Genomic DNA, 56338 nt, shown 5'->3' with positions numbered 1-56338 from the left:
GACGCTGACCAGCAGACTAACGGATGAGCGGGTGCGTGAGCAGCTTCTGGCGGCGCGCACCCGGGAAGAGGCATTGTCCGTCCTGAATGCTGAAGAACCGCCAGTACAGGACGATGGCCCCGATCGCTCCTTTCTCATCCCCATGGTGCTGGGCAGTATTGCTACCGCAGCCTTTTTACAGGCAGGGTTGAGCTGGGTCTGCGGGGTGAGTTAATCGAGCAGCGCTCAGCACAGGCTCTGCTGAGCGCTTGTTTTTGTTGAATAATTAATCAGATTTTTCCTTCGCGTCTTTACAATTGCCTCAGCGCCCGCCGTTTGTACTCTCGTCTTTTTACTTTGTCCTGCATCAAAAAAATCGCAAACATGTTTGATGCAAATCACTATATGTAGCACTTAAAATGCACGCCGACCCAACATCTTGTATTTATCGTCTACTATTCCAACAACAAGACGGCGCGAACGCTGGCCGGAATTGTGGATAACACGAGCTGGGCACGCGGGAAGTCTTTGCCTCGGCGAGGAATACGCCCGGTGAATACTTCTCCACCTCTGTGGATAACCTGTTTTTAAAATGGAGTGATCATGACACCGCATGTGATGAAACGTGATGGCTGTAAAGTGCCGTTTAAATCAGAGCGCATCAAAGAAGCCATTCTGCGTGCAGCTAAAGCAGCGGGAGTCGATGACGCAGATTACTGCGCCACCGTCGCAGAAGTCGTTAGCAGCCAGATGCACGAACGCAGCCAGGTGGATATCAACGAGATCCAGACCGCGGTTGAAAACCAGCTGATGTCTGGTCCGTACAAGCAGCTGGCGCGCGCCTACATTGAGTATCGTCACGACCGTGACGTCCAGCGTGAGAAACGCGGTCGCCTGAACCAGGAGATCCGCGGCCTGGTAGAGCAAACCAACTCGTCGCTGCTCAATGAAAATGCCAATAAAGACAGCAAAGTGATCCCGACCCAGCGCGACCTGCTGGCTGGTATCGTCGCCAAGCACTATGCCCGCCAGCACCTGCTGCCGCGCGATGTAGTCTCGGCGCACGAGCGCGGTGAGATCCACTATCACGATCTCGACTACTCGCCGTTCTTCCCGATGTTTAACTGCATGCTGATCGACCTGAAAGGCATGCTGACCCACGGTTTTAAAATGGGTAACGCCGAGATTGAGCCGCCGAAATCCATCTCCACCGCGACGGCGGTTACGGCGCAGATCATCGCCCAGGTGGCGAGCCACATCTATGGCGGCACCACCATTAACCGCATCGATGAAGTGCTGGCCCCGTTCGTGACCGAGAGCTTCAACAAACACCGTAAAACGGCGGAAGAGTGGCAGATCCCGGACGCCGACGGTTATGCCCGTTCCCGCACCGAGAAAGAGTGCTACGACGCGTTCCAGTCGCTGGAATATGAAGTAAACACGCTGCACACCGCCAACGGCCAGACGCCGTTTGTGACCTTCGGGTTTGGCCTCGGAACCAGTTGGGAATCACGCCTGATCCAGCAGTCTATTCTGCGTAACCGTATCTCTGGCCTCGGTAAAAACCGTAAAACGGCGGTGTTCCCGAAACTGGTGTTCGCCATTCGCGACGGCCTGAACCACAAGTTTGGCGATCCGAACTACGACATCAAACAGCTGGCGCTGGAGTGCGCGAGCAAGCGTATGTACCCGGACATTCTGAACTACGACCAGGTGATAAAAGTCACAGGTTCGTTTAAAACGCCAATGGGCTGTCGCAGCTTCCTCGGCGTGTACGAAGATGAGAACGGCGAGCAGATCCACGACGGGCGCAACAACCTGGGCGTCATCAGCCTGAACCTGCCGCGCATCGCGCTGGAAGCCAAAGGTAATGAAGCGGCCTTCTGGGCGCTGCTGGATGAACGTTTACAGCTGGCACGTAAGGCGCTGATGACCCGCATCGCCCGCCTTGAAGGGGTGAAAGCCCGCGTCGCGCCAATTCTCTATATGGAAGGGGCCTGCGGCGTGCGCCTGAAGGCGGATGATGATGTGTCGGAGATCTTCAAAAACGGTCGCGCGTCGATCTCTCTCGGCTATATCGGCATTCACGAAACCATTAACGCGCTGTTTGGTGACAAGCACATCTATGACAACGACGCCCTGCGTGAGAAAGGTATCGCGATTGTGCAGCGCCTGCGCGATGCGGTAGACCAGTGGAAAGAGGAAACCGGCTACGGTTTCAGCCTGTACAGCACGCCGAGCGAAAACCTCTGCGATCGCTTCTGCCGTCTGGATACCGCCGAGTTCGGCATCGTGGAAGGGGTGACCGACAAAGGTTACTACACCAACAGCTTCCACCTCGATGTGGAGAAGAAGGTGAACCCGTACGACAAGATCGACTTCGAAGCGGCCTATCCGCCCATCGCGAACGGCGGTTTTATCTGCTACGGCGAGTACCCGAACATTCAGCATAACCTGAAGGCGCTGGAAGACGTGTGGGATTACAGCTATCAGCACGTGCCGTACTACGGAACCAACACGCCAATCGACGAGTGCTACGAGTGCGGCTTTACCGGTGAGTTCGAGTGCACCAGCAAAGGCTTCACCTGCCCGAAATGCGGTAACCACGATGCAGCCCGCGTCTCCGTGACCCGTCGCGTGTGCGGCTACCTCGGCAGCCCGGACGCCCGTCCGTTTAACGCCGGTAAGCAGGAAGAGGTGAAGCGCAGGGTGAAACATCTGGGAAATGGGCAGATCGGGTAATCCACTGCCACGTTAATGCCCGGTGGCGCTGCGCTTACCGGGCCTACGGACCGCTCTCTTTTGTAGGCCGGGTAAGCGCAGCGCCACCCGGCGTGGTTATTCGCGATGAACTATCACCAGTACTACCCCGTCGACATCGTCAACGGCCCCGGCACCCGCTGCACCCTCTTTGTATCAGGCTGCGTTCACGAGTGCCCCGGCTGCTATAACAAAAGCACCTGGCGCCTGAACTCGGGTATGCCGTTTACCGCTGAGATGGAAGACCGCATCATCAACGACCTGAACGACACGCGCATTAAACGTCAGGGGATCTCGCTCTCCGGCGGCGACCCGCTCCATCCGCAAAACGTGCCGGCGATCCTGAAGCTGGTAAAACGCATCCGCCGCGAGTGCGCGGGAAAAGACATCTGGGTCTGGACGGGTTATAAGCTGGATGAACTGAATGCGCAGCAGAAGGAAGTGGTGGATCTGATTAACGTCCTGGTCGACGGCAAGTTCGTGCAGGATCTAAAAGATCCTATGCTTATCTGGCGCGGCAGCAGCAACCAGGTTGTGCATCATCTGCGTTGAATGAAGGCGGATATCCTCTGTCCGCCTGAACGTCAAAACCGACTCACACTCTCCATTGCCTCAGCCTTAAACGCCGCAAAATCCTCGCACTGGCACAGGCGCGCCATCGCGCGTTCACGCAGGAAAGTGACAAAGATATCGTAAATCGCCATTGCCTCTTCGTACTCGCTTTTGCTGATGGCGAGCAGAAAAATGACATGGGCAGTTTCATCTCCCCACTGAATGCCCTGCGGCGCCAGCACGGTGTAGACCACCGTTTTTTGCGCCAGCAGGCCGAGGGAGTGCGGCAGCGCGATGCCGTCGCCGAGCATAGTGCTGACGATAGCTTCACGCTCGATAACCGATTCCAGAAATTCCGCGCCGACAAAGCCTTCGCTTTCAAGCTGCCCACACAGTTCGCGGAACAGCGTTTGCTGGTCGACAGGCTTGTCGAGAATGCGGAAATGGGCCGCGTCGAAGTATTTCTCCAGCATCCACGGGCGGGTGCGGTCCACCAGCACCAGCTTGCCGATCTGCTCTAACTGATAATCGGTCGGGAACGGGGCGATTATCACCACCGGTTTGGATTTTTCGCTCACGCGAGCGGTGGAGATCACGAAGTCTTCGCCGATGACATCGGCAAGTTCGTACTCGCGCAGGGTGAGCGTGCGCGTCACCTCAATCTGCGGGTATTTGCGCTGAAGCACCGCCTCGATCATGCGCACCATCGCATTACCGGCGTCACATACCAGCAGCACGCGCGGCTGACGCTGGTAGCCGATGTTGTAGTGGCGCTCCAGACCGACACCGATATGCAGCACCAGAAAACCAATTTCGTTTTCGCTGATCACATACGGCGTGTATTTGCCCCAACTCGACACCGCCGCGAGGGTCATATCCCACGCCATCGGGTAGTGCTGCTTGATGTTATCCAGCAGCGGATTGGGGATCATGATTTGATACCGCACGCGGGTAATCATGGTTTTGATGTGCGTGAGCAGATCTGCATGCAGTTGCTCGTCGCTCAACAGGTTGTAGTTATAGTGGGTGTTGATGTAGCGCAGTATGTAGTTGACCAGGGCTTCGTCGTCGTCAGCATTAATGGCGCTGGGGGCGATCTCCTGGATCTGCCGCGCCGCAATGTGCACGCACAGCCAGCTCTCTTCCGATGGTGAAAGCGCTTTGCCCGCCAGCTCCTGGATAGCCACGGCGATATCTTTCGCCGCCTCGCGTACGTTCTCTTCCACGTCTTCAGCGTGGAATTCCGGCAGCGGATACCCCTCGCTGATGCGCCGCACCGACACCGCGCAGTACAGGCGCAGGAACAGCTCGCCTTCATCGGTCAGGCGAATGTGATGGCGCGTCAGCGCGTCGTGCAGGACAGGGACCATCTTTTCCGCCACGCCCGCGTTGAGCGCCACGTCGGTCACCAGCGGGTTCAGGCTATCCTGCTGCGCCAGCTCCCACAGGAGATCGGTCAGGCAGGCGCGGATCGCCATCTCGCTGCCAAACAGCTTCATGCCGTGGCGCGGGCGGGTTTCCAGCGTCAGGTTGTAACGGTGAAACCACTCGCGCACTTCCACCATGTCGCTCTGCAATGTGGCCCGGCTGACGAACCACTCATCGGCCAGATCCTCCAGCTTGAGGGAAAAGGCTGACGTCAGAAAACGCACCACCAGATAGTGCACGCGCTCCGGTCCGGTTCGCGGAATACGCAGCGCGCGCGGGTGGGACGACTGCAATTGTTGATAGCGCACCACATCATTGATTTTGAGCTGATAGCCGTTGCCCCGGCTCAAAATGAACTGCGCACCGTGGCTGGCCAGCAGCGCGTTCAGGGCGGTGATATCCGCCCGGACGGTTCGCGTGGAGACCGACAGCCGCTGCGCCAGCTCGTCCTGCGGCAGCGTCTCGTTTTGCAACAGATCGAAAAGTTGCGCTAAACGTTGGTTCGGAAATCGCACGTCGTTGTCCTCTTACTGCTCAGGGTGAAATGACCATCTGGGATGGGCTGCCGACCGGGGTATAGTCTGGCTCGGCGCTCAGCTTGCCGTCCGGCGCCACGCGGAAACGGGTAATGTTGTCGCTGCGCTGGTTCATGACGTACAGCCATCGCCCCTGCTTATCAAGCGTCAGGGTGCGCGGATAGTCGCCCCGCGTCCAGACATCGTCCTGATGCGTCAGCGTGCCCTCCGCCGTTACGGTAAAGTGCCCGATGCTGTTATGCAAACGGTTAGCGACATACAGCTGTTTCCCGTCGGCGCTTAGCGCCAGCCCGGCAGCAAAACTGGTGCCTTTAAAACCGTCCGGCAAGGCTGAAACCGTTTTACCCTCTTTCAGCCTGCCGTTGCTGTCCAGCGCATAATGGGTGAGCGTAGAGGCTTCTTCGTTAATCAGCCACAGGGCATCCCCCTTCGGCGTAAAGACGAAATGGCGCGGCCCGGCCCCTTTTGAGGAGGCGCTGATAAACGGCGGATCGTTCGGGGTCAGCTTTCCGGTTCGATCGTCAAAACGGTACTGATAGATGCGATCCAGCCCCAGATCGGTGGAAAAAACGTATTTCCCGCTCGGATCGGCGGCGATCATGTGCGCGTGAGGGCCGTTATGATCGCTGATGGCGAAACTGCCCTCGACGGCAGCTTCCGGCTTCGCCGCGCCCGGTTCGCCTTTGTCCTGATGGGTGTCCGTAGCATCGCCCAGGCTGCCGTCTGCGTTAACGGGCAGCACCGCGATCGATCCGCTGACGTAGTTCGCCACCAGCAAATGTTTGCCGTTCGGCGTCAGGGAAAGATACACCGGCCCCGCGCCGCCGGAGGCCACCTGATTCAGCTCGCTCAGCGCGCCGTTATCGCCTATTCGCAACGCCTGCACCACGCCCTGCTCCACCTCGCTTGCCAGGTAGAGCGTTTTGCCGTCGTGCGAGACGGTAAGCTGCGCAGCGTTCGGGAGTTGGCTCACCAGCGTTTTGTTATCGAGCGCGCCGGTTTGCGGGTCGACGGTAAAACGGTACAGCCCTTCGCCGTTGGGATTATAGGTGCCCACCCAGGCGTATTGCGTCTGGGCGACAGCGGCGGTGGCGAGCATTGAGAGTGAAGCGACAAGCAGGGTACGGGTGTGCATGGTGGCTCCTTCGGGTGTGTGCGGTGTGTTTCCCCTCACCCTAACCCTCTCCCCAAAGGGGAGAGGGGACGATTACACCCTCTCCCCTTTGGGGAGAGGGCTGGGTGAAGGGCAGGTTCTACTTCACCAGCTTCTTCGTCATCGCCAGCAGCGTACGCACATCTTCCGGACGCGTGTCGCCGCTGGCTTTGTCGATAATCGAGCTGTAGATATGCGGGATGATTTTGCTCACGCCCGCGTCCAGGGCGATCTGCAGGATCTCCTCAAAGTTCTCCAGATCGATTCCCCCGGTCGGCTCCAGCCAGAAGTCGTGACGGGCGCAGGCTTCCGCCACCGCTTTATACTCGTCACGGCACTTGAGGCCGCCCATCGGGAAGTACTTGATTGAGCTGCCGCCGAAATCTTTCAGCAGGGCAATCGCGGTTTCCACCGGCACAATGCCGTCCGGCGCGTTGCTGCTCAGCGGGCCGGTGGAAATTTTAACCATGCCGACGGTGCCGGTCGGGGAGACCAGGCCGTTGACCACGGACTCATTCTGCCCCAGCAGCGCGCGGCTGGCGGCCACGCCGGTAAAGACCTGATTGACGTGCTGCGGCTGTACCTGGCGGGAGATTTCACTCACCATCGCCGACTGGTTCGGATCGCCTGCGCCCAGCCCCACAGATAGCGCGTTATCAATCAGTGCCGCGTACTCGCGCATATCCGCGACGGCGCTCGCCACGTCGGGGTAATTTTTGGAGAGCACGCCCACCAGCACATGACCTTCCGCCGCCTCGTAAATGGCGCTGGCGTTGGCTTTCGATCCTGCCAGCACGTTCAGGCAGACGCGGTCACGGTAAAAGTTGGGGGTCAGTTTCATGCTTTTTTCTCCTGTCCTAATACTTCGCTAATACGGCGGTACACGATGTTCAGCTGGTCAGCATTCACGCTGCGCACATCCGCTTCGATAATCCCTTCGTTAGCTTTATAGCCACGGAAGTAAATGGCGTATTCGCCCTGCTTGAGCGCGTTCACCAGTTCACCGGTGCCGACGCCGGTGGTCGCTTCGTCAAACTTAATCTCGGTGCGCGCGATATCGCGACCCGCGCTGTCCCAGACCACGCGGGCGGTGACGCCGTTCAGGGTGTTGAGCGCGTCAATAAACGGCGTCATCTTCGCCACCATCTCGGCCCCGCTCTCCCTGGTGGCCGTCAGGTAGTGTTCGATGGCGCAGGTCAGGCCGAGGATCCCCTCTTTGCCCACCTTCATCGCGCGGCCAATGCCCGCCGTCTGGCGCTTCACCCACTCAACGTACTGGGTTTTGCCGATCACCAGGCCGCTGGTTGGGCCTTCAATCGCCTTCGCGCCGCTGTAGATCACCAGGTCCGCGCCGGAGCGGTAATAGGTATGCAGATCTTCTTCCGCCGCGGCATCAACGATCAGCGGCAGGTCGTGTTTACGCGCCACCACCGCCGCCTGCTCGACGCTGAGCATGCTTTTCTGTACGCAGTGGTGCGATTTAATGTAGAGGATAGCCGCTGTACGCGGGGTGATCGCTGCCGCCAGCTGATCGGCAGAGCATTCGTTGGCGTAGCCCGCTTCCACCAGCCTGCCGCCACCCAGCGCTACCATGGTGCCTACCGGCGCGCCAAAGTTAACGTTGTGGCCTTTCGGCAGGACGATCTCGTTGTTCTCAATCGGTGTGACGTGCAGGTTTTCCAGCAGCCAGTCGCTGTCTTTCACCAGTACCGCCGCCACGGACTGGGTAATGCCCGCTGACGCGCAGGAGACCACCGTTGCGCCTTCCACCTCCAGCAGCTTCGCGATGTATTCGCCGGTTTTATTGACCAGATCCTTTATCTCGAAATAGTGATTCATGCCGTCCATCGCCGCCTGCACCACTTCCGGGCGCGGCGTGGAGACACCCAGCGCCGTCATGCGGCCAGAGGTGTTGATAACCTGCTTTAAGTTGTACTTCTCATAAATCGAAGGCATGTTCCGTGCTCCCTTGTTCGGTCATGTAGCCCTTGCCCGCGCGGATCGCGGCAAGCGGCACCAGAATGTGTTCAGCCTGCAGGCTGTCGTTTTCAGCATCCGTCAGCACCGTCGGCTGGCGTTTGAGGGTGAACAGCGTCAGATCAGCGTCGAGACCAGGCTGAATGCGGCCTTTGCGCGTCAGGCGCAGGCCGTCTGCGGCGTTGGCGGTGACGCAGTCAATCACCTGCGGCAATGACATGCCGATGGCGAGGAATTTCGACATCACGCTTGCCAGCGAGCCGACCGGGCCGTTGATGCGGTTGCGGCAGTAGATATCCGAGCTGATGGTGTGCGGCAGAATGCCCATCGCGATGGCGCGTTTCGCCACCTCAAAGCTGAAGCTCGCCGTGCCGTGGCCGACGTCCAGACGCACGCCGCGCTTCAGCGCAGACGTAATGGAGGCGCGCAGCTCGCCGGAGGGCGTCAGAATGCGGTTGGGCTTGCCGTTGTAGCAGTGGGTAATGATGTCGCCGGAGCTTAACAGCTCGGCAATCTCATCGAGGTTCGGCGGGTTGTTGCCGATGTGCACCATCAGCGGCAGGTCGCCATTCTCTTTTTGTATCGCTTTCGCGCGCTCCAGCGGGGTAATGCCGTTTTCACCGACCACGCTGCTGCTCATGCGCGCCTTCAGGCCGACGATAAAATCCGGGTAGCGCGTCACCGCCTGCTTCACCGCATCAGCATCAATATTGGTCATATTGGCCAGCTCGTTCTGGGCAATCAGCCCCACGCGGGAGATGTTCAGCAGGGCAAACACCTCGGTGGATGCTTTGCGGGTGATGGCGTAAAAATCATCCACGTCGTCGGCCCCGGTACTGCCCGCGTCCACCACGGTGGTGACGCCGGTGGCAATGCCCACGCTGTCCGGCTCGTCGTGGTAAATTGGGGAGTTCGGGTAGCAGTGGACGTGGGAGTCAATCCAGCCCGCGCTGACGAACACGTCACCGTTAAGCTCAACCGTTTTACGAGCGGGAGCGTCAATTTGGCCTGTCGCGGCGATCTTCCCGTCCTGAATGGCGATATCGGTCAGGGTATCGTCGGCGAGGCGCGCACGGCGCAGGAGTAGATCAAACATGGGGTTCTCCTGATAAGGCGGGCACCGAAGCGCCCGCAGGTATTAAAGGGCGACCGGGAACAGCCAGCCCAAAATCATTGCGCCGAGGATGGCGCCACCGGTAATCGGCTTCTGCCAGATGTAGAACAGCAGCGCGCCCACCAGGGAACCGACGCCGATTGGAATGGAGGCGGTCATGGCGCTGAGGATAATCAACGGCCCGAGGAAGCGGCCGGAGGCGTTACCCGCGCCCATCATCACGTCTGCACCGTAGGTGGAGTTACTCTGGTTGATGGTGAACTTACGCGCCAGGATGATGACGTAGCCAATCGCCAGACCAATCACCAGGCCGGTAATCAGCGAGGCAATAAAGTTGGTCACCGGGAACATGATCCCCGCGCCCAGCAGCAGCGCCGGTACGCCGAGGCCCACGCCGGTCTGGATCGCCCCGCCGATGTCGAGAATCCCGACCAGCGACCCTTCGATGATACGGGCGAACAGGAAGCTCGCGCCGAACGCCGCCACCGCGCCGTAAACGCCGGTATCGATTCCCGCTTTCAGCATCGCCACGAAGGCCACTTCGTTAAACGCGCCGATACCGTAGAGGTAGTACATGTGCGTCCCGGCGAAGACGCCGGAGGAGAGCAGGCCAACGAAGATCGGGAACGACCAGTCGGCATACCAAAAACCTTTATTCTGTTCCATTTAGAGGCTCCTGTTATTTACCGCTGAGCGAGTTGTGGATCATGTCGAGCCAGTTCGGCACGGTCAGATGGAAGGATTCGATCATCTTCATGTCGAAGCCGCGGAAGAAGCCGCTCAGCACAAACAGCAGGACGATCGCCGCCATCATCACTTTGGTGACGTGGTTCCAGCCGCTCTCTTCCACGCCTTTACCGATCAGGATCCCCAGCACCAGGCCCGGCACGGCGTTACCCATGATCAGCTGCGCTGCGCCGCCAAAGATGGTGGCCCAGAAGCCCGATTTTTTACCCGCGTCGATGGCTGCCAGCCAGAAGATCACCGGCATCACGGTGTTGACCAGCAGGTTCGCGGCAGGCACCAGCACCTTCACGGCGGTGACCTGAAGCGCAGCCGGAACGGAGGAGGCGGTCAGGTTAAGGAAGGTCACGACAATCATGCCGATAATGCCGCAGGCAATCGCCATTTTGCGCGGGTCATGCAGCGTTTCACCGACGTTACGGTTTTTGATCATCAGTGCAGCAGCACCCCAGTTCGGGATGATGCGGTGGTCAACGTCCTGTGTGAAGGCACCTGCGGCCACGGAAGAGGCCCAGGCGTTAAAGAAGAAACCTAACCCAAAGGAGAAGTGGGACGCCGGATCCCCTTCACAGGAGTTCAGTTCCCCCAATGTACGAAACGCGCCCATACCCTGAGTGGTAGGCGCATGAAACATGCGTGCAGCCCCGGCTCCAACACCGACGCCAACCAGGCCGCCAATGATGAGCGATTTTATTAATATAATTAAGAACATCAGTCTGCCCTTTTATGAATAATCAGCGTTGCGTGACGAAATCCACCTGGTCGAGATTGATGGCGGTCACGTTGACGGTCACATCCAGCTCCACGCTGTAGGTGCGTCTTTCCCGACGCAGAAAGAAGAACAAAAATGCTTCTTTTCGCACCGCTTCTTGCGCCTGAACAACCTGCACATCCTGTGGCTCAATACGCAGTAAGATATGCGGTGAGGCTTTCATCACCGCGGCCTGTACGTGGTTGAGGGCGTCGGCAAAGGCGCGCGCTTTGGCGTCGCCCTTCCCCTTCACTCTCACCGTGGTCGTGAACTGTTCTTTCATGCTTACGCGCCGTATTTCTTCTGCCACGCCTGTACCAGACGCTCGCCCAGCTCTTCTTTATCCATAAAGCCAAAGCCCAGCACGTTGCAGCCTTCGTTGATAGCGGTCACCCCCTCATCCACGGAGCGCATGCCGTATTTGGCCTTGTAGCCGTATTTGGTCTGGGCGGTGATGGCACCCGCGCCGCCGCTGCCGCAGAACGAGATCCCGAAGGTGGCGTTTTCTGCTTTCATCACGTCACCGAGCTTCATATCCGCTGCCATGCCCGGTACGACAACCGCGCGTCCGCCGGCTTTTTCCACACCCGCAGCCACTTTCTGACCTTTACCCAGGCGATCGCCAATCACGACTGTAATCTGTTCCATGTGTTGCTCCTTAAAGGTTGTCTTTCGCGACTTCGAAGTGAACGGAGAGCAGCCAGGCTTCTTCATCAGGAAGATTGCCAAACTGCGCTACCACTTCACGGGCAAGTTGCATTGAATCTGGTGAAATTTCGTCGAACAGCTCTGCTTCAACCTCCGGCAGCGGCTCGCCGGTCACAGACCGGTGCGCCATTGCGCGAACGTGGGAGGTCAGCATCTGCTCCTGTACCGCGTTGGGGATGATGTTGTGCCGGGCCAGCAGGGCGTAGACCTGCTGAAGCATGGTGTTCGCGAGCTGTTCTGTTTGCACCGCCTGTTCCCCAACGTCGTTCATTACCGCTCCGTTAATCACTCGTCTTACCCCGTTAATGGCTCTGGAATAAAACTAACGTCGAGGGGGCGTTGTTTGTAGCGAGTTGTTTTCCACTTCGAAGTGGAAAGGCGAGCCGCGGCAGTGATCTGTGCCACATAAATGTGGTGAATCTGGATTAATCGCTGGATTTACGTGATGAATATCACGCTATTACGCGGCACTAAACAGGTAAGCGGAGTGGAAAAGATTACGAGCAGGCTCGTAGAAATGTGACGTGGATAAGGTTTTCTTATGGGGAGGGAGAAGAGTGTGAGCGGGGATGCTTAACGCGCCCGCTCATCCAGACTATCAACGATACTTTTTGTGATACACATTGCGGGTCGCCGCAAACTGGTCGGCTGCCGCCTGGGCTTCCTTCACTTTGCCTTCGTTCGCCAGCTTCAGCGCGCCGTCGATCTGGCCGACCAGCACGTCAAAACCGTGACGGTAGTCTTTCATCTCGGCGCTGTCCGCCGCTTTGCTTTCCAGCTTCGGCGGCGTCGCTTTTTGCGCATCCAGCGCCGCTTCACGCATTTTGGTCAGTGCGTCTTTCATCTCCGCCGCATCGTCGGTTTTCTGCACCACCTTCAGGTTTTGACTGAGGATGTCCATGTTGTCTTCAAGATCGGCAGCAAACGCAGATGAACCAAGAACCAGCGTTGAAGCCGCGACGATCGCTAACAGGTGTTTACGCATTGCTCACTTCCTTTTTTATTATAAATCACGCTTTTACGGGGATTATTGCCCGGCGATTTTCATCTCCGGCAGTAATACAGAACCACACTGAATATTGCTGCGTGTTTCAATATCGTTACCGACCGTAACAATATTGCGCCACATGTCCTTGAGGTTGCCGGCGATGGTGATTTCGCTCACCGGATACTGAATTTCACCGTTTTCCACCCAGAAGCCCGCTGCGCCGCGAGAGTAGTCGCCGGTGATACCGCTCACGCCCTGCCCCATCAGCTCGGTGACCACCAGACCGGTGCCCATCTCTTTCAGCATCTGTTCAAAATTCAGGCCCTGTCCGGCAATGCGCCAGTTATGAATGCCGCCCGCGTGCCCGGTGCTTTTCAGCCCCAGCTTACGCGCGGAGTAGTTGGTCAGCAGCCACTGGGTCAGAATGCCGTCTTTAACGATATCCCGGCGCTCCGTGCGCACGCCTTCGCTGTCGAACGGCGTGGAGGCCAGCCCTTTCAGCAGGTGCGGGTGCTCTTCGATGGTCAGCCATTCCGGCAGGATCTGCTTGCCCAGCGAGTCGAGCAGGAAGGTCGATTTACGGTACACCGAACCACCCGCAATCGCCCCCACCAGATGACCAAACAGACCGGTTGCCACTTCGTTGGCAAAAATGACCGGGGCTTTCATGGTGGAGAGTTTACGCGGCGAGAGGCGTGACAGCGTGCGTTCGGCGCACTCTTTTCCCACCCACTCCGGAGACTGCAAATCCCCCAGCGCGCGGCCAATGGTATACGCGTAATCACGCTCCATATCGCCGTTCTCTTCGGCGATCACGCAGCTGGAAAGCGAGTGGCGGGTTGAGCAGTACCCCTGCAACATGCCATGGGAGTTACCAAACACTTTGATGCCGTAGTGGCTGTTAAAGCTGCCGCCTTCGGTATTGGTGATGCGTTTGTCAGCCTGCAAAGACGCCTGCTCGGCGCGCGAGGCCAGCTCAATGGCTTCATCCGGGGTCACTTCCGCCGGATGGAACAGATCGAGATCCGGCGCGTCAAACGCCAGCAGCTCTTTATCAGCCACGCCAGCGTAAGGATCCGGGGAGGTGTACCGCGCGATATCCAGCGCCGCCTGCACTGTACGGGCGATAGCATCCGGGCTGAGATCGGTAGACGACGCGCTGCCTTTGCGATTCTGGTGATACACCGTGATCCCCAGCGCGCCATCGCTGTTAAATTCTACATTCTCCACTTCGCCATAGCGGGTGCTCACGCTAATACCGGTGGTTTTGCTGACCGCCACTTCGGCGCCATCTGATTTACCTGAAGCGAGCATCAGCGCGGTGGAGACGGCTTCTTCCAGGATCTTACGCTGCGCTTCAACTTGTGAGGTTACTTTCATCGCAAATGCCATACTGTAAGAGAGAGTTAAGTGAAGTCTAACAGAGAACCGTTTTTCAGTGCGCGTCTTAACTGGTAACATTAGCCTCTTTTTTTAAGGAGCCTGACATGACTAAGCAGCCCGAAGACTGGCTCGACGACGTTCCCGGTGATGACATCGAAGACGAAGATGATGAGATCATCTGGGTCAGTAAAAGTGAAATTAAACGTGACGCCGAAGAGTTAAAACAGCTTGGCGCAGAAATGGTAGAACTGGGTAAAAACGCGCTGGATAAGATCCCGCTCGACCAGGATCTGCGTGATGCCATTGAACTGGCACAGAAAATCAAGAAAGAAGGGCGTCGCCGCCAGCTTCAGCTTATCGGGAAACTGCTGCGTCAGCGCGATGTTGAGCCGATCCGTCAGGCGCTGGATAAACTTAAGAACCGCCACAACCAGCAGGTTGCGCTGTTCCATAAGCTGGAGCAGATCCGCGACCGTCTGATCGAGCAAGGTGATGACGCGGTACCTGAAGTGCTGAACCTGTGGCCGAATGCCGACCGCCAGCAGCTGCGTTCTTTGATCCGTAACGCGAAGAAAGAGAAAGAAGGGAATAAGCCGCCGAAGTCTGCGCGTCTGATTTTCCAGTATCTGCGCGAGCTGTCTGAGAACGAAGAGTAAACCCCTCACCCCAGCCCTCTCTCCAAAGGGGAGAGGGAGAAGAGATAATGTAGGCCCGGGAAGCGCTAACGCCACCGGGCCTTTTTTTACTCTGCGGCCGCGGCTTTCTTCGCCAGACCGTCCAGCAGCTTCTGATGGATCCCACCAAACCCGCCGTTGCTCATCACCAGAATGTGATCGCCAGGCTGTGCGGCTTTCACCACCATATCCGCTAAGACATCCACGTCCGCACTCCAGTGCGCTGGCTGAATGCAGGCGTCGGCCACTTCGGCCACCTGCCACGGAATATGCTGCGGTTGCAGGAGGAAGACCTCGTCGGCACGCCCTAAGGACGGCGCGAGATCGTCTTTGCATATCCCCATTTTCATGGTGTTCGAACGCGGTTCCAGCACGGCCAGAATACGCGCGGTGCCGCCAACTTTGCCACGCAATGCGGCAAGCGTCGCCAGAATGGCGGTTGGGTGGTGCGCGAAATCGTCGTACACCGTCACGCCATTCGCTTCACCACGCAGCTCCAGACGGCGGCGGGCGTTAATGAACGAACCCAGCGCATTGGCGGCATCCGCAGGCAGTACGCCCACGTGACGCGCCGCGGCGATCGCCATCAGGCCGTTGTGCATATTGTGCTCGCCCACCAGGCCCCACTTCACTTCGCCCACTTTTTCGCCGTCGAGCAGCACTTCCCATTCGGAAGCATCCGCGTTGAGCTTTTTCGCCTGCCAGTGCCCCTGCTCGCCAACCAGCTCCTGCTCGCTCCAGCACCCCATCGCCATAGTCTGCTTCAGGTTGATGTCGTTCTCCGGCAGGATAATGCGGCCCTGACCCGGAACAATGCGCACCAGATGGTGGAACTGTTTCTGAATCGCTTTCAGGTCGTCAAAGATATCCGCGTGATCGAACTCAAGGTTGTTGAGGATCAGCGTGCGTGGGCAGTAATGCACGAACTTGGAGCGCTTGTCGAAGAACGCGCAGTCGTATTCATCCGCTTCAATCACAAAGAACGGGCTGTCGCCCAGACGCGCGGAGACGTCGAAATTCCCGGGCACGCCGCCGATCACGAACCCCGGCTTGTAGCCGCAGGCTTCGAGGATCCAGGTCGCCATACCGGCGGTGGTGGTTTTGCCGTGCGTCCCGGCAACGGCGACAACCCAGCGGTCGCGCAGGACAAAGTCATGCAGCCACTGCGGGCCAGACATGTACGGGATATTACGTTCCAGCACCGCTTCAACGCATGGATTCCCACGGGTCATGGCGTTACCAACGATCACCAGATCCGGCTGCGGCTCGAGCTGGCTGGCGTCATATCCCTGAATCAGAGAAATCCCCTGCTTCTCCAGCAGCGTGCTCATCGGCGGATACACATTGGCGTCCGAACCTGTCACTTCATGGCCCAGCGAGCGCGCCAGCATTGCCAGTCCGCCCATGAAAGTGCCACAAATCCCCAATATATGAATGCGCATACGTCACTATCCTTCTTCAATGTGGCGCACATTTTACTCACATGTCAGCGGCTGTGAAACGCATTTCAGGTAAATCCGTATTTTGCTGGCGCGATTCACCTCTGCGCTAATATTTGAATGTTTGTTAAGATTGTTGGACATCAACCGCTTTACTCAACATAAGATGCAGGGAAAGTGTTATGAAAACGTTAGGTGAATTTATTGTCGAAAAGCAGCACGAGTTCTCTCATGCTACGGGTGAGCTCACTGCTTTGCTGTCGGCAATAAAGCTGGGCGCTAAGATCATCCACCGCGATATCAACAAGGCCGGTCTGGTCGATATCCTGGGTGCCAGCGGTGCCGAGAACGTTCAGGGTGAGGTTCAACAGAAACTCGACCTGTTCGCCAATGAAAAACTGAAAGCAGCACTGCGCGCGCGCGACATCGTTGCGGGTATCGCCTCTGAAGAAGAAGATGAGATCGTCGTATTCGAAGGGTGTGAACACGCAAAATACGTTGTTCTGATGGATCCGCTGGACGGCTCCTCCAACATCGACGTTAACGTTTCTGTCGGTACCATTTTCTCCATCTACCGTCGCGTCACCCCGGTTGGCACACCGGTGACGGAAGAAGACTTCCTGCAGCCGGGCAGCAAGCAGGTTGCTGCCGGTTACGTGGTGTATGGCTCATCCACCATGCTGGTGTACACCACCGGCTGCGGCGTGCACGCCTTTACCTACGATCCGTCGCTGGGCGTTTTCTGTCTGAGCCAGGAGCGCATGCGCTTCCCGGAGAAGGGCAATACCTACTCCATCAACGAAGGCAACTACATCCGATTCCCGAATGGCGTGAAGAAATACATCAAATTCTGCCAGGAAGAGGATAAAGCCACCCAGCGCCCGTACACCTCGCGCTATATCGGCTCGCTGGTGGCGGATTTCCACCGTAACCTGCTGAAGGGTGGTATTTACCTCTACCCAAGCACCGCCAGCCACCCGGACGGAAAACTGCGTCTGCTGTATGAGTGCAACCCGATGGCATTCCTGGCCGAACAGGCAGGCGGCAAAGCGAGTGACGGTAAAGAGCGTATTCTGGATATCGTGCCGGAAAGCCTGCACCAGCGCCGTTCGTTCTTTGTCGGCAACGACCACATGGTTGAAGACGTTGAACGCATGATCCGCGAATTCCCGGACGCGTAACGCGTAAATAGGGGAGCCCGACAGGCTCCCCTATTTTTATCATGCCGTTTGCGCCGTCAGTTTGAAGGATGCCATCGCCTCCATCAGCTCGCGCGATTGTTCCTCCAGGGAACGCGTTGCCGCAGAGGATTGCTGAACCAGCGCCGCGTTTTGTTGCGCCGTTTCATCCATCTGATTGACGGCAATGTTAACCTGCTCAATACCGCGGCTCTGCTCCTGAGACGCCGTCGCAATTTCTCGCATCAGTTTGGTCATACGCAGCACTTCGGTAGCGATCTCGTCCATCGTCTCACCGGCCTGTTGCGCCAGCTCGCTGCCCTCGTTCACGTGGGTTTGCGAATCGCTGATCAGCGAGCGGATCTCTTTCGCCGCATCAGCACTGCGGCTGGCGAGATTACGCACCTCACCCGCCACGACCGCAAAACCCCGTCCCTGCTCGCCCGCGCGCGCCGCTTCCACGGAGGCGTTCAGCGCCAGAATATTGGTCTGGAAGGCAATGCCGTCGATGACGCTCAGGATATCGGCGATGCGCGCCGAGCTGCCGGCGATGTCGCGCATCTTCTCAATGACGTAGCAGACCATTTCGCTGCCATGATCGGCGGTATCGGAGACCGACTGCGCCAGCTGGTGCGCCTGCCCGGCGTTATCGGCGTTAAGTTTCACCGTGGCGGTGATCTCTTCCATGCTGGCGGCCGTCTGTTCCAGCGAGGTGGCGGTGGATTCCGTGCGCTGGGCCAGGTTCAGGTTCCCTGCCGTCAGCTCGCGGCTGCCGGTATCAATCTGCGAGCTGGCGTCACGCACCCGCAGAACGGAGTTCATCAGCGACTGGCGCATCTCTTCGATGACCGCGTTGAGGCGATTAAATTCCTGGCTCGCCGGCGCGTTCAGGGTGTGGGTTAAATCCCCGGCCGCTACGTGCTCCAGCTGGGCAATTGAGGCTGAAAGCGGCTTGAGCAGCATATGGCGCAGCACCAGCCAGGCCAGCACGATAATGCCTGCCGTCAGCAGCGCCGCGACGATAATCAGGATCAGCACACGGGTTTTACTCGCCTGCACGGCGCTCACCTCCGCTTTGCCGCGCGCCTCGCTCCACGTCTGGAACGCCTGCATATCGTTATCAAACTGCTTCGCCACCGGGACCAGCTTACTTTCCAGCAGATCGTAATAGCCGTCCGCACTTTGCTCGTTCAGGGCTTTCAGCATCGGGCTGATACCCTGCTGGTTGTACACCGCCAGGCTCGAGGCGACGTTATCCAGCAGCTTTTGCCCCTGCTCATCCGCCACGCCGCCGCCGATCACGCCCTTCAGCGTTTTCTGTGCCAGCGCCACTTCCTGGTTAATGGTTTTGACCGCCCTGGCCGCATCGTCCAGCAGGCCGACCTCCATCATGCGGACGGCCTGACCCGCTTCGTTACGCGCGCGCAGGATCAGCGTATAGCCGGCATTCAGCTGCACCATCTGTTCACCCTGAAGATGATTGATGCGCTGGAGAGAAGTGGAACTTTTTGTAAGGGCATAAATGCCAATGCCGCTGACAATCAGCAGCAGAAGGGTCATAACGGCCAGTAAAGAGAGCAAGCCGGTACGAATCGATAGCGTTTTAAGCATGATGTTATTTCCGGTAGCGAGATATTTCTGGGCATAAAAAAAGAGTATCGACCGCTACCGGAAAATGTTTAGAGTTTAAGCAATTTCAGCATGTTATCGCCCTGTTAAAGATGTATTCACACGGGTAACAGGCGAGCTCTGGCGGTTCTCCCACAGCACCGTCAGGCCGCGCTGGAGCGCGATAAAAATAAACAGCAGAATACCGATGGCGATTTTGGTCCACCAGGAGCTGAGCGTGCCGTCGAAGTTGATATAGGTCTGAATCAGCCCCTGGATCGCCACGCCAAACAGCGTACCGAGCACCGTCCCTACCCCGCCGCTGAGCAGCGTACCGCCAATCACCACCGAGGCAATGGCGTCAAGCTCAACGCCCACCCCCGCCAGGGCATAGCCTGCCTGGGTGTATACCGAAAACACAATCCCCGCGAGCGTGGCAAGGCCGGTCGAAAGCATATAGATGCGGATGGTGGTGCTGCGCGTGGAAATCCCCATCAGGTTCGCGGACGTGGCGCTGCCGCCAATGGCATAAACCTGGTTACCAAACCGGGTACGGTGAGCGAGGAAGATCCCGATCACCACCACGCCCAGCATCAGCAGCCCCATTGCGCTCAGGCGCCCTCCGCCGGGAATTTTCCACGCAAGGCTGGAGAGCGTGTCGTAGATCGGATGGTTAATCGGAATTGACTCCTCCGACACCAGATAGCTCACGCCGCGCAGGAAGAACATCCCGGCGAGGGTGATGATAAACGCCGGTATTTTCAGCGCGTCGATCAAAAGCCCCATAAAGGCGCCGAACGCGCAGCCCATGACCAGCACCAGCGGAAACGCCAGCAGCGGCGAAATACCCCAAAAGCCAATCGCCTTGGCAAGGAACACGCCGGTAAAGGCGATCACCGACCCAACGGAGAGATCGATCCCGCCGGAGAGGATCACAAACGTCATGCCGACGGCGATAATGCCTAAAAAGGCGTTGTCGGTCAGGATGTTGCAAATCACCCGCGTGGAGGCGAAGCCCGGGAACTGGGTCAGGCAGTAAAGGTATCCCAGCACGAACACACCCAGCGTGATCATTAACGGCAAATTACGTTTTATCATGACCGCGGAACCCCTTAATGAGAGTGATAAAGCGCGGCGACTGCACGATAAGTACGATAAGCACCACGACCGCTTTGACGACCTGATTAAGCTCCGGCTGGAACCCGGAGAGCAAAATACCGGTATTCATTCCCTGAATAATTAACGCCCCCACCACCGAGAGCAGCAGATTAAAACGTCCGCCCATCAGCGACCCACCGCCGATAACCACCGCGAGGATCGCATCAAGCTCCAGCCAGAGTCCGGCGTTGTTGGCATCCGCCCCGCGAATGTCGGCCGCCACAATCACCCCGGCAATCGCAGCACAGACGCCGCTCAGCACGTAGGTCAGCATCACCATCAGCCGTGTATTTACCCCGGCGTTTTTCGCGGCCCGAATGTTAATTCCCACCGCTTCGATGAACATCCCGAGCGCCGTTTTGCGGGTGAAAAGCCAGAACACCACCAGCGTCACCAGCGCGACGATCACCGGGGTCGGGAAGAACAGAAAATTACCGCTGCCGATCCACGCAAGATTCGGGGAGGTAAAGGTGACGATTTGACCGGAGGTGATAAGCTGCGCCACACCGCGCCCGGCCACCATCAAAATCAACGTCGCGACAAACGGCTGGATCTTGAGCACCGCGACCAGAATGCCGTTCCACAGCCCGGCTAATACACCGGAGCCCAGCGCGGCCAGCAGAACCACCGGCAGGCTGTGCCCGGCAACGGTCATCGAGGCGGCGGTGGCGCCCGCAATCGCCATTACCGCACCGACGGAGAGGTCGATCCCGCCGGTGGCAATGACCAGCGTCATACCCATCGCCAGCAGCGCCACGGGCGCGGCACGGTTTAAGATGTCGATCGGGCTACCAAACAGGCGGCCATCCTGCACGACGATCTGGAAGAAATGCGGAGCCACCAGGCTATCCACCAGCAGCACCAGCAGCAGCGCCACGATTTGCGGCGTGCCGGTCGGCCAGCTGAAGCGGCGCTTCGCTTCGCCAGTTTGCGAAAGAGAACGGGACATCACATATGACTCCTTACGCCGCGATGGCATTCATGATCGCCGGAACCGACAGTTTATCCAGCGGGATCTCTGCCACCTGCCTGCGATCGCGCATGATGATGACGCGATCGGCATAGCCAACCAGCTCCTCTAGTTCAGACGAGATCACCAGCAGCGCCAGACCGTCGGCGCACAGCGTTTCGATAAGCCGGATGATTTCGGCATGCGCGCCCACGTCGATACCGCGCGTGGGCTCGTCGAGGATCAGGAACTGCGGTTTGGTCAGCAGCCAGCGCGAGAGCAACACCTTCTGCTGATTACCGCCCGAAAGGAACTCGATGGGCTGTTCCGCGCTCGGGGTACGGATACCGAGCTGGCGGATGAAGCGCTCGGCAATGGCGTTCTGCTCGCGCTTAGGGATCGGACGCAGCCAGCCGCGCTGGGCCTGTAGCGCCAGAATGATGTTTTCCCGCACCGAGGCGGCGGCAATAATCCCGTCCGTTTTTCTGTCCTCCGGGCAGAAGCCCACGCCGAGGCACGACGCCTGATGCGGTGAACGTAGCGTTTGCGGTTTGCCTTTGATCAGCGCCGTTCCGCTGTCGGCAGGTTTGATCCCGAAGATCACTTCGGCGGTTTCGGTGCGCCCGGAGCCTAACAGCCCTGCCAGACCCACAATTTCACCGGGGCGTACCTCGAGGTTAAACGGCGCGATGGTCCCTTTTTTGCCGTAATCGTGAAACGCGGCGATCGGTTTTTCGCTCAGCAGCGTGCGGCCCGCACGCTGGAGTGCGTTGGTCTCCAGCTCGCGACCCAGCATCATTTTGACCAGCTCAATCTGCGGCAGCTCGCGGGTTTCCCGGCAGCCGACAAAGCCGCCGTTGCGCAGCACCGTAATACGGTCGCTTACCTCGTAAACCTGATCGAGGAAGTGCGTAACAAAGATCAGGCTCACGCCCTGATCGCGCAGCTGGCGCATCAGGGTAAAAAGCATCTCCACTTCCTGGGTATCGAGGCTGGCGGTGGGTTCATCGAGGATCAGCACTTTCGCCGAGAGATCGATAGCGCGACAGATCGCCACGATCTGCTGCATCGCCACGGAAAAACGGTTCAGCGGTTCGCGCACGTCGAGAGAGAAGCCATACGATTCCATCAGCTTCGCGGCGCGCGCTTCCATCTCTTTGCGGCGCAGCAGGCCAAAACGTCTGGGCTCGCGGCCAATAAACAGGTTATCCGCTACCGACATGTTTGGCAGCAGGTTCACTTCCTGGTAGACCGTGCCGATCCCCAGTTGCTGCGCATGCGCGGTGTTTTTGGGCGAAATAGCATTACCTTCCAGCCAGATAGCGCCGCGATCGGCGTGATAGACCCCGGTCAGGGTTTTAATCAGCGTCGACTTCCCCGCCCCGTTTTCGCCGAGCAACGCCATGATCTCCCCCCGCCGCAGGCTGAAATCAACGTTATCCAGCGCCTTAACGCCAGGGAAAAATTTACTCAGGCCCTCTGTGCGGAGGATTTCCTGGTGTTGTTCGGTGGTCATGGTTTCCCCCTGCATTAAGCCGGATGACGCTACGCTTATCCGGCCTACAAATGAGCGTATCGTAGGCCGGGGAAGCGCAGCGCCACCCGGCAATGTCACTGATCAGTAGCCCATATTTTTCTTCTTCTCTAACTCTTCTTTCGCCGTGTCCGGCAGGTAGAGCGTGGATTTGGTGATGGTCAACTTCTCAGGCTGGGTGCCGTCTTTCTTGAATTTCTCCAGCGCATCGAATGCCGGGCCCGCCATGTTCGGCGTCAGCTCCACGCTGGCGTTCGCTTCGCCGTCAATCATCGCTTTGTAGATGTCCGGTACGCCGTCGATCGAGCCGGTGAGAATATCTTTGCCCGGCTTCAGGCCCGCTTCTTTGATGGCCTGGATGGCGCCGATCACCATGTCGTCGTTGTGGGCGTAAACCATGCAGATATTTTTGCCGTTATTTTCTGCCTTGATGAAGCTTTCCATGACCTCTTTACCTTTGCTGCGGGTGAAGTCGCCGGACTGAGAACGGATGATCTTGATGTTTGGTGCTTTGCCGATGGCCTCCGCGAAACCTTTCTTACGGTCGATAGCCACGCTCGCCCCGACGGTGCCCTGCAACTCAACCACGTTACACGGCTTGCCATCCACCTGCTTCACCAGCCAGTCACCAATCAGTTTGCCTTCCAGCACGTTATCGGCGGTGACGGTGGTCATATAGAGAGATTTGTCTTTTACGTCGATGGAACGGTCGAGCAAGAACACAGGAATTTCAGCCTCTTTAGCTTCCTTCAGCACCGGTTCCCAGCCCGTGGCAACAACCGGGGCGATAAAGATGGCATCCACGCCCTGAGCGATAAAAGAGCGCACCGCTTTAATCTGATTCTCTTGCTTTTGCTGACCATCGGCGATTTTCAGGGTAATACCGCGCTTTTCGGCCTCACTTTTCGCCACGTTCGTTTCAGCGGCGCGCCAGCCGGATTCAGATCCGACCTGCGAAAATCCAACGGTTAACGGTGCGGCCATCGCCATAGACGACATGGCTGCCGAAACTGCTGTAACAAGAAGTAAGCGCTTCCACATATGAACGTCCTCGTAGGGTAGGTTATTGTTGGTTAAAAGATGTTCTGCGGATGAACTATAGCCAATGGAATATGTTACGGATTGCGTTACATCACACTTCAGAAAAGTGAATAAAACGTTAATCACAAGTTTGTAATCGCTTTCATTTCCACATTTAAAATGCGGCTGAGTTTATGGATTATCCTGTCATGGAAACGGTCTGAAAAGTGAAAGCGCGAGGGAGATAAGACGAAAACAGGCGAAGACTTTCAGCGCCAGTTGGCTATAATACCTGCCACTTGTTTACCATCCATTTTAAAGGACACCGACATGAGCTTACTCAACGTCCCTGCGGGTAAAGAACTGCCAGAAGACATCTACGTTGTGATCGAAATCCCGGCCAACGCAGATCCAATCAAATACGAAATCGACAAAGACACCGGTGCGCTGTTCGTTGACCGTTTCATGTCTACCGCCATGTTCTATCCGTGCAACTACGGCTACATCAACCACACTCTGTCTCTGGACGGTGATCCGGTTGACGTACTGGTCCCAACACCATACCCATTGCAGCCAGGCTCCGTCATTCGCTGCCGACCTGTTGGCGTGCTGAAAATGACTGACGAAGCGGGTGAAGATGCGAAACTGGTTGCCGTACCGCACACCAAGCTGAGCAAAGAGTACGATCACATTAAAGATGTGAACGACCTGCCAGAGCTGCTGAAAGCGCAGATCGCCCACTTCTTCGAGCACTACAAAGATCTCGAAAAAGGCAAATGGGTTAAAGTTGAAGGCTGGGATAACGCAGAAGCGGCGAAAGCAGAAATCATCGCCTCTTTCGAGCGTGCTGCTAAGAAGTAATTCTTACTGCTGATACTAAGCCCCGCGCGTCGGGGCTTTTTTGTGCCTTTCGATGCGCCCGGCGGCGCTACGCTTGCACGGGCCTACAATCAGCAAGAGGCGCAAAACGATAACGCCACCTTACGGTGGCGCTGTCGTTTTTCAGAACTGGTCTCTGTCTAACCAGTTACCGCTTTCAATCAGCGTTAACCCGTCGACCGAACGTTGGTACACATACATCCATGCACTGCCGTAAGGCGTCTGGATCAACTGGCGAGCGTATTCACCGCCCCTGGTGCGCAAGGCATCAAGTTCGGCCAGCGTAGCATTATCAATACGATAAACCTCACCCTGTACCGTTCCGTTCCCCGGAACCGCGCCTGGATAGTGGCCCAGACTGTACAACTGGTAGTTTTCGATTGTGTAATTTCCCAGCAACTGGGCGTTGGTCATCCAGTGGCTGTTGCCTTGCTTGGTTCGTAAACTGCCATAAACAAATATTCGCATTGCTAAAACTCAAACTGATAGAGCAGATCAAGTGCCTGGTCTACGCCGGACACTGCTTCCAGATATAGCTTAGGCATCAGGCGATAACGTAACGTGAGTGTAGCCAGTGAGTCAAAGATCCCCACGCCATATTTTACCTGTAGACCCGGCAGTACATAGCCGCTGACCACTACCTGCGAAGAGTCACCCACGCCCTGAGTGTCCAGCGCCAGATTGCTTACGCCAAACGTCTCGCCGATTTTACCCACAACCTGACCACTTTGTGCAACCCCCAGACCGACTAACATCGATGTCATTGCCGCACCATCGCCCTGTTGGCTATCCAGACCCTGGCCGCGCAGCAGGTAGGAGAGCGCTTCCTGCTGCGACATGGCCGGGTCAGAGAAGATCTCTGCCTTAGGTTCATCGGCGGAGCCCGTCACGCGCACGCCCGCAATCACATCATCTTCGGTGGCTTCCGGGTTACGGATCGCTTCGATATTGAGTACCGGCTGATCCGGTGGGCCGGAGAACAGCAGCTCACCTTTACGCACAATCAAATCCTGACCGTAGGCATGGAAGCGCCCTTCAGGAATATTGATTTGTCCATTGAGGCCAAGCCCCTGTTGATCCTGCGCCACCTTCAGGTCACCCGTGAGTCTCGCCTTCAGCCCAAACGCGTCCAAACGCACGTTATTCCCCACGTGCACAATAAGATTACTATTGATCGGTATGCCAGCGCTCTTCTGTTCAACAGGTTTCAGATTTTCATTGAGCATAACTTCATCACTGGAGACGCCAACCGCGCTTTCCGGCACTTCGTGAACCACGATGCGCGCCCAGGGCACGTCGACGCGGCCGTCCAGGGTGAAGAGACTCGGCGTTGCCTCAAAGACCACGTCTGGCGACACGTCCAGGCGCACCATCGGCGGTACCGTGATACGCACCCTGCTGCCCTTGGCCGCAATACGGGCGCGCCAGTTGTCGAGCTGGCTCCAGTCTGCGTCACCATTCAGGTTGATTTGTCCCTGCTGTGTCAGCACTGAGCCACTGAGGGTTGAGCTTTGGCCGTTAAAGTTCATCGTCAGCTGGCTTGGCTGCATATCGAACGGCATAAAGTTACCGTCAATGTCCACGCCGTTTAACCGCATCTGGCCAAACAGCTGCGGGCTTTGCGCATCCCCCGCCAGACGCAGGTTGGCGCTGAGCATCCCCGCCGCCTTTTCTCCCCGCGAGAAAATCGGATTCACCATCGCCAGGTTGAAGTTGCGAATATTGACGTTGCCGCCGAGATTGCGCCGCCCTTGCGGATCGGTAATTTGCACCTGTCCGTCAAGCTGACCGTTGTTGGTCAGACGAATAAGCCATCCCAGTTCCGCACGATTGTTACGCAGGTCAGCGTTCACATTCAGGGTGTCGAACGCCACCGGCAGCGGCGCGTCATTGACCTCCTGCGTCACCTTCACGTTACGCCCGGAGAGGGTAACGCTGCCCTGCGGCAGTCCCTCTTTGGTGGTGTCCCACGCGACGTCCGCTTTACCGCTGAAGACCCCGCTGGCCTGGGTGGTTTCCGGCATAAACGGTTTCAGCATCGCCAGGTCAAAACGGTTGAGGTTGATCTGCGCGCGTCCTTCCGCGCCCGCATCAATGGTCTGCGGCACGCACAGCTCAGCATTCGGGTTGGTCCAGCAGTGTGGCCCAATGCTGATCTTTTGCTCCGCATTGCGGTAGTCCAGCGCGATGGATCGGGACAGCACCAGCGGGCCGACCGGCGTGCTGAAGCGGGTGTTATCCAGCACGCCCTTCCAGCGCGTTGCCTGGCGGTCAAAACTGCCCGTCAGGTGCAGCTGCCCGGAGACCGGCTCGCCCTGCACGCGCAGCTGGAGATCGTGCTGCTTTTCGTTACCTTTTGCCGCCAGCGTGACCAGACTGATGTTCACGTCCGGCTGGGAGATACGCTCCACGCGCAGGTCCAGGTTTCCGCCGATCTGATCGGTGGATTTCACGTCCCCTTCGACGCGCACGCGGGCAATGGAAAGTTCCTGCCAGCGCAGGTTATTGGCGGTGATGTCCGCCAGCAGCTGCGGCGCCTCCACTGTACCGCGAACCTTCACTAACCCCTTCGCCGTCCCGCCAAGACCCGGCAGGGCGTTATCGAGATTTGGCGCGTCGATGGTGGCATCCAGATCGAGATCTTTCACCCCCAGCTCGCCTTTGATATCTGCCGTGTTGCGGCCCAGCGCCACGTGCAGGCCCGGGATCACCCACTGGAGATAGCTGTTGCCCTTAAGCGAGCCCTCTACGTTGACTTTGTTCTGCTTCACATTACCGGTGAGCTTGAGTTCCGGCACGTCCATCTGCCAGGTGCCGCCGTACAGGCTACCGCGGGTTTTGATCAGACCATTCAGTTTTGACGGCCAGTCCGGGACTTCTTTAGCGGTGTTGATCCCGGTCAGCTTCAGCTCGCCGCGCCAGCTGATCGCCTGCTGCCAGTCGAGCAGCGCGGTCAGCTCGGTTTTCCCTTCCAGCGCCGCCACGGTCAGCTTGTCGAGGTTAACCTGCAACTCGTTACCCTTCGCATCCAGAGTAATATCGGCGGGCGGTACTCCCTGCCCCTTCACTGCCGTACGGAACGACAGCGTGTAGTCGGTCATTTTGCCACTCAGCTTCAGCTTTAGATCGTCGGCCTGGAACTGCTTTTCACCGGTGAACGGCCAGTAAAGCTGCTTGCTGACAATCTCAAGGTTGAGCGGTAGACCGGCCTCTGCCAGCTGGGTTTGCCCGCGCAGTACCATATCCACAGGGCCGGAGAGGTTCACGCCGAACTCCAGCTTCTCGCGCAGCGCGCCGCCGACTTTCACCTTCACCTTCTCGCCTTTCAGCGGATCGATGTTCAGGGCGCTGTTAAGGGTAATATCTACCGGCCAGTTATCGCGCAGCAGCGCATTGCCTGAGGCGTTTACCGACCCCTGGTTGGTATCGATATCCAGCGCGTCGAGCTTCATGTTGCCGTCGATACTGCTGACTTTAAGCAGCATGTTGAAGACCGTCAGATCGGTATCGCCGGTCAGACGCAGCTGCTCGCCCTTAAACTCTTCGATATTGAGGTTCAGCGGCAGATGCACGTCGGTCATCTCCGGCAGAACCGGTTTCGAGAAGAGATCTTTCAGCGTTTCACCCAGCGGTTTTTCTTCCGGCTGCGGGTTCTGGATCTTCGGCTCGACGATCTCTTCCTGCGCCACGTCGGCCACCTTCGGCAGCGCAATCAGCAGCCCTTGCAGGGAGGTTGGGGTCAGGGTGAGGTTTTTCTCCTGCCAGCGCAGACCGGAGGTGAAATCCATCACCGATACCGTCGTGTCGTCGATTTTGATATTGACGTTATCCAGCGCGACCCGGTAGAGCGCAATCGGGTACGGCGTGGAGAGGTTCAGCGGGCCGCTGTCCTCTTCCTCGACAGGCTCAGACTTCGGCATTTTTTTGGAGTCTATCGCCACATTCACATCTTTTAGCGACAGATCGTTTACGCACAGCTGGCTATCCCGCAGGCAGCCGAGCTTGACCGCCAGATGAAACTCGCCCGCGTTCACCGCCACGCCGGGCTGTTCATAACGAATATTCTTCAGGCGCAGATCGCGCCAGCCGCCCGTCACCTGGCCGATTTCAAGCCCTGGCACCCAGCGGTTCGCGGCGTTAAACAGCAGATGCAGGCCCGTGGTGGTACCCACCAGAAATGCCACCGTGCCGAGCAGTAATACGATAAAAATCAGCACTCCGAGGCTTATCTTCTTCCATAAACTCATAATTCAGGCCCCAGACCGATGTAAAACTGTAAACCGTGTTCTTCTTTGTCGCCCACCGGAACGGCGAAATCGAGCTTGATCGGCCCGACCGGTGACTGCCAGCGCACGCCCACACCCGCGCCGGTTTTGAAATCGCTGCGGCGGATGTCGTTCACCGCCTCGCCGCTGTCGACAAACATGGCGCCCCACCATTTGCCGCTGACGTTGTACTGATACTCCAGCGAGCCGGTCGCCAGTTTAGAGGCCCCGGTCAATTGGCCTTTCTCGTTTTCAGGTGAGATCGATTTGTACTTATAGCCGCGAATGCTGCGGTCGCCCCCGGCGAAGAAACGCAGATCTGGCGGAACGCGTTCGAAGTCACCGGTTTCGATCCAGCCCAGATTGCCGCGAACCACAAAGCGGTGCTTATCGTAGAGGGTACGGATCCAGACGTTTTGCGCCTGCACGACGGAGAAATCCACGTCTGAGCCCCAGGCGGAGTTGGAATAATCGATGGAGTAGCGCTGAGAATCGCCCCAGGTCGGCATCAGGCCACCGCGCGAGCGGGTACGGCTGATCATCACGCCCGGATAAAGCAGCATGGTGGTGTTGGTGACGTTTGCCTGAGTAAAGTGGTCAAGGCTCCAGCGCAGGTTAATGGCGCGCTGCCAGCCGCTGGAGAGATCCCAGAAGCGTGATACCGCAAGCGTCGTCGAATCCTGCTCGGTATCGTTCAAATCGGTACGTTTAAAGCCGCCCTGCACGAGGTAGTATTGCTCAAGCGGATTTTTCAGCAGCGGCATTTTATAGCTGAAGTCCAGCTGCTGTTCAGGCGCAGACAGGCTGAGGCTGGTGGTCAGGCTGTGACCGTAGGAGTTCATCCACGGTTTTTTCCACGAGGCTTTCACGCGCGGGCCGACGTCCGTGGAGTAGCCGACACCGGTCTCAATGGTGTTCTCGGTGCGCGGTGAGACCACGCCATGCAGCGGTAACACTTTCGTTTTACGGGATTTATCAAATTGCGGTGCCACCACCACGGAGTTAAACCAGCCGGTGGCAGATAAACGACGGTTCAGCTCGCCCAGGTCGCTAGACTGGTAGTAGTCGCCCTTTTTGAACGGCACCAGGTTTTGCAGATACTCATCACGGATTTGCGATCCTTCAAAGGTTACATCGCCAAACCGATAGCGCTCGCCGCTGTCGTAATCGATATCCCAGAATGCCTGACGTCGTTCAAGCGCAACGCCCAGCTGGCTTTTGTTGAACTGGCTGTCAAAGTAGCCTTTGCGCAGCGAAACGCTGGTTAAGGATTTTTTAAAGCGATCGTAATCCCCGTGATTAAGCACGGTGCCCACTTTCGGGCGGTTGCTGAGCAGATCAAGGTAGTCACGATCCGTGCGTGCACCGCCGCGCAGCACCACGTTCGTGCCGCCAATCAGGACGGGTTCTCCCGGCGAGACGCGGGCAATCAACACCTGACGTCCTTTAGCCGGCGGCGGCCGTAAATCGAAATCAATGGTGGGTTCGTAGTACCCCAACGCCTTTAAGCCTTCGCGAATGGCGTCATCCACGCGCGCGCGAAAACGCCGATCCGGCGTGACTTCATCGCTCTGGATGGTGGAAAGCTGCGCACGCACGTTTTTTTCCAGCGCCCCGGATAACCCCTCAACCTGCAAACGGACATTCGCCGCGCTGGCAATCCCGCTTGTCAGCATTAAACTGACTAAACATAACTGGCGGATCTTTGTCACGTTTTCTCCTGAATATCCCTGTTTCCACCCTGGAAGCAAATGCAGTGCCGCTCCGCGGCAAAATACGGCCTGAAAGCCAAAAACCCAAATTACGGGTTGAAAAAGGGCCTAACACCCAAATATTTCTTATGATTAAATCTAGACTCATTCATCGCATTTATTGTGTTCAATTAAACGCTTCGTGACAACCTTAACCGAAACAACGCTACCCCGGAGGCCCCACCGTGAGTTTATTTGATAAAAAGCATCTGGTATCACAAGCCGATGCGTTACCGGGACGCAACACCCCTATGCCAGTGGCGACATTACACGCCGTAAACAACCATTCAATGACAAACGTTCCTGATGGAATGGAGATCGCCCTGTTTGCCATGGGCTGCTTCTGGGGCGTAGAACGCCTGTTCTGGCAACTGCCGGGCGTGTACAGCACCGCTGCGGGCTACACCGGAGGATATACGCCTAACCCAACCTACCGCGAAGTCTGTTCCGGTGAGACCGGTCATGCTGAAGCGGTGCGTGTGGTGTATGACCCGAGCGTCATCAGCTATGAACAGCTGCTCCAGGTGTTCTGGGAAAATCATGACCCGGCGCAGGGCATGCGTCAGGGTAACGATCACGGCACCCAATACCGCTCGGCCATCTATCCGCTCACCCCTGAGCAGGAGGCTGCGGCCCACGCCAGCCTGACGCGTTTCCAGGAAGCGATGCAGGCAGCCGGTGATAAACGTCAGGTCACGACGGAAATCGCTACTGCGAAACCGTTCTACTATGCCGAAGACGACCACCAGCAGTACCTGCATAAAAATCCGTACGGCTACTGCGGCATTGGCGGCATCGGCGTCTGTCTGCCTCCACAGCAGGACTGATTACAACATCAGCGCCACGCGAGCCGCGTGGCGCGCCTGTAAGCAAAAGTGTCAGTTCATTACTTAACCACTCTCTGCCTTTTCATCCGGCCACTTTTTGCCGAAAACGTGACCTCTGGCAGATTTACACGCCTTTACGCTATACTACCGCTGAAATAATCGGCTCAACGCTACGAGCTGAGTTCAATGTGTCTTCACACGAATGGTATCAACTCCCCTTCTGAGGATCTGGCGAGAAGCCGGATAAACTATGTTAAACAGTATTTTAGTAATACTTTGTCTTATTGCCGTCAGTGCATTTTTCTCGATATCGGAGATCTCGCTGGCTGCCTCCCGTAAAATCAAACTGAAGCTGCTTGCCGACGAGGGCAACATCAACGCATCACGCATTCTGAAAATGCAGGAAAACCCAGGCATGTTCTTTACCGTGGTGCAGATTGGCCTGAACGCGGTCGCCATTCTTGGCGGTATCGTGGGCGATGCAGCATTTTCTCCGGCGTTTTATAGCCTCTTTGTAAAGTACATGTCCGCAGAGCTGGCCGAGCAGTTGAGCTTCATCCTCTCCTTCTCGCTGGTCACCGGTTTGTTCATTCTATTCGCGGACCTGACCCCGAAACGCATCGGTATGATTGCGCCAGAAGCTGTGGCTTTGCGTATCATCAACCCGATGCGCTTCTGCCTGTATGTCTTCCGTCCGCTGGTGTGGTTCTTCAACGGCCTGGCGAACGTCATTTTCCGCATCTTCAAGCTGCCGATGGTGCGTAAAGACGACATCACCTCCGACGATATTTATGCGGTGGTGGAAGCCGGGGCGCTGGCAGGCGTGCTGCGCAAGCAGGAGCACGAGCTGATCGAGAACGTTTTCGAACTGGAATCCCGTACCGTGCCGTCCTCCATGACCGGCCGTGAGAACATCATCTGGTTCGATCTGCATGAAGACGAGCAGAGCCTGAAGACCAAAGTGGCGCAGCATCCGCACTCCAAGTTCCTGGTCTGTAACGAAGATATCGACCATATCATCGGCTATGTGGACTCCAAAGACCTGCTGAACCGCGTACTGGCAAACCAGAGCCTGGCGCTGAACAGCGGCGTGCAGATCCGCAACACCCTGATTGTGCCGGACACCCTGACGCTCTCCGAAGCGCTGGAAAGTTTCAAAACCGCCGGTGAAGACTTCGCGGTGATCATGAACGAATATGCGCTGGTGGTGGGCATTATCACCCTCAACGACGTCATGACGACGCTGATGGGCGACCTGGTCGGCCAGGGGCTGGAAGAGCAAATTGTGCAGCGTGATGAGAACTCATGGCTGATCGATGGTGGTACGCCGATTGAAGATGTCATGCGCGTGCTCGACATCGACGAGTTCCCGCAGTCCGGAAACTACGAGACCATCGGCGGCTTTATGATGTTTATGCTGCGTAAGATCCCGAAACGTACCGACTCGGTGAAATTCTCTGGCTTCAAGTTTGAAGTGGTGGATATTGATAACTACCGCATCGACCAACTGCTGGTAACGCGCATTGATAGTAAACCGACCGTGCTGGTACCGAAGCTGCCAGATGCGGAAGATAAGGTGTCGGCGTAACCCTTTGTATGTCCCACAAACATCAACGGCTCCCATCGGGAGCCGTCTTTTTAACTACTACTGCATAGCACGTTGGTTAAGCCATCTCAGTTTGCAGACGCATAACCTGACGGTTGACTTCGGACATCACAGACAAGTGCTGTTTGTCCTTCACTTTCGGGATAAGGATTTTGCCCTTATCGAACTCAAAAGCGCCAACATCCTTGATATACAACCGTCCACGGAACAGGATCTTCACGTACTTCGCCACCTGAAGCGGGTTGTAGCGTTGGAAAATTTTCATTCTTGTATCTCCTGCGAATCATACGCCCTTGCGGTGCCACAATCGGCCCGACTGTCCTGAGCGCAAATTTTGATGCCCAATGACTATAGACCAGAACCTCGTACTTACCCAGTGTGCATAAGTTTATTTACCGTTTGATTACAATTATTCAGAATAATCTTTGCAAAGCGTGATACAGAGCAGTATATGCCGTCGTTTTTGCGTGGATATGTGCGTTCGCCCGCAAACTGGCATCGGGATTGCGGGAAAAGCCCATTGATCGCACTTATGATTAAAAGCGCATGACCAAGTGGTCGGATCACCTGCTCACAATAAGGAAACACCATGACCCTACGTAACCTCCTGGCAGCAGCTTGCCTGTTGCTGCCGCTGATGGCTTCCGCACACAACATTGAAAAAGGACAACGTGTCCCGCCGGTCGGCATTGCTGACCGGGGAGAATTGATTCTCGACAATGATAAGTTTAGCTACAAAGCCTGGAATAGCGCGCAGCTTGCGGGCAAAGTGAGAGTTGTACAGCATATTGCCGGACGTACATCCGCTAAAGAGAAAAACGCCACCCTCGTGGAAGCGATCAAGGCCGCAAAACTCCCGCACGATCGCTACCAGACCACCACCATCGTGAATACCGACGACGCGATTCCCGGCTCCGGGATGTTTGTGCGCTCAAGCCTTGAGAGCAATAAGAAGCTCTATCCCTGGTCGCAGTTTATTGTCGACAGCAACGGCGTGACGCGTAAGGCGTGGCAGCTGGAAGAAGAGAGTTCAGCGATTGTTGTGCTGGACAAAAACGGTCGCGTACAGTGGGTTAAGGACGGCGCGCTGACGCAGGATGAGGTGCAGCAGGTAGTAGCCCTGCTGCATAAGCTACTGGCTCAGTAAAGTGACACCCTGAAGCCAGGGTTGAGGAATGACTCGCGCGGGGTGTAGTCCAGTGGCTTACCCTGCCAGTCATGCACATGCGCGCCTGCGGCCGCAGCCACCGCATGCCCTGCCGCCGTATCCCAGACGTTCGTCGGCCCGAAACGGGGGTACAACTGCGCCTGCCCTTCCGCCACCAGACAGAACTTCAGCGACGAGCCAATCGACGTCGTCTGGTGTTCCCCCAGCTGTTGCAGGTACTCCTCCAGCTCGCTGTCGCTGTGCGAGCGGCTGATCACCACCAGCGGAGGACGGGCATCTCGCACCTGGATCTGCTTACGCACGCCGCACTCTTCCTTCCAGGCTTTACCTTCCGCCGCGCTGTACATCACCTTCATCACCGGGGCATAAACCACGCCAAGCACCGCCTTTCCTTTTTCAATCAGGGCGATATTCACGGTAAATTCACCGTTACGCTTGATGAACTCTTTCGTGCCGTCCAGCGGGTCCACCAGCCAGTAACGCTGCCAGTGCTGACGTTCGTCCCAGCCCTGGGGCGCTTCTTCAGAAAGGACCGGAATATCCGGCGTCAGGGTCTGCAAACCTTTCAGGATCACCGTATGCGCCGCGATATCCGCCGCCGTCACCGGGGAGTCGTCTGCTTTGCTGACAACATCCATCGGTTTCGCACCGTCGTACACCTGCATAATGGCATCACCCGCATCCCGTGCGAGCTGACAAATTTGATCTAACATTCTCCACCTCTTCGTTAACGCAGTGGGCATAACTTATTGTTTTAGTTATATCGTAATGTGAACAATTCCGCTATCTGTGAAGCAATTCTGGTTTCAGCGTTCTTTTTTCTGGCAGCATTCACACTTCTGTAAGCAACAAATACTACATACATACTCTTTTGTGGCTTGGATCGAAAAAAGGACTCCTCAGATGATTAAGTTTAGCGCAACGCTCCTGGCAACGCTGATTGCGGCAAGCGTTCAGGCAGCGACGGTGGATCTCCGCATTCTGGAAACCACCGATCTGCACGGCAACATGATGGACTTCGATTACTACAAAGATACGCCTGTCGAAAAATTCGGACTGGTACGTACGGCAAGTTTGATCAACGCCGCCCGCGGTGAAGTGAAAAACAGCGTGCTGGTCGATAACGGGGACTTAATTCAGGGCAGCCCGCTCAGCGACTACATGGCGGCGAAGGGGCTGAAGAAAGGCGAGATCCATCCTGTTTATAAGGCAATGAATACGCTGGACTATGCCGTCGGCAACCTGGGCAACCACGAATTTAACTACGGCCTGAAATACCTGCACGATGCGCTGGCAGGGGCAAAATTCCCGTACGTTAATGCCAATATCATCGACGTTAAGACGAAAAAGCCGCTCTTTACCCCTTACCTGATTAAAGAGACCGAGGTTGTCGACCAGGACGGTAAAAAACAGACGCTGAAAATCGGCTATATCGGCTTTGTGCCTCCGCAGATCATGACGTGGGATAAAGCCAACCTCGACGGGAAAGTAACCGTCAACGACATTACCGAAACGGCGCGCAAATACGTGCCGGAGATGCGGGCGAAAGGCGCAGATGTGGTGGTCGTTGTGGCCCACTCTGGCCTCTCGGCCGACCCGTATCAGGCGATGGCTGAGAACTCCGTGTATTACCTCAGCCAGGTACCGGGCGTCGATGCGATCCTGTTTGGTCACGCCCACGCCGTCTTCCCGGGCAAAGATTTCGCCAGTATCAAAGGCGCGGACATCGAAAAAGGGACGCTCAACGGTGTGCCATCGGTGATGCCGGGCATGTGGGGCGACCACCTTGGCGTGGTAGATCTGGTGCTGAATAACGACAGCGGGAGCTGGAAAGTCACGCAGTCGAAAGCGGAAGCGCGTCCGATTTATGATGCCGCTGCAAAAAAATCCCTGGCCGAAGAAGATAAAAAGCTGGTCGACGTCCTGAAGCATGACCACGACGCAACGCGTGAATTTGTCAGCAAGCCGATCGGTAAATCGGCTGATAACATGTACAGCTTCCTCGCGCTGGTACAGGATGACCCGACCGTGCAGGTAGTCAACATGGCGCAGAAAGCCTATGCCGAGCACTATATTCAGGGCGATCCGGATCTGGCCAATCTGCCGGTTCTGTCTGCCGCGGCGCCATTCAAAGTGGGCGGGCGTAAGAACGATCCGGCCAGCTACGTTGAGGTGGAAAAAGGCCAGCTGACCTTCCGTAATGCCGCCGATCTCTACCTCTATCCCAACACCCTCGTGGTGGTGAAAGCCACCGGGAAAGAGGTGAAGGAGTGGCTGGAGTGCTCTGCCGGACAGTTCAACCAGATCGATCCGCACAGCAGCAAACCGCAGTCGCTGATAAACTGGGACGGTTTCCGCACCTACAACTTCGACGTGATCGACGGCGTGGAATATCAGATTGATGTAACCCAGCCCGCGAAATATGACGGCGAATGTCAGGCCATTAATCCGCAGGCAGAACGCATCAAACACCTGACCTTCAACGGCAAAGCGATTGATCCGAATGCCTCTTTCCTGGTGGTGACCAACAACTACCGCGCCTATGGCGGTAAGTTTGCCGGTACGGGTGACAGCCACATCGCCTTTGCCTCGCCGGATGAGAACCGTTCGGTGCTGGCGGCGTGGATTAGCGCGGAGTCGAAAAAAGCGGGTGAAATTCATCCGGCGGTGGATAACAACTGGCGTCTGGCGCCGATCCACAGCGACACGACGCTGGATATTCGCTTTGAGACATCACCGTCCGATAAAGCAGCCGCGTTTATCAAGGATAAGGCGCAGTATCCGATGAAACAGGTCGCGATGGATGATATTGGGTTCGCGATTTATCAGATGGATTTGAGCAGGTAGCGATGATTGTGCCGGGTGGCGCTTGCGCTTGCCCGGCCTACGGGATCGAGGATTGCGGGTAGGCCGGGTAAGGCGAAGCCGCCACCCGGCATTTCATGCCGCACGATCGTCCCGATTCGCCATCACCTTCGGCGTATTCACCTCAATCCAGTCAGCCAGCGCGGCCACCTTCTCGCTCACCTCCAGCCCCATCGGCGTCAGGCTATATTCCACGTGCGGCGGCACAACCGGATAAGAAACGCGATCGACAAACCCGTCCTGCTCCAGCGCCTGAAGCGACTGGGCCAGCATCTTCTCGCTCACACCGCCCAGCTTGCGGCGCAGATCGCTAAAACGATGCGTCCCCTGACGTAACGCCACCAGGATCAGCACGCCCCAGCGGCTGGTAACATGTTTGAGCACTTCCCGTGACGGGCACTGTTCTGCAAAGAGATTGCCATCGCGCATTTGCTCGCTGAGCGTCGGTATCGGTGTTTTCATACTTACCTTTTTGTGCGTACTTACTAAAAGTTAGTTATGGTGATAGTGTGCCACAACACCAGACAAACACGAAGGAGATTCATCATGATCGCGATTACCGGCGCAACCGGCCAGCTTGGCCAACACGTTATTGAAGAACTGCTGAAAACCGTTCCGGCCAGCCAGATCGTGGCTATTGTGCGTAGCCCGGCAAAAGCCGACGCCTTAAGCCAGCGGGGAATTGTGGTACGTCAGGCGGACTATACCGACCAGGCCGCGTTCACCACCGCCCTGAACGGCGTGGATAAGCTTCTGCTTATCTCCTCCAGCGAAGTGGGCCAGCGCGCCGTACAGCACCAGAACGTGATAAACGCCGCCAAAGCCGCCGGGGTGAAATTCATCGCCTATACCAGCCTGCTGCATGCGGACAGATCCCCGCTGGGTCTGCACGTTGAGCACGTCGAAACCGAAAATGCACTGGCGGCTTCAGGCGTGCCTTACGCCCTGCTGCGCAACGGCTGGTACACCGAAAACTACCTGGCAAGCGCGCCGCCAGCGCTGGAACACGGCGTATTTATAGGTGCCGCAGGCGAAGGCAAAATTGCCTCTGCGACCCGTGCGGATTACGCGGCGGCTGCGGCAAAAGTGATTTCTGAAGAGGGTCACGCCGGCAAGGTGTATGAACTGGCAGGTGACAATGCCTGGACGCTGAGCGAACTGGCTGCGGAGCTGAGCAAGCAGAGCGGTAAGCCGGTAACGTATCAGAACCTCAGCGAAGCCGATTATGCCGCTGCACTGAAAGGCGTTGGTCTGCCTGCCGGGCTGGCGGAGATGCTGGCGGATTCCGATACCGGTGCGTCCAAAGGCGGCCTGTTTGACGACAGCCGTACCCTGAGCAAACTGATTGGCCGTCCGACCACGCCGCTGGCGGAGAGCATCAAAGCCATTCTGTAATTGTTAAGAATTGGTTATTTTTTGTGGCATCCCTTCGGGTCATCTCGGATAATGAAGCGATGACCCACAAGGAGGCTCACCGTGCAAGGCGTACCGGAACAGTTTACTGATGAGAGAGACAGCGCGCGCTTTCGCCATCTGGCGCAGTTGCCGGGTCTGGAGCTATATCACGCGCATATTGCTGACTACGCCTTTGAGCCTCACACGCATGAAGCCTTCGGTATCGGCACCATTGAAACCGGCGCCGAACGCTTCCGTTACCGCGGAACCCAACACTTAGCCGCTGAAAAATCGGTCGTGACCATGAACCCGGACGAGATCCACACGGGCGAATCCGCCACCGAAGGCGGCTGGCGCTACCGGATGGTCTATATCGAACCCGACCTGCTGGAAGAAGTCACCGGCCTGCGCCACTGGTGGTTTAGCGACGTGACCCGCCACGACCCGCTGCGCTCGCAGCAAATTGGCCAGCTGATTTACGGCCTTTGGCATACGAACGATGCGCTGGCACAAAAAGGGTTGCTGCTGGATCTGATTGAGACGTTCCAGCCGCTGGCCCGTCACGCGCCGGTAGCCCGGGAGGGCGCGCACCGCTTCGAGCGCGTTCGCGACTATCTGCACGACAACTATATGCGCGCGCTCACCCTGGACGAACTGGCGAGCGTCGTGTCGCTCAGCCCGTACCATTTCCAGCGCCAGTTTAAGGCCCATTTTCACGTCACCCCACACCAGATGCTGATGGCCATCCGGCTGTGGCGCGCCAAAGCATTCCTCACCCACGGCATGCCTGCCGCCGAGGTGGCCGCCGCAACGGGGCTGACCGATCAGTCTCACCTGACCCGCGCCTTTACCCGCCGCTACGGCATTACGCCCGTGCGTTACCAGAAGCAGGTTTCGCCGCGCTAATGCGCAACCTCATACAATACGCGTGCATCTGTGCCTCCTACACTGGCTACAACATGTATTACTGTGGACGAAAAGATGATTAGTGGCGTGTTGTATGCCCTGCTTGCAGGGTTGATGTGGGGGCTGATTTTCGTCGGCCCGCTGATTGTGCCTGAGTACCCGGCAATATTGCAGTCGACCGGACGCTATCTGGCGCTGGGGCTTATTGCCGTGCCGCTGGCATGGCTGGGGCGTGCGCGTCTGCGCCAGCTGAGTTGCCAGGACTGGCTCACCGCGCTGTGGCTGACCATGATGGGTAATCTTATCTACTACGTCTGCCTGGCGAGCGCCATTCAGCGTACCGGTGCGCCGGTGTCGACCATGATTATCGGCACGCTGCCGGTGGTCATTCCGGTTTTCGCAAACCTGCTTTATAGCCAGCGAGACGGCAAACTGGCGTGGTCAAAAATGGTGCCTGCGCTGGTATGCATCGCCGTGGGGCTGGTGTGCGTGAATATTGCCGAGCTACGCCACGGCCTCGAAAACTTCAGCTTGTGGCGTTACGGTTCTGGGATCTTTCTGGCGGTTATTTCAGTTGTCTGCTGGGCCTGGTATGCCCTGCGCAACGCACGCTGGCTGCGGGAAAACCCGGATAAACATCCGATGATGTGGGCGACGGCGCAGGCGCTGGTCACGCTTCCTGTCTCGTTGCTGGGCTATGTGGGTGCATGTATCTGGCTGGGTAGCCAGCATCCGGATTTCGCCCTGCCCTTCGGACCGCGCCCGTGGGTATTCGTCGGGTTAATGGTCGCCATTGCCGTGCTCTGTTCGTGGGTTGGCGCGCTGTGCTGGAACATTGCCAGCCAGAAGCTGCCGACGGTGATACTGGGGCCGCTGATTGTCTTTGAAACGCTGGCCGGGCTGCTCTATACCTTCCTGATGCGCCAGAGCGTGCCGCCGCTGCTAACGGCCTGCGGGATCGCGCTGCTGGTCGTTGGGGTGGTGATTGCGGTGAGAGCGAAGCCGGAAAAACCGATGGTCGTTCCGGCGTCGGAGGGGTGAGCTTTTCGACCAGCGGCGCTTAGCTTGCAGGGCCTACAAAACCGTAGGCCGGGTAAGCGTCAGCGCCACCCGGCACAGTATCAGAACGTTTCCCAGTTCGCTTCAGACGCCGCTACGGGCTGCGCTTTAGGTACATAGGTCTTTACTGGCGCGGCTTTCACCGCCTGGTTACGGGTGATCTTAAACACCGCCACCGCGTCGTTCAGGCGCGCGGCCTGATCTTCCAGCGCCGCCGCCGCCGCCGCAGACTCCTCCACCAGCGAGGCGTTCTGCTGGGTAACGCGATCCATCTCCGCCACCGCCTGGCCCACCTGGTCGATACCGCGGCTCTGTTCGTCGGAGGCCGACGCAATCTCACCCATGATGTCAGTCACGCGCGTAACTGCATTGACGATCTCTGCCATCGTCGCGCCCGCTTCATTTACCAGCTGAGAGCCCGCGTTAACGCGCTCGCCGGAATCATCGATCAGGGCTTTGATCTCTTTCGCCGCCTGAGCGCTGCGCTGGGCAAGGGTACGCACCTCACCCGCGACAACCGCGAAGCCACGCCCCTGCTCGCCCGCACGCGCCGCTTCTACCGCCGCGTTCAGCGCCAGAATATTGGTCTGGAAGGCAATGCCATCGATTACGTTGGTAATTTGCGCAATTTTGCTGGAACTGGTGGCGATTTCGTCCATGGTGCGCACCACGCCTTCTACCACATTTCCGCCCTTCTTCGCGGTGGAGGAGGCGTCCAGCGCCAGACGAGAAGCCTGACGCGCGTTATCGGCGTTTTGCTTCACGGTGGCGGTTAACTGTTCCATGCTGGCTGCCGTCTCTTCCAGAGAAGCGGCCTGCTGCTCGGTGCGAGACGAGAGATCGTTGCTGCCCGCCGAGATTTCACCCGCGCCGGTGTAGATGGTATCTGCGCCTTCACGCACTACGCCCACCGTGTTGGCCAGCGCAGTCTGCATCTCCTGAACGTTGCGCGCCAGGATCGCCATTTCATTTTTACCCTCAGCCTGAATCGGCTGGGTTAAATCCCCTGCCGCAATGGCGCGGATATGGCTGATCACCTCTTCCAGCGGCAGCAGCAGCACGCGGCGCATCGCAATCCAGCTGGACATAATCACCGCGATCACCAGCAGCATCACCGCAGAGAGGATCCACAGAATGCGTTTGTAGTCGCTTTCATTGTCTTTGATGCCTTTGTCGGTGAGCGCGGCCTGCGCCTCGCGCCATTCGCGATAGACCTTTTGCATCGCGGTCTGCTTCTGTTCGGCATTTTGTTTGAACATATCTTCCAGATTGCCCTGCCCCAGCAGAACGTTCATTTGCGTCAGCGTGGCGGAGTAGATGCGGTAGTGCTCTTCCAGCCTGTCGGCCAGGTGCTCGTCCATACCCGGCGTTTCCGGCAGCGCGTAATATTTATCGTAATGTGTCTGGGCATCTGCCAGCAGGTTTTTCGCGGTATTGACCAGCTCGTTCAGCTGCCCGCCGTTAATCTGCGACGCCATGCTGCTTTGCAGGCGCAGCATGCCGCGGTTAAGGGTGACACGCGCCTGATTCAGGCTGATCCAGGCGTCGGTAAACTCCGCGACGTTCTGGCTGGAAAGCTGAGAAACGGTGAAGTTCTCTTTGTCGTTATTGAGCGCATTAATGAAAATGCCGGCGGAGATCAGTTGCATGATGCCGAGCACAAGCAGCACCGAAATCAAAAGAGTAATGACTTTTATACGTTTAAACATGCGTTGCCTTTTTTATATACAGGTATTGTCTGACCTGTATCTATCGGCACGCGCGGCAGGTTGTTTACTGTTTCTCCACCTTTAAAAACTTTCGAAAGCCCTTTTCTGCATTCAATCAGCAAGTTAAAAGCACGCTTTTTTTTGTGATCCCCTTCTCATTTTTACCCTTGCCTCTAAAGGGTTATAGTATCCACATAAAGATGCATTTAAAATGCATCTTATATTCCTGATGATGAGGTAACTGCTATGGCCTTCCGCGACCAACCCTTAGGCGAGCTGGCGCTCTCCATCCCTCGCGCTTCAGCGCTGTTCCGTAAATACGATATGGATTACTGCTGCGGCGGTAAGCAAACGCTGGCGCGCGCAGCGTCGCGTAAAGAGCTGGATGTAGAAGCTATCGAAGCGGAGCTGGCTAAGCTGGCAGAACAGCCTGTCGACAAAGACTGGCGCACCGCGCCGCTGGCTGAAATCATCGACCATATCATTGTGCGTTACCACGACCGTCACCGCGAACAGCTGCCGGAGCTGATTTTACAGGCCACCAAAGTTGAGCGCGTTCACGCCGATAAACCTTCCGTACCGCGCGGCCTGGCAAAATACCTGACCATGCTGCACGAAGAACTATCCAGCCACATGATGAAAGAGGAGCAGATCCTCTTCCCGATGATCAAACAGGGCATGGGCAGCCAGGCAATGGGGCCCATCAGCGTGATGGAAAGCGAACATGATGACGCCGGCGAACTGCTGGAAGTGATCAAACACACCACCCACAATGTCACACCGCCGCCAGAGGCGTGCACCACCTGGAAAGCGATGTACAACGGCATCAACGAGATGATCGACGATCTGATGGAACACATCAGTCTTGAGAATAATGTTCTGTTCCCGCGTGCATTATCGGGTAAATAAAAAAGCCCGGTGGCGCTAGCGCTTACCGGGCCTACAACGTCCTCGAACGTAGGCCGGGTAAGCGTCAGCGCCACCCGGCAACATGCTTAACGCATGCCAGCCATCCGTTTCTTACCGATAAACAGCCAGCCCAGCCCCAGCGCAATAAACCACAGCGGCGTGACGATGAGCGCCTGACGGGTATCTTCTTCCAGCGTCAGTAGCACCAGCACGAAGACGAAGAACGCCATGCACACCCAGCACATCAGCTTGCCCAGTGGCATCTTGTAGATCGACTTCTCATGCAGATGTGGACGCTGTTTGCGGTACACCAGGTATGAGCAGAGGATGATGGTCCAGACGAACATAAACAGGATCGCCGACACCGTGGTGATCATCGTGAACGCGCCGATTACGCTCGGGTTAACGTAGAGCATCACCACACCGCCCAGCAGACAGATGCAGGAGAAGGTCAGCCCTTTCGCCGGTACCGCACGTTTAGACAGTTTGGCGAACGCGCTCGGGGCAACGCCCTCCTGCGCCAGACCAAACAGCATACGGCTGGTGGAGAAGACGCCGCTGTTCGCGGAAGAGGCTGCAGAGGTCAGCACCACGAAGTTAATCAGGCTCGCGGCAGCAGGCAGCCCCACCAACACGAACAGCTCGACGAACGGGCTCTTGGTTGGCACTACTGAGCTCCATGGCGTCACGGACATAATGATGATCAGCGCGAACACGTAGAACATGATGATACGCAGCGGAATGGAGTTGATCGCGCGCGGCAGGGATTTCTCCGGATCTTTAGTTTCCGCCGCCGTGGTTCCCACCAGCTCAATCCCGACAAACGCGAACACCGCAATCTGGAAACCGGCGAAGAAGCCGCTGATGCCTTTCGGGAACCAGCCGCCATCATTCCACAGATGGGCAAACGAGGCCTGAACGCCAGTTGGCGACTGGAAGTGCGTCAGCACCATTACCAGCCCGACGACAATCAGCGCGATGATGGCGACGATTTTGATCATCGCGAACCAGAACTCCATCTCACCGAACATTTTAACGGTCGCGAGGTTGAGGCTCAGCAGCAGGACAATCACCGCCAGCGAGGCCACCCAGTCCGACAGGCCGGGGAACCAGAATTGGGCGTAGGCCGTAATAGCGACAACATCCGCCATGCCGGTAACCACCCAGCAGAACCAGTAGGTCCAGCCGGTAAAATAGCCCGCCCACGGGCCAAGCAGGTCTGACGCGAAGTCGCTGAAGGATTTGTATTCGAGGTTCGAGAGCAGCAATTCACCCATTGCACGCATCACGAAAAAGAGCATAAAACCGATGATCATATAAACGAAGATGATCGACGGGCCTGCAAGACTGATGGTTTTGCCCGAGCCCATAAACAGCCCTGTGCCGATGGCGCCGCCAATGGCAATGAGCTGAATGTGACGGTTCGTGAGATTTCGCCGTAGCGACTGTTCAGACGTCGCCTCTTCTGCGGCGGCGACTTTGACCTGATCTACCATGTGATATTTTCCTGTTTATGCCTGTCTGTGTTGTTAAGGCTCTTCTGGCCTTTAAATACGCCAAAAAAATGACGTTCCCTTTGTAAGGGCTTATCGATAGTAGGTAAGAATCGGCGGGATGAATACTATGATTTGAATATTATGTTAATAATATGTTGAAAGTGAGTGTCATATCACTCATACAGCGCGAAACAGCTCACAAAAATACACGTAACAGTTTCGTTTGCAATACAAAATGTTGATTCCGTCGTAACTCCAGGTTTTATCGCTATTTTCCTCTCCCCGATCGGAGAGAGGAAAATAAGAAAAACCGATTACAGGATTTCCAGCAGTTCGACTTCAAACACCAGGGTGCTGAATGGCGGAATGGACGCGCCAGCGCCACGCTCGCCGTATGCCAGGTTGTGCGGGATAGTGAGTTCCCATTTTGAACCTACTGGCATCAGGGTCAGGGCTTCGATCCAGCCTGCAATCACGCCGTTGACCGGGAATTCAGCCGGTTCGCCACGCGCGACGGAGCTGTCGAACACGGTGCCGTCGATCAGCTTACCGGTGTAGTGTACGCGAACGTGGTCGGTACGCGCCGGGATTGCGCCATCACCCTGATTGATTACGCGGAACTGCAAGCCGGACTCGGTGCTGTTCACGCCTTCACGCTCACGGTTCTCTTCCAGATATTTCACGCCTTCTGCCGCCATCTCTTCGAAACGCGCGCGACGTACGGTGTCAGCACGTTCGTGGATTTCACGCAGCGCACGGTGCACAACGTCAACCGGCACTGCGGGCTGCTTGCCTTCCAGCGCGTCAGCGATACCCGCCACCAGCGCTTCCGGTAACAGACCTTCCAGGCCGGATTCGCTCAGCTGCTGTCCTACCTGCAAGCCGATGCCGTAGCTTGCCTGCGCTTCGATAGTGTCAAAAGTCGGGGTGGTCATGGGTTTTCCTTCCATCACATTTAAAGTAGCGGGCAGCATATCAGCCATGCCCTTATGGGTAAAACTTTGTCTTAAGTAAAGGTGACAAACTGCGACGAAACGGAAACAATAGTAGCCGTCAGGATTTTCCCTAATATATGTCACGAAAGCTGGCTTTGTTACGCCCATCAGGCAGTTAGCAAACTACACTTCTCAGGACAGGATAAAAAGACGCGGAGCAGGAGGAGAGCCATGCCCGGGCGATTTGAACTGAAACCTACCCTGGCGAAAATCTGGCATGCGCCGGATAACTTTCGCATCATGGACCCGCTGCCGCCTTTGCACCGCAGAGGCATTATCATCGGCGCGTTGCTGATGGTCATCGGTTTCCTGCTTCCTTCCGGCAGTGACAACGTTGATACCGGGCCGGTAAGCCGCAATGCTGAGCTGGATATCCAGTCGCAAAGCCAGCCGCAGCCTGATTCACAGCCGATGCAGACGCAACTGGTCACACCGTCTAACGATCCGGGCCAGGTTGCGCCGGTTGAACCTGAACCTGTTCAGGAAGATCAGGAGCAGGCCGCCGCCCCTTCAGAGCCACAGGCGCAACAGCCCACCGGCATTGAGCAGCAGTGGCGTTCGTATCGCGTAGAGCCAGGGAAAACCCTTGCTCAGCTGTTCCGCGACCACAATCTGCCGGCAACGGATGTGTATGCCATGGCGCAAGTCGAGGGGGCTGGCAAGCCGCTCAGCAACCTGCAAAATGGTCAGATGGTGCAGATCCGCCAGAATGCCAGTGGGGTGGTGACCGGGTTAACGATCGATACCGGAAACGGGCAGCAGGTACTGTTTACCCGCCAGCCGGACGGCAGTTTTATCAGAGCACGTTAATAGCCCAGGCCGGGTAAGGCGAAGCCGCCCCCCGGCACTTTTGTTCTCAGGCACGACGTTTATTCACCCACCAGATCCCCGAGCAGACCAGCACCAGCGCAATCGCGTATTTGATGTCCAGAATGTCTTCGCCGAGGAATATGGCGGAGAGCACTGTTCCTGCTACAGGTATGACAAAGTTGAACGGGGCAATCATACTCACGCGGTTCACTTTCAGCAGCGCGCTCCACAGGGCGAACGCCACGGATGAGAGCAGCGTCAGATACCCCAGCACGGCGACGGCCTTCATGCTGTGCACCTCCAGCGCCCCGCCCGTGGCATAGCCTCCCGCAACCAGTGCCGCCCCGCCTATCGCCAGCTGCCATCCCGTCATCACCGTCGGGTCAACGGTCTGGGAAATGCGTTTCCCGTAAAGCGTGGCCGCAGAGAGAATAAAGGCCGCCAGCACCACAAATCCGTCACCTTGCCAGACAAACTGGAAATCACTTAACCCGCCGTGGAAGTTCACCAGCATCACGCCGGTAAAGCCCAGAACACAGCCCAGCGTTTTGTTATAGCTGAGTTTGTCGTTGTGGTAGATAAAGTGCGCCAGCAGCACGCTGAAGAAGGTCCCGGTGGCATTCATGATCGAACCGTTCACCCCGGTGGTGTAAGCAAGGCCGATATAAAAGAAGGTGTACTGGATGGTGGTCTGGGTCAGCCCGAGGATCGTGAGCTGACCAAACTGCGTGGGTGTGAGCCTGCCAATCGGTTTACGTTGGGCCAGGGCAAAGAGCAGCAGCAACGCACCGGCAAACAGAAAACGGTATCCAGCAAAGACGACTTTGGACGGAATATCATCGGTCGCGATCTGGAAGAGTTCGTAGCCGCTTTTAATGGCCGGGTATGAGCTTCCCCAAAGCAGACAGCAGAGCGTGGCGCAGGCATAGGCCACATTTCGACGGGCAAAGACGGGCGTGGGCAGAGCGGTATCCATGACAAATCTCATAAATAAAATTGCGTTTCAATTTATTATCAGAGAATGCATCAGGAATAGCGACCTTACAATCGCAAAACATGACGTAGGGTCACGCTAAAAAGCAAAACGCCGGCACAAGGCCGGCGCTTCGACGTGAGCAGAGTAAAAAATTACTCAGCTACTACGTTAACAACCAGTTTAGCGAACACTTCGCTGTGAACCTGGAAGTCAACTTCGTGCTCACCAGTGGTACGCAGAACGCCGTTCGGCATGCGAACTTCGCTCTTAGCCACTTTAACGCCTGCTGCAGTGACTGCATCAGCGATATCGCGGGTACCGATGGAACCGAACAGTTTACCTTCATCGCCAGCTTTAGACGCGATGGTAACGGTGCCCAGTGCGTTGATTGCTTCAGCGCGAGCGTTAGCAGCCGCCAGAACGTCAGCCAGTTTGGCTTCCAGTTCAGCACGACGTGCTTCGAAAAACTCTACGTTTTTCTTAGTAGCTGGAACAGCTTTACCCTGTGGTACCAGGAAGTTACGAGCGTAACCCGCTTTAACGTTTACCTGATCACCCAGGCTGCCCAGGTTTGCTACTTTATCAAGCAGAATAACTTGCATTACCTTATCCTCTTAAAGTCGTATTAATGGACCGTGCCCGATTACTGATGACGATCAGTGTACGGCAGCAGAGACAGGTAGCGAGCGCGTTTGATAGCGCGAGCCAGCTGACGCTGATATTTTGCACGAGTACCGGTGATACGGCTTGGGACAATCTTACCGCTTTCGGTGATGTAGTTTTTCAGCGTTGCGATATCTTTATAGTCGATCTCTTGAACGCCTTCCGCGGTGAAACGGCAGAACTTGCGACGACGGAAATAACGTGCCATTTGGCTAGTCTCCAGTATCTATCAAATCAATCTGCTCGGCATGCAGAACCATTTTGCTCAGGCCGTTCTTTGCCTTGTGGCAAGAGATGAACCCCTGAACGATTACTGCACTACCGACCGTTAAACTGTGAGTAATGGCCTGGTTTTCGTGTCCGCTAATGATAACGGGCATTTGGCACCACGCCTGCCGGTGAAACCCGGCTTCCTCTTGCACAGAACGATGCTCAAGCACGAACTGGCAATGCGGAATTCCTGATGGGCTGACCTTTCGAAGGGGGGTCCTGCACACGGTGCCGGACAACACCAGACGGTTGGTCATCAGAAATTACTCTTCAGAATCCCCAGCATCAGAATCATCTGCGGTTTCGTTTGCGAAATCATCGCGACGCTCACGGCGCTCGTCTTTCGCTTTAACCATCGGAGATGCTTCGGTCACTGCGTGTTTGGTACGCATAACCATGCTGCGGATAACGGCATCGTTGAAGCGGAAGGTAGTTTCCAGCTCATCAATCACTTCCTGCGGCGCTTCAACGTTCATCAGAACGTAGTGAGCTTTGTGCAGTTTGTTGATTGGGTAAGCCAGCTGACGGCGGCCCCAGTCTTCCAGACGGTGGATCGTGCCTTCTGCACCAGTGATGGCAGCAGAGTAACGCTCGATCATACCCGGAACCTGTTCGCTCTGGTCAGGATGGACCATAAAAACGATTTCGTAATGACGCATCGAATTGCTCCTTACGGATTATTCAGCCTCCTGTCTGGGTCAGCCGAGGCCCGGGGAGGCAAGGAACGTGTTAAAGGTCGGCTGAAAAATTGACGCGTCATAATACTTGCGCGCCCCGCTAAACACAAGGTGATTGCACAAATAATTCGCACAAAGGGTAAAGCTGTTCTAAGTGGGTGATTTAAAATCTCACTTATCAGAAACGCTGTTTTTTTGAACAACACCATCAGAAATGGTCACCCATCGCAACCCGAGTAGCGATTACACTTTAATCAGAAGCCTTAAGCAGAGAAGGAGAGCATTACCCCATATCACAGCACGCAGTCGTGGAGCGCATATCATGAAAAGAATCGCATTCGCCATTTTGGCTGCGCTTTTGCTCAGTGCAAACGCGATGGCAGCCATCAAGATAGACAGCCGACAGGCCAGAAACATGGATGATGTGCAGAGCTTAGGCGTTATTTACATCAATCATAACTTCGCCACTGAAAGTGAAGCAGATCAGGCGCTTAATGAAGAAACCGATGCGCAGGGCGCAAAATACTATCACGTCATACTGACACGTGAGCCCGGCAGCAACGGCAATATGCGCGCCAGTGCAGATATTTACCAGTAACGCTTTATCGCCAGCACCAGGAAAGCCAACGAAAATCATAGCTATATATGATTGCCCCCTGCCGGGGGCTTTTTTTATGAATGGCTCCGGAATACCACCGGTTACAACAGTTTCGGTATTCCAGAGCACTTATTCACTTCTGCCCGTAATAAGCATTCGGGCCGTGCTTACGCATGAAATGCTTGTTCATCAGATAATCATCAATGCCCTGAAGCTGTGGGTTAATGCCGCGCGCAATCCACGCCATTCGAGCCACCTCTTCCAACACCACCGCGTTATGCACGGCGTCATGCGCATCTTTACCCCAGGAGAATGGACCATGCTGGTACACCACAATACCCGGCGTATGCAGTGGTTCCGTCTCACCCAGCGTTTCGATAATGACCCTGCCGGTGTTAAGTTCGTACTCGCCTTCGACCTCAGCCTGCGTTAACGCCCGCGTGCAGGGAATATCGCCGAAGAAGTAGTCCGCGTGCGTCGTACCCAAAGCAGGGATCGCCAGCCCGGCCTGTGCCCAGGCGGTGGCGTGCGTGGAATGGGTATGCACAACACCACCCAGGGACGGGTAACGCTGGTACAGCGCCAGATGGGTTGCCGTATCTGAAGAAGGACGCCATTTGCCTTCAACAACGTGTCCTTCCAGGTCAACCACCACCATATCGTCCACTTTCATGGCGTCATAGGCCACGCCGCTCGGCTTAATCACCACCAGCCCCTGATCGCGATCGATGGCGCTTACGTTGCCCCAGGTAAACGTCACCAGTCCATAGCGCGGGAGATCCATATTGGCCTCAAAGACCTGCTGTTTCAGCTTAAGCATGTTCCGCCTCCAGTAAGCCTGCCCGCGCCATGCACTCGCGCACCCAGTCCCGGGCTTTCGCCACTTCTGCCGCCGGGTCGTCCGCGGTTTCGCTCCACATCTCAATCAGGTAAGGTCCGCAATAACCTGTCTGTTTGAGCGTCTGGAAGCACCGTTCGAAATCCACCACCCCGGTGCCGAACGGTACGTTTTTAAACACGCCGGGACGGGTATCTTTTACGTGCACCGCCACGATATGCCCGATGCCCGCCTGAAGCTCCATCTGTACGTCGTTATCCCATGCCGACAGGTTGCCGATATCCGGATAAAGCTGGAACCACGGATTGTTCAGATAGTGCGCGTAGCCCAGCGCCTTGCTGATGGAGTTCATCAATGGATAATCCATGATCTCCATCGCCAGCGTCACCTGCGCACGGCTTGCCATCTCAACGCTCTCTTTCAGGCCGTCACGGAAACGACGGCGCGTCTCATCGTTGGCTTCCTGATAGTAAACATCGTAACCCGCCAGTTGGATCACGCGGATGCCAACATCCTGTGCAAAGCGAATGGCTTTACGCATGATCTCCAGCCCTTCGGCGCGTACGGCATCATCTTCGTTGCCAAGCGGAAAACGACGGTGAGCGCTCAGGCACATGGACGGCACGCGCACGCCGGTTTCGGCAATGGCGCTCACCAGCGCCAGACGCTGGTCGCGGCGCCAGTCCAGGCGTGAAAGACGCTCGTCCGTCTCATCCACCGACATTTCGACAAAATCGAAACCCAGCTGCTTCGCCAGCTGTAACCGCTCCAGCCAGCACTCCCCCGCAGGGAGTGCCTTTTCATAGATGCCAAGCGGGACCTGTTTTGACAACATACCCGCTCCTTAACCCCAAAGCTGAGCGATTGAGCGTTTAAACTGACGCGCAGCTTCCACCGGAGATTCCGCATCGCGAATGCTACGACCGGCAATAAAGACGTGGATTGGAATACCCTTGAACAGCGGCAGATCTTCCAGCGCCAGACCACCGGTCACGGTCACTTTGAAGCCCATATCGGCCAGGCGTTTGATCGCGTTGATATCAGCTTCGCCCCACGCCACACCTGCGGCCTGCGCATCACGGCTGCGGTGATAAACCACCTGCTGGATACCCGCTTCGCGCCACTCCTGTGCCTGCTCCCAGGTCCAGAAGCCGGTCAGTTCAATCTGCACGTCGCCGTTGAACTCTTTCGCCACGTCCAGCGCGCCTTTCGCAGTGTTGATATCTGCACAGCAGATCACGGTGACCCAGTCGGCGTTGGCTTCAAAGCACATGCGAGAGAGAATTTTGCCCGCATCGGCAATTTTGGCATCCGCCAGCACGATTTTATGCGGATAGAGCGCCTTCAGGTCACGAACCGCACGAACGCCTTCGCCCACGCACAGAATGGTGCCGACTTCGATGATGTCCACCTCTTCCGCAATCAGACGGGTGGTTTCGTAAGCGTGAGACAGCGTCTGGTTATCCAGCGCGACCTGCAACATTGGTAATGACATTTTCAATTCCTCTTAAACGGCCGCCGCAGTGGCGTTATCAATTAAATCCAGCACGTCCTGCGCGGTACGGCAGGCACGTAAACGGTCAAAATTAGCTTCGTCATCAAACAGGTTAACGATCTGCATGATGCCCACCTCCTGGTGGGTGTTGGCATCGACAGCTGCCATGGTGATCAGAATGTCGACCGGGTCGTTATCTTCGTGGTTGAACACCAGCGGGGTTTTCAGCGTCACCAGCGCAAAACCGGTTTTCTTGACACCCTCTTCCGGGCGGCCATGCGGCATTGCCAGCCCCGGGGCAATCACAAAATAGGGGCCGTGCTGCGCCACGCCATCCAGGATGGCCTGGTAATAACGCGGCTCGACAACGTCCGCCTTAACCAGCAGGTCCACGCTCAGCTTCACCGCTTCCTGCCAGGTACTGGCTTCGGCCTGTAAAAGGATGGAGTTATTCTCAGCCAGCGAATCACGTAGTTTCATGTGGCATCCTTACTTCACGTCTTGTGGGAAGTGCTCTTTGATCACTTCCAGCAGTTTTGGCCCAAAATCCGCAGGCGACAGCATGTTGCGCACGCCTACCACGTATTTGTTGCCCGACACGCTAATCTCGCCGGCAATGTGCGTTGAAGCGATGATGATGTCCGCGCCGTTCAGTTCACTTTTGTATTCACCCACTGCGCAGCTGTTCACCGTGTGGTCAATGTTTGACTGGGTTAAAAACTGGTCCACTTTCATTTTCATGATCATGGAGCTTCCTTGCCCATTGCCACACACAGCCAGGATACGTACGGTCATAATCGAAACTCCTTAGTGAGCAGAAACTTCTGCTGTTTGTTTTTCCGCATCTTCTTCAGCTCGCAGCGAACGGCCAGCGAAGAACATATAAGTCAGTGCAATCAGGATGATGACGGCCATAAAGACCAGCCCGACGGACGCAAAGCCCTGCATCATCGGCGGCGCCAGAATTGACCAGTCCGCCATGCCCATCCAGGCGCTCATGCCGGTGAGCTTGACCGCCCACACGCACCCGAAGATTTCAACCATGCCCATCACCAGGCAGATCTTGAGTGCGGCGCGCCATCCGCCGAAGTGGTTAGCAAACACGCCGATAGTGGCGTTGGAGAAGAACATCGGGATAAAGCCAGGAATAATCAGGATTGAGGAGCCACAGCCCACCAGGATGCCGACCGCAATCAGCTGGCCGATGGTGCCCCACATAAAGCCCCAGACGACGGCGTTTGGCGCAAAGCTATAGATAGCCGCACAGTCAATCGCCAGCACCGCGCCAGGGATCAGGCGCTGAGAGATACCGTTGAACGCTTCCGACAGCTCGGCGACGAACATACGCACGCCCTGAGTGATGATGAAAATGGCCACGGCAAAGGAGAAACCGGTTTGCAGGATATAGACCGTCCAGTGGGTTTTACCCGCCATCGCCTGCACCACGTCAATGCCAAAGGAGAGCAGGATGGCACCGAAGAAAAGGGTCATCACAATCGCCGTGGAGACGATGTTGTCGTGGAAGATATTCAACCAGCCAGGCAATTTGAGGTCTTCAACACTCTCCTCTTTTTTACCCAGGTACGGTGCAACTTTGTACGCAATCCAGGAGGCGAACTGCTGCTGGTGACCGATGGAGAAACCGCAGCCGTCAGTAACGTCCTGCGTTGGCTTATACATCATGTTGGAGGTGATGCCCCAGTAAAGCGAGACCAGCACTGCCGTGCAGATGACCGTGGTCCACATTGGGTAGCCGAAGATATAGAGAGAAACGGCAATCAGCCCCGCCTGCTGGAACATGATGTGCCCGGTGAGCATGATGGTGCGAATACCGGTGATGCGGCGCAGGAGCACGTAAATGATGTTCAGCGCCAGCGCGAGCAGTACCGCATACCCAACCCAGCTGTACGCATCCCCCATGCGATCGATGGTGGCCATCATGGACGCGTAAGTGTCAGAGATGGCGCCGTTAATGCCATATACCTCTGACATTTTGGCAACAACCGGCTTAAACGTGCTGGTCAGAATGCCAGACCCCGCCTGCAACAGCATAAAACCAATGATGGTTTTGATGGTGCCTTTGATAATCACGCTGACGCTTTTGCGCAGCAGGATGTACCCCAGGCACGTCACGATACCCAGCAACAGCGGGGCGTTGGTCATTACCTGATTAAAGAAAACGGTAAAGACGTTGTAGAGGATCTCCATAACTCTCTCCAGAAAATGAGAACACGAGGGGCAATCCCTGTGTGGTTGGTGTCATCACTCTATTAATCACAAATAATCACCACAAGATTGCATTTGATTATTTGTGACGGATCACGCAATTTATTTCCATGGAGTTAGTAATGATTTTCACTACCGATCCAGAAAGATAAATAAATTCTTAATTTTCAATATATTAATTATATATAGCGGTTATCTTAACAACGCCGAGGTGTATTTTCTGTGATGTGGCGAGGGGAATTTTCCGCAAATCAGCCATTGCAAATCGATTCAAACAGTGCCAGCATTAATCACAACAAGTCACAGTATGATTACTTTTGATTAAAACCAGGAGTCAAACGATGAGTAAAGTGAAAACCATCACCCGTGAATCATGGATTTTGAGTACCTTTCCGGAGTGGGGTAGCTGGCTGAACGAAGAGATCGAGCAGGAACAGGTTGCTCCTGGCACATTTGCGATGTGGTGGCTTGGATGCACCGGGATCTGGCTGAAATCAGAAGGCGGCGCCAACATTTGTGTTGATTTCTGGTGCGGCACCGGCAAACAGAGCCACGGCAATCCACTGATGAAAAAAGGCCACCAGATGCAGCGTATGGCCGGCGTTGAAAAGCTCCAGCCGAACCTGCGCACCACGCCTTTTGTGCTTGATCCTTTCGCCATTCGCCAGATCGACGCCGTTCTCTCTACCCACGATCACAACGATCATATCGACGTGAACGTGGCGGCAGCGGTAATGCAAAACTGCGCGGACGACGTACCCTTTATCGGGCCGCAGACCTGCGTGGATTTGTGGATTGGCTGGGGCGTGCCAAAAGAGCGCTGCATTGTGATGAAGCCGGGCGACGTGGTGAAAATCAAAGACGTTGAAATTCACGCGCTGGATGCCTTTGATCGCACCGCGCTGATCACCCTGCCTGCCGACCAGAAAGCCGCAGGCGTACTGCCAGACGGGATGGACGAGCGCGCAGTGAACTACCTGTTCAAAACGCCTGGCGGTTCCCTGTATCACAGCGGTGACTCTCACTACTCCAACTACTACGCGAAGCACGGTAACGAGCACCAGATTGACGTGGCGCTTGGCTCTTACGGTGAAAACCCGAGAGGGATTACCGACAAAATGACCAGCGCGGACATGCTGCGCATGGCCGAAGCGCTGAACACCAAAGTGGTGATCCCCTTCCACCACGATATCTGGTCAAACTTCCAGGCCGATCCGCAAGAGATCCGCGTCCTGTGGGAGATGAAAAAAGACCGACTCAAGTATGGTTTCAAGCCGTTCATCTGGCAGGTTGGCGGCAAGTTCACCTGGCCGCTGGATAAAGACAATCTCGAGTACCACTACCCGCGTGGTTTTGATGATTGCTTCACCATTGAGCCAGACCTGCCGTTCAAGTCCTTCCTCTGATTGTGCAGCCAATCGCCAGACACTGTGTCTGGCGATGTCATATTTAATTTAGTAATTTCATGCTATTTCAAATATCATCTTTTCAAATCAATTCTTTTCGGAATAGCTCATGACGGAAGCGCAACGGCATCAAATTTTACTGGAACTCCTGGCGCAAACAGGGTTTATCACCGTCGAGAAAGTGATCGAACGTTTAGGGATCTCCCCTGCTACCGCGCGGCGGGACATTAACAAGCTGGATGAAAGCGGCAAGCTGAAAAAAGTCCGCAACGGCGCAGAGGCCATCAGCCAGCAGCGTCCACGCTGGACGCCGATGAATATTCACCAGGCGCAGAATCACGATGAAAAGGTGCGGATTGCCAGAGCGGCATCACAGCTGGTGAATCCCGGGGAAAGCGTGGTGATTAACTGCGGCTCGACAGCGTTTTTACTGGGCCGAGAGATGTGCGGCAAGCCGGTGCAAATCATTACCAACTATCTGCCGCTGGCCAACTATCTCATTGACCAGGAACATGAAAGCGTGGTGATCATGGGGGGCCAGTATAACAAGAGCCAGTCCATAACCCTGAGCCCGCAGGACAGTGAAAACAGCCTCTACGCCGGGCACTGGATGTTTACCAGCGGCAAAGGCCTGACGGCGGATGGCCTGTATAAAACCGATATGCTCACCGCAATGGCAGAGCAGAACATGCTCAACGTGGTGGGTAAACTGGTGGTGCTGGTCGACAGCAGCAAGGTCGGTGAACGCGCCGGCATGCTTTTCAGCCGCGCCGAGCAAATCAGCATGGTGATCACCGGCAAAAACGCCAACCCCGAGATCCTCAGCAAGCTCGAGGATCAGGGTGTCACGGTGCTGCGCGTTTAAAGGTGCTGACGGAAAAACTCCACGGTGGCTTCCAGCGCAGCCGGAGTAATA

General features: G+C 56.5%; 57 protein-coding genes (2 of these 57 only partly in view). 18 read left to right on the top strand and 39 right to left on the bottom strand.

The features are described from left to right. The 3 genes from ACOT0L_RS14445 to nrdG all read left to right on the top strand — a co-directional run. Window positions 1–214, top strand: partial view of a PTS sugar transporter subunit IIA gene (locus ACOT0L_RS14445; RefSeq protein WP_126503202.1) — the 3' portion only. 359 nt of this gene lie to the left of the window's left edge; the window shows 214 of its 573 coding nt (coding positions 360–573); its start codon lies off the left edge, out of view; the stop codon is at window positions 212–214. A 368-nt stretch (window positions 215–582) separates the two neighbouring features. Then, window positions 583–2721, top strand: coding sequence for an anaerobic ribonucleoside-triphosphate reductase (gene nrdD, locus ACOT0L_RS14440; protein ID WP_126503204.1), 2139 nt, complete (start codon window positions 583–585; stop codon window positions 2719–2721). A 105-nt stretch (window positions 2722–2826) separates the two neighbouring features. After that, window positions 2827–3291 (top strand): anaerobic ribonucleoside-triphosphate reductase-activating protein, encoded by a 465-nt coding sequence (gene nrdG, locus ACOT0L_RS14435; protein ID WP_022646867.1) that lies wholly within the window; start codon window positions 2827–2829, stop codon window positions 3289–3291. A gap of 32 nt (window positions 3292–3323) precedes the next feature. Here the strand turns inward: nrdG and ACOT0L_RS14430 are convergent, their stop codons facing one another. The 12 genes from ACOT0L_RS14430 to pmbA all read right to left on the bottom strand — a co-directional run bounded on the left by ACOT0L_RS14430 (window position 3324) and on the right by pmbA (window position 14082). After that, a complete protein-coding gene (locus ACOT0L_RS14430; protein ID WP_126503206.1) occupies window positions 3324–5234 on the bottom strand; it encodes a BglG family transcription antiterminator in 1911 nt (636 codons plus the stop codon). Window positions 5235–5253: 19 nt separating this feature from the next. Continuing rightward, window positions 5254–6390, bottom strand: a complete 1137-nt coding sequence (locus tag ACOT0L_RS14425) for a lactonase family protein (RefSeq protein WP_058677082.1) — start codon at window positions 6388–6390, stop codon at window positions 5254–5256. Window positions 6391–6508: 118 nt separating this feature from the next. Continuing rightward, window positions 6509–7249, bottom strand: coding sequence for a 2-dehydro-3-deoxy-phosphogluconate aldolase (gene dagF, locus ACOT0L_RS14420; RefSeq protein ID WP_022646864.1), 741 nt, complete (start codon window positions 7247–7249; stop codon window positions 6509–6511). After that, on the bottom strand, window positions 7246–8364 hold the full coding sequence (locus ACOT0L_RS14415) for a DgaE family pyridoxal phosphate-dependent ammonia lyase (protein WP_126503208.1): 1119 nt from the start codon (window positions 8362–8364) through the stop codon (window positions 7246–7248). Before ACOT0L_RS14415 ends, dagF begins: the two co-directional genes overlap by 4 nt. Next, the gene (locus ACOT0L_RS14410; protein WP_126503210.1) at window positions 8348–9481 is read right to left on the bottom strand and encodes an amidohydrolase/deacetylase family metallohydrolase; all 1134 of its coding nucleotides are present in this window, start codon (window positions 9479–9481) and stop codon (window positions 8348–8350) included. The genes ACOT0L_RS14415 and ACOT0L_RS14410 overlap by 17 nt, the downstream gene beginning before the upstream one ends. Before the next feature lie 42 nt (window positions 9482–9523). Further along, window positions 9524–10165, bottom strand: coding sequence for a DUF4310 family protein (locus tag ACOT0L_RS14405; RefSeq protein WP_003856081.1), 642 nt, complete (start codon window positions 10163–10165; stop codon window positions 9524–9526). Window positions 10166–10178: 13 nt separating this feature from the next. Continuing rightward, window positions 10179–10955, bottom strand: coding sequence for a DUF4311 domain-containing protein (locus tag ACOT0L_RS14400; protein WP_006810337.1), 777 nt, complete (start codon window positions 10953–10955; stop codon window positions 10179–10181). A gap of 22 nt (window positions 10956–10977) precedes the next feature. Continuing rightward, window positions 10978–11277, bottom strand: coding sequence for a DUF4312 family protein (locus ACOT0L_RS14395; protein WP_006810338.1), 300 nt, complete (start codon window positions 11275–11277; stop codon window positions 10978–10980). A gap of 2 nt (window positions 11278–11279) precedes the next feature. Beyond that, window positions 11280–11642: an SFCGS family glycine-rich protein gene (locus tag ACOT0L_RS14390; protein ID WP_006810339.1), complete on the bottom strand. Its 363-nt coding sequence runs from the start codon at window positions 11640–11642 to the stop codon at window positions 11280–11282. Between the two features lie 10 nt (window positions 11643–11652). Further along, on the bottom strand, window positions 11653–11991 hold the full coding sequence (locus ACOT0L_RS14385; protein WP_026080657.1) for a PRD domain-containing protein: 339 nt from the start codon (window positions 11989–11991) through the stop codon (window positions 11653–11655). Between the two features lie 309 nt (window positions 11992–12300). Continuing rightward, a complete protein-coding gene (cybC, locus tag ACOT0L_RS14380; RefSeq protein ID WP_126503212.1) occupies window positions 12301–12687 on the bottom strand; it encodes a cytochrome b562 in 387 nt (128 codons plus the stop codon). A gap of 42 nt (window positions 12688–12729) precedes the next feature. After that, on the bottom strand, window positions 12730–14082 hold the full coding sequence (pmbA, locus tag ACOT0L_RS14375) for a metalloprotease PmbA (protein ID WP_023299182.1): 1353 nt from the start codon (window positions 14080–14082) through the stop codon (window positions 12730–12732). 95 nt (window positions 14083–14177) lie between these two features. Here pmbA and yjgA point away from each other — a divergent pair, with 95 nt between their 5' ends. Continuing rightward, on the top strand, window positions 14178–14729 hold the full coding sequence (yjgA, locus tag ACOT0L_RS14370) for a ribosome biogenesis factor YjgA (protein WP_003856072.1): 552 nt from the start codon (window positions 14178–14180) through the stop codon (window positions 14727–14729). Window positions 14730–14815: 86 nt separating this feature from the next. Here yjgA and mpl read toward each other — a convergent pair whose 3' ends face one another. Then, window positions 14816–16189 carry a UDP-N-acetylmuramate:L-alanyl-gamma-D-glutamyl-meso-diaminopimelate ligase gene (gene mpl, locus ACOT0L_RS14365; RefSeq protein WP_022646859.1) on the bottom strand — a complete coding sequence of 458 codons (1374 nt, stop codon included), beginning with the start codon at window positions 16187–16189 and terminating at the stop codon, window positions 14816–14818. Between the two features lie 179 nt (window positions 16190–16368). Here mpl and fbp point away from each other — a divergent pair, with 179 nt between their 5' ends. After that, the gene (gene fbp, locus ACOT0L_RS14360; protein ID WP_022646858.1) at window positions 16369–17367 is read left to right on the top strand and encodes a class 1 fructose-bisphosphatase; all 999 of its coding nucleotides are present in this window, start codon (window positions 16369–16371) and stop codon (window positions 17365–17367) included. A 39-nt stretch (window positions 17368–17406) separates the two neighbouring features. Here fbp and ACOT0L_RS14355 read toward each other — a convergent pair whose 3' ends face one another. From ACOT0L_RS14355 to ytfQ, 5 genes are all read right to left on the bottom strand, one after another. Further along, window positions 17407–18975 (bottom strand): methyl-accepting chemotaxis protein, encoded by a 1569-nt coding sequence (locus tag ACOT0L_RS14355; protein ID WP_038415166.1) that lies wholly within the window; start codon window positions 18973–18975, stop codon window positions 17407–17409. A gap of 93 nt (window positions 18976–19068) precedes the next feature. Beyond that, window positions 19069–20070 (bottom strand): galactofuranose ABC transporter, permease protein YjfF, encoded by a 1002-nt coding sequence (gene yjfF, locus ACOT0L_RS14350; RefSeq protein ID WP_022646856.1) that lies wholly within the window; start codon window positions 20068–20070, stop codon window positions 19069–19071. Then, complete coding sequence (ytfT, locus tag ACOT0L_RS14345; RefSeq protein ID WP_161177600.1) at window positions 20057–21082, bottom strand: galactofuranose ABC transporter, ATP-binding protein YtfT; 1026 nt, start codon at window positions 21080–21082, stop codon at window positions 20057–20059. The genes yjfF and ytfT overlap by 14 nt, the downstream gene beginning before the upstream one ends. A gap of 10 nt (window positions 21083–21092) precedes the next feature. Beyond that, window positions 21093–22595, bottom strand: a complete 1503-nt coding sequence (gene ytfR / locus ACOT0L_RS14340) for a galactofuranose ABC transporter, ATP-binding protein YtfR (RefSeq protein WP_022646854.1) — start codon at window positions 22593–22595, stop codon at window positions 21093–21095. Window positions 22596–22697: 102 nt separating this feature from the next. Beyond that, window positions 22698–23654, bottom strand: a complete 957-nt coding sequence (gene ytfQ / locus ACOT0L_RS14335) for a galactofuranose ABC transporter substrate-binding protein YtfQ (protein WP_046621030.1) — start codon at window positions 23652–23654, stop codon at window positions 22698–22700. A gap of 309 nt (window positions 23655–23963) precedes the next feature. On the opposite strand from ytfQ, the gene ppa reads away from it, so the two are divergent. Further along, window positions 23964–24494 (top strand): inorganic diphosphatase, encoded by a 531-nt coding sequence (gene ppa, locus ACOT0L_RS14330; RefSeq protein ID WP_006810347.1) that lies wholly within the window; start codon window positions 23964–23966, stop codon window positions 24492–24494. Between the two features lie 141 nt (window positions 24495–24635). On the opposite strand, the gene ACOT0L_RS14325 is transcribed toward ppa, so the two are convergent. From ACOT0L_RS14325 to tamA, 3 genes are read right to left on the bottom strand one after another with little or no spacing between them, the layout of a single operon-like run. Then, window positions 24636–24980, bottom strand: a complete 345-nt coding sequence (locus ACOT0L_RS14325) for a gamma-glutamylcyclotransferase family protein (RefSeq protein WP_045307822.1) — start codon at window positions 24978–24980, stop codon at window positions 24636–24638. A 2-nt stretch (window positions 24981–24982) separates the two neighbouring features. Continuing rightward, window positions 24983–28759 carry an autotransporter assembly complex protein TamB gene (tamB, locus tag ACOT0L_RS14320; RefSeq protein WP_046621027.1) on the bottom strand — a complete coding sequence of 1259 codons (3777 nt, stop codon included), beginning with the start codon at window positions 28757–28759 and terminating at the stop codon, window positions 24983–24985. After that, the gene (gene tamA, locus ACOT0L_RS14315; RefSeq protein WP_022646850.1) at window positions 28756–30489 is read right to left on the bottom strand and encodes an autotransporter assembly complex protein TamA; all 1734 of its coding nucleotides are present in this window, start codon (window positions 30487–30489) and stop codon (window positions 28756–28758) included. The genes tamB and tamA overlap by 4 nt, the downstream gene beginning before the upstream one ends. Window positions 30490–30713: 224 nt before the next feature. On the opposite strand from tamA, the gene msrA reads away from it, so the two are divergent. Continuing rightward, window positions 30714–31355 (top strand): peptide-methionine (S)-S-oxide reductase MsrA, encoded by a 642-nt coding sequence (msrA, locus tag ACOT0L_RS14310; protein WP_003856057.1) that lies wholly within the window; start codon window positions 30714–30716, stop codon window positions 31353–31355. A 250-nt stretch (window positions 31356–31605) separates the two neighbouring features. Next, the gene (locus ACOT0L_RS14305) at window positions 31606–32943 is read left to right on the top strand and encodes a hemolysin family protein (protein WP_022646849.1); all 1338 of its coding nucleotides are present in this window, start codon (window positions 31606–31608) and stop codon (window positions 32941–32943) included. 76 nt (window positions 32944–33019) lie between these two features. Here the strand turns inward: ACOT0L_RS14305 and ACOT0L_RS14300 are convergent, their stop codons facing one another. Then, window positions 33020–33226 carry a DUF1107 domain-containing protein gene (locus ACOT0L_RS14300; protein ID WP_003856054.1) on the bottom strand — a complete coding sequence of 69 codons (207 nt, stop codon included), beginning with the start codon at window positions 33224–33226 and terminating at the stop codon, window positions 33020–33022. Between the two features lie 324 nt (window positions 33227–33550). On the opposite strand from ACOT0L_RS14300, the gene ACOT0L_RS14295 reads away from it, so the two are divergent. Beyond that, window positions 33551–34108, top strand: coding sequence for a YtfJ family protein (locus ACOT0L_RS14295; RefSeq protein WP_045620972.1), 558 nt, complete (start codon window positions 33551–33553; stop codon window positions 34106–34108). Here the strand turns inward: ACOT0L_RS14295 and cysQ are convergent. Next, window positions 34102–34842, bottom strand: a complete 741-nt coding sequence (gene cysQ, locus ACOT0L_RS14290) for a 3'(2'),5'-bisphosphate nucleotidase CysQ (protein ID WP_022646848.1) — start codon at window positions 34840–34842, stop codon at window positions 34102–34104. The genes ACOT0L_RS14295 and cysQ overlap by 7 nt on opposite strands. A 190-nt stretch (window positions 34843–35032) precedes the next feature. On the opposite strand from cysQ, the gene ACOT0L_RS14285 reads away from it, so the two are divergent. Then, complete coding sequence (locus ACOT0L_RS14285) at window positions 35033–36976, top strand: bifunctional 2',3'-cyclic-nucleotide 2'-phosphodiesterase/3'-nucleotidase (RefSeq protein WP_126503214.1); 1944 nt, start codon at window positions 35033–35035, stop codon at window positions 36974–36976. Window positions 36977–37069: 93 nt separating this feature from the next. Here the strand turns inward: ACOT0L_RS14285 and ACOT0L_RS14280 are convergent, their stop codons facing one another. Beyond that, window positions 37070–37456, bottom strand: coding sequence for a winged helix-turn-helix transcriptional regulator (locus ACOT0L_RS14280; protein ID WP_022646846.1), 387 nt, complete (start codon window positions 37454–37456; stop codon window positions 37070–37072). A gap of 84 nt (window positions 37457–37540) precedes the next feature. On the opposite strand from ACOT0L_RS14280, the gene ACOT0L_RS14275 reads away from it, so the two are divergent. From ACOT0L_RS14275 to ACOT0L_RS14265, 3 genes are all read left to right on the top strand, one after another. Then, complete coding sequence (locus tag ACOT0L_RS14275; protein WP_126503216.1) at window positions 37541–38389, top strand: SDR family oxidoreductase; 849 nt, start codon at window positions 37541–37543, stop codon at window positions 38387–38389. A gap of 81 nt (window positions 38390–38470) precedes the next feature. Further along, window positions 38471–39295, top strand: coding sequence for an AraC family transcriptional regulator (locus ACOT0L_RS14270; protein WP_023299151.1), 825 nt, complete (start codon window positions 38471–38473; stop codon window positions 39293–39295). 75 nt (window positions 39296–39370) lie between these two features. Further along, entirely contained in the window at window positions 39371–40336 is a 966-nt protein-coding gene (locus tag ACOT0L_RS14265) for a DMT family transporter (RefSeq protein ID WP_032625208.1), read from the top strand. Window positions 40337–40416: 80 nt separating this feature from the next. Here the strand turns inward: ACOT0L_RS14265 and ACOT0L_RS14260 are convergent, their stop codons facing one another. Continuing rightward, window positions 40417–42063 carry a methyl-accepting chemotaxis protein gene (locus ACOT0L_RS14260; protein WP_126503218.1) on the bottom strand — a complete coding sequence of 549 codons (1647 nt, stop codon included), beginning with the start codon at window positions 42061–42063 and terminating at the stop codon, window positions 40417–40419. Window positions 42064–42309: 246 nt separating this feature from the next. On the opposite strand from ACOT0L_RS14260, the gene ytfE reads away from it, so the two are divergent. Then, complete coding sequence (gene ytfE, locus ACOT0L_RS14255) at window positions 42310–42972, top strand: iron-sulfur cluster repair protein YtfE (protein ID WP_023299148.1); 663 nt, start codon at window positions 42310–42312, stop codon at window positions 42970–42972. Between the two features lie 86 nt (window positions 42973–43058). On the opposite strand, the gene cycA is transcribed toward ytfE, so the two are convergent. Both cycA and fklB read right to left on the bottom strand, forming a co-directional pair. Next, complete coding sequence (gene cycA, locus ACOT0L_RS14250) at window positions 43059–44468, bottom strand: D-serine/D-alanine/glycine transporter (protein WP_022646840.1); 1410 nt, start codon at window positions 44466–44468, stop codon at window positions 43059–43061. Window positions 44469–44782: 314 nt separating this feature from the next. Further along, window positions 44783–45403 (bottom strand): FKBP-type peptidyl-prolyl cis-trans isomerase, encoded by a 621-nt coding sequence (gene fklB / locus ACOT0L_RS14245; RefSeq protein ID WP_022646839.1) that lies wholly within the window; start codon window positions 45401–45403, stop codon window positions 44783–44785. Window positions 45404–45634: 231 nt separating this feature from the next. On the opposite strand from fklB, the gene ACOT0L_RS14240 reads away from it, so the two are divergent. After that, on the top strand, window positions 45635–46273 hold the full coding sequence (locus ACOT0L_RS14240; protein ID WP_032625204.1) for an OapA family protein: 639 nt from the start codon (window positions 45635–45637) through the stop codon (window positions 46271–46273). A gap of 46 nt (window positions 46274–46319) precedes the next feature. On the opposite strand, the gene ACOT0L_RS14235 is transcribed toward ACOT0L_RS14240, so the two are convergent. The 5 genes from ACOT0L_RS14235 to rpsF all read right to left on the bottom strand — a co-directional run bounded on the left by ACOT0L_RS14235 (window position 46320) and on the right by rpsF (window position 48841). Beyond that, complete coding sequence (locus ACOT0L_RS14235) at window positions 46320–47249, bottom strand: DMT family transporter (RefSeq protein ID WP_023299146.1); 930 nt, start codon at window positions 47247–47249, stop codon at window positions 46320–46322. 152 nt (window positions 47250–47401) lie between these two features. Then, window positions 47402–47851, bottom strand: coding sequence for a 50S ribosomal protein L9 (rplI, locus tag ACOT0L_RS14230; protein WP_006810372.1), 450 nt, complete (start codon window positions 47849–47851; stop codon window positions 47402–47404). A gap of 41 nt (window positions 47852–47892) precedes the next feature. Continuing rightward, window positions 47893–48120 (bottom strand): 30S ribosomal protein S18, encoded by a 228-nt coding sequence (rpsR, locus tag ACOT0L_RS14225; RefSeq protein WP_000135199.1) that lies wholly within the window; start codon window positions 48118–48120, stop codon window positions 47893–47895. 4 nt (window positions 48121–48124) lie between these two features. After that, window positions 48125–48439: a primosomal replication protein N gene (gene priB, locus ACOT0L_RS14220; RefSeq protein WP_022646836.1), complete on the bottom strand. Its 315-nt coding sequence runs from the start codon at window positions 48437–48439 to the stop codon at window positions 48125–48127. Window positions 48440–48445: 6 nt separating this feature from the next. After that, complete coding sequence (gene rpsF / locus ACOT0L_RS14215; RefSeq protein ID WP_003856034.1) at window positions 48446–48841, bottom strand: 30S ribosomal protein S6; 396 nt, start codon at window positions 48839–48841, stop codon at window positions 48446–48448. 340 nt (window positions 48842–49181) lie between these two features. Here rpsF and yjfY point away from each other — a divergent pair, with 340 nt between their 5' ends. Beyond that, window positions 49182–49457: a DUF1471 family protein YjfY gene (gene yjfY, locus ACOT0L_RS14210; RefSeq protein WP_023299144.1), complete on the top strand. Its 276-nt coding sequence runs from the start codon at window positions 49182–49184 to the stop codon at window positions 49455–49457. Window positions 49458–49590: 133 nt separating this feature from the next. Here yjfY and ACOT0L_RS14205 read toward each other — a convergent pair whose 3' ends face one another. The 6 genes from ACOT0L_RS14205 to ulaA are packed head-to-tail and all read right to left on the bottom strand — an operon-like array spanning window position 49591 to window position 53998. Beyond that, the gene (locus ACOT0L_RS14205; protein WP_126503220.1) at window positions 49591–50277 is read right to left on the bottom strand and encodes an L-ribulose-5-phosphate 4-epimerase; all 687 of its coding nucleotides are present in this window, start codon (window positions 50275–50277) and stop codon (window positions 49591–49593) included. Then, window positions 50270–51130: an L-ribulose-5-phosphate 3-epimerase gene (locus ACOT0L_RS14200; RefSeq protein WP_126503222.1), complete on the bottom strand. Its 861-nt coding sequence runs from the start codon at window positions 51128–51130 to the stop codon at window positions 50270–50272. The genes ACOT0L_RS14205 and ACOT0L_RS14200 overlap by 8 nt, the downstream gene beginning before the upstream one ends. Window positions 51131–51139: 9 nt before the next feature. Beyond that, entirely contained in the window at window positions 51140–51790 is a 651-nt protein-coding gene (gene ulaD, locus ACOT0L_RS14195) for a 3-keto-L-gulonate-6-phosphate decarboxylase UlaD (protein ID WP_022646832.1), read from the bottom strand. Between the two features lie 12 nt (window positions 51791–51802). Beyond that, complete coding sequence (gene ulaC / locus ACOT0L_RS14190) at window positions 51803–52270, bottom strand: PTS ascorbate transporter subunit IIA (RefSeq protein WP_003856024.1); 468 nt, start codon at window positions 52268–52270, stop codon at window positions 51803–51805. Between the two features lie 9 nt (window positions 52271–52279). Further along, the gene (gene ulaB, locus ACOT0L_RS14185; RefSeq protein ID WP_003856022.1) at window positions 52280–52585 is read right to left on the bottom strand and encodes a PTS ascorbate transporter subunit IIB; all 306 of its coding nucleotides are present in this window, start codon (window positions 52583–52585) and stop codon (window positions 52280–52282) included. Between the two features lie 12 nt (window positions 52586–52597). Continuing rightward, a complete protein-coding gene (gene ulaA / locus ACOT0L_RS14180) occupies window positions 52598–53998 on the bottom strand; it encodes a PTS ascorbate transporter subunit IIC (protein WP_022646831.1) in 1401 nt (466 codons plus the stop codon). A 359-nt stretch (window positions 53999–54357) separates the two neighbouring features. On the opposite strand from ulaA, the gene ulaG reads away from it, so the two are divergent. Beyond that, on the top strand, window positions 54358–55422 hold the full coding sequence (gene ulaG / locus ACOT0L_RS14175; RefSeq protein WP_023299142.1) for an L-ascorbate 6-phosphate lactonase: 1065 nt from the start codon (window positions 54358–54360) through the stop codon (window positions 55420–55422). A gap of 109 nt (window positions 55423–55531) precedes the next feature. Next, complete coding sequence (gene ulaR / locus ACOT0L_RS14170) at window positions 55532–56287, top strand: HTH-type transcriptional regulator UlaR (RefSeq protein ID WP_003856014.1); 756 nt, start codon at window positions 55532–55534, stop codon at window positions 56285–56287. Here ulaR and yjfP read toward each other — a convergent pair. After that, window positions 56284–56338: the 3' portion of an esterase gene (yjfP, locus tag ACOT0L_RS14165; RefSeq protein WP_023299141.1), read on the bottom strand. Its footprint extends 668 nt past the window's final position; only the last 55 of its 723 coding nucleotides appear in the window; the start codon falls outside the window, past its right edge — the gene reads right to left on this strand; its stop codon occupies window positions 56284–56286. The two genes, ulaR and yjfP, sit on opposite strands and share 4 nt — an antisense overlap.

It is taken from the genome of Enterobacter cloacae complex sp. XAL002 (genome assembly GCF_049236805.1).
In the GTDB taxonomy this organism is placed as follows: Bacteria; Pseudomonadota; Gammaproteobacteria; order Enterobacterales; family Enterobacteriaceae; genus Enterobacter; species Enterobacter intestinihominis.
This window is presented reverse-complemented; position numbering and strand designations above follow the sequence as displayed.

Coding starts and splice junctions, on each gene's coding strand:
- nrdD (WP_126503204.1), top strand. CDS start 583: ATGACACCGCATGTGATGAAACGTGATGGCTGTAAAGTGCCGTTTAAA.
- nrdG (WP_022646867.1), top strand. CDS start 2,827: ATGAACTATCACCAGTACTACCCCGTCGACATCGTCAACGGCCCCGGC.
- ACOT0L_RS14425 (WP_058677082.1), bottom strand. CDS start 6,390: ATGCACACCCGTACCCTGCTTGTCGCTTCACTCTCAATGCTCGCCACC.
- dagF (WP_022646864.1), bottom strand. CDS start 7,249: ATGAAACTGACCCCCAACTTTTACCGTGACCGCGTCTGCCTGAACGTG.
- ACOT0L_RS14415 (WP_126503208.1), bottom strand. CDS start 8,364: ATGCCTTCGATTTATGAGAAGTACAACTTAAAGCAGGTTATCAACACC.
- ACOT0L_RS14410 (WP_126503210.1), bottom strand. CDS start 9,481: ATGTTTGATCTACTCCTGCGCCGTGCGCGCCTCGCCGACGATACCCTG.
- ACOT0L_RS14405 (WP_003856081.1), bottom strand. CDS start 10,165: ATGGAACAGAATAAAGGTTTTTGGTATGCCGACTGGTCGTTCCCGATC.
- ACOT0L_RS14400 (WP_006810337.1), bottom strand. CDS start 10,955: ATGTTCTTAATTATATTAATAAAATCGCTCATCATTGGCGGCCTGGTT.
- ACOT0L_RS14395 (WP_006810338.1), bottom strand. CDS start 11,277: ATGAAAGAACAGTTCACGACCACGGTGAGAGTGAAGGGGAAGGGCGAC.
- ACOT0L_RS14390 (WP_006810339.1), bottom strand. CDS start 11,642: ATGGAACAGATTACAGTCGTGATTGGCGATCGCCTGGGTAAAGGTCAG.
- cybC (WP_126503212.1), bottom strand. CDS start 12,687: ATGCGTAAACACCTGTTAGCGATCGTCGCGGCTTCAACGCTGGTTCTT.
- pmbA (WP_023299182.1), bottom strand. CDS start 14,082: ATGGCATTTGCGATGAAAGTAACCTCACAAGTTGAAGCGCAGCGTAAG.
- yjgA (WP_003856072.1), top strand. CDS start 14,178: ATGACTAAGCAGCCCGAAGACTGGCTCGACGACGTTCCCGGTGATGAC.
- mpl (WP_022646859.1), bottom strand. CDS start 16,189: ATGCGCATTCATATATTGGGGATTTGTGGCACTTTCATGGGCGGACTG.
- fbp (WP_022646858.1), top strand. CDS start 16,369: ATGAAAACGTTAGGTGAATTTATTGTCGAAAAGCAGCACGAGTTCTCT.
- ACOT0L_RS14355 (WP_038415166.1), bottom strand. CDS start 18,975: ATGCTTAAAACGCTATCGATTCGTACCGGCTTGCTCTCTTTACTGGCC.
- yjfF (WP_022646856.1), bottom strand. CDS start 20,070: ATGATAAAACGTAATTTGCCGTTAATGATCACGCTGGGTGTGTTCGTG.
- ytfR (WP_022646854.1), bottom strand. CDS start 22,595: ATGACCACCGAACAACACCAGGAAATCCTCCGCACAGAGGGCCTGAGT.
- ytfQ (WP_046621030.1), bottom strand. CDS start 23,654: ATGTGGAAGCGCTTACTTCTTGTTACAGCAGTTTCGGCAGCCATGTCG.
- ppa (WP_006810347.1), top strand. CDS start 23,964: ATGAGCTTACTCAACGTCCCTGCGGGTAAAGAACTGCCAGAAGACATC.
- ACOT0L_RS14325 (WP_045307822.1), bottom strand. CDS start 24,980: ATGCGAATATTTGTTTATGGCAGTTTACGAACCAAGCAAGGCAACAGC.
- tamB (WP_046621027.1), bottom strand. CDS start 28,759: ATGAGTTTATGGAAGAAGATAAGCCTCGGAGTGCTGATTTTTATCGTA.
- ACOT0L_RS14305 (WP_022646849.1), top strand. CDS start 31,606: ATGTTAAACAGTATTTTAGTAATACTTTGTCTTATTGCCGTCAGTGCA.
- ACOT0L_RS14300 (WP_003856054.1), bottom strand. CDS start 33,226: ATGAAAATTTTCCAACGCTACAACCCGCTTCAGGTGGCGAAGTACGTG.
- ACOT0L_RS14295 (WP_045620972.1), top strand. CDS start 33,551: ATGACCCTACGTAACCTCCTGGCAGCAGCTTGCCTGTTGCTGCCGCTG.
- cysQ (WP_022646848.1), bottom strand. CDS start 34,842: ATGTTAGATCAAATTTGTCAGCTCGCACGGGATGCGGGTGATGCCATT.
- ACOT0L_RS14285 (WP_126503214.1), top strand. CDS start 35,033: ATGATTAAGTTTAGCGCAACGCTCCTGGCAACGCTGATTGCGGCAAGC.
- ACOT0L_RS14280 (WP_022646846.1), bottom strand. CDS start 37,456: ATGAAAACACCGATACCGACGCTCAGCGAGCAAATGCGCGATGGCAAT.
- ACOT0L_RS14275 (WP_126503216.1), top strand. CDS start 37,541: ATGATCGCGATTACCGGCGCAACCGGCCAGCTTGGCCAACACGTTATT.
- ACOT0L_RS14265 (WP_032625208.1), top strand. CDS start 39,371: ATGATTAGTGGCGTGTTGTATGCCCTGCTTGCAGGGTTGATGTGGGGG.
- ACOT0L_RS14260 (WP_126503218.1), bottom strand. CDS start 42,063: ATGTTTAAACGTATAAAAGTCATTACTCTTTTGATTTCGGTGCTGCTT.
- ytfE (WP_023299148.1), top strand. CDS start 42,310: ATGGCCTTCCGCGACCAACCCTTAGGCGAGCTGGCGCTCTCCATCCCT.
- cycA (WP_022646840.1), bottom strand. CDS start 44,468: ATGGTAGATCAGGTCAAAGTCGCCGCCGCAGAAGAGGCGACGTCTGAA.
- fklB (WP_022646839.1), bottom strand. CDS start 45,403: ATGACCACCCCGACTTTTGACACTATCGAAGCGCAGGCAAGCTACGGC.
- ACOT0L_RS14240 (WP_032625204.1), top strand. CDS start 45,635: ATGCCCGGGCGATTTGAACTGAAACCTACCCTGGCGAAAATCTGGCAT.
- ACOT0L_RS14235 (WP_023299146.1), bottom strand. CDS start 47,249: ATGGATACCGCTCTGCCCACGCCCGTCTTTGCCCGTCGAAATGTGGCC.
- rplI (WP_006810372.1), bottom strand. CDS start 47,851: ATGCAAGTTATTCTGCTTGATAAAGTAGCAAACCTGGGCAGCCTGGGT.
- rpsR (WP_000135199.1), bottom strand. CDS start 48,120: ATGGCACGTTATTTCCGTCGTCGCAAGTTCTGCCGTTTCACCGCGGAA.
- priB (WP_022646836.1), bottom strand. CDS start 48,439: ATGACCAACCGTCTGGTGTTGTCCGGCACCGTGTGCAGGACCCCCCTT.
- rpsF (WP_003856034.1), bottom strand. CDS start 48,841: ATGCGTCATTACGAAATCGTTTTTATGGTCCATCCTGACCAGAGCGAA.
- yjfY (WP_023299144.1), top strand. CDS start 49,182: ATGAAAAGAATCGCATTCGCCATTTTGGCTGCGCTTTTGCTCAGTGCA.
- ACOT0L_RS14205 (WP_126503220.1), bottom strand. CDS start 50,277: ATGCTTAAGCTGAAACAGCAGGTCTTTGAGGCCAATATGGATCTCCCG.
- ACOT0L_RS14200 (WP_126503222.1), bottom strand. CDS start 51,130: ATGTTGTCAAAACAGGTCCCGCTTGGCATCTATGAAAAGGCACTCCCT.
- ulaD (WP_022646832.1), bottom strand. CDS start 51,790: ATGTCATTACCAATGTTGCAGGTCGCGCTGGATAACCAGACGCTGTCT.
- ulaC (WP_003856024.1), bottom strand. CDS start 52,270: ATGAAACTACGTGATTCGCTGGCTGAGAATAACTCCATCCTTTTACAG.
- ulaB (WP_003856022.1), bottom strand. CDS start 52,585: ATGACCGTACGTATCCTGGCTGTGTGTGGCAATGGGCAAGGAAGCTCC.
- ulaA (WP_022646831.1), bottom strand. CDS start 53,998: ATGGAGATCCTCTACAACGTCTTTACCGTTTTCTTTAATCAGGTAATG.
- ulaG (WP_023299142.1), top strand. CDS start 54,358: ATGAGTAAAGTGAAAACCATCACCCGTGAATCATGGATTTTGAGTACC.
- ulaR (WP_003856014.1), top strand. CDS start 55,532: ATGACGGAAGCGCAACGGCATCAAATTTTACTGGAACTCCTGGCGCAA.